The sequence below is a fragment of the Chitinimonas sp. JJ19 genome, assembly GCF_036961565.1.
In the GTDB taxonomy this organism is placed as follows: Bacteria; Pseudomonadota; Gammaproteobacteria; order Burkholderiales; family Chitinimonadaceae; genus Chitinimonas.
Map to the genome: position 1 here is coordinate 1 of NZ_JBAMDD010000013.1, position 57,671 is coordinate 57,671.

Annotated in this window: 46 protein-coding genes (1 of these 46 running past the window's edge); 15 read left to right on the forward strand and 31 right to left on the reverse strand. The window is 60.6% G+C overall.

Translation table 11 applies throughout. The features are described 5' to 3' along the window. Nucleotides 1-94: 94 nt before the first annotated feature. The 5 genes from V7714_RS15370 to V7714_RS15390 all read right to left on the reverse strand — a co-directional run bounded on the left by V7714_RS15370 (nt 95) and on the right by V7714_RS15390 (nt 4,490). Complete coding sequence (locus V7714_RS15370) at nt 95-430, reverse strand: hypothetical protein (RefSeq protein ID WP_335710495.1); 336 nt, start codon at nt 428-430, stop codon at nt 95-97. 436 nt (nt 431-866) lie between these two features. Beyond that, nucleotides 867-2,162 (reverse strand): protein kinase domain-containing protein, encoded by a 1,296-nt coding sequence (locus V7714_RS15375; RefSeq protein ID WP_335710496.1) that lies wholly within the window; start codon nt 2,160-2,162, stop codon nt 867-869. Nucleotides 2,163-2,225: 63 nt separating this feature from the next. Beyond that, nucleotides 2,226-3,119, reverse strand: a complete 894-nt coding sequence (gene ubiA, locus V7714_RS15380; RefSeq protein ID WP_335710497.1) for a 4-hydroxybenzoate octaprenyltransferase — start codon at nt 3,117-3,119, stop codon at nt 2,226-2,228. Beyond that, complete coding sequence (locus V7714_RS15385) at nt 3,116-3,649, reverse strand: chorismate--pyruvate lyase family protein (RefSeq protein WP_335710498.1); 534 nt, start codon at nt 3,647-3,649, stop codon at nt 3,116-3,118. Before V7714_RS15385 ends, ubiA begins: the two co-directional genes overlap by 4 nt. Before the next feature lie 112 nt (nt 3,650-3,761). After that, on the reverse strand, nt 3,762-4,490 hold the full coding sequence (locus V7714_RS15390) for a substrate-binding periplasmic protein (RefSeq protein WP_335710499.1): 729 nt from the start codon (nt 4,488-4,490) through the stop codon (nt 3,762-3,764). A 68-nt stretch (nt 4,491-4,558) separates the two neighbouring features. Here V7714_RS15390 and V7714_RS15395 point away from each other — a divergent pair, with 68 nt between their 5' ends. From V7714_RS15395 to V7714_RS15410, 4 genes are all read left to right on the forward strand, one after another. Next, nucleotides 4,559-5,395 (forward strand): helix-turn-helix transcriptional regulator, encoded by an 837-nt coding sequence (locus V7714_RS15395; protein ID WP_335710500.1) that lies wholly within the window; start codon nt 4,559-4,561, stop codon nt 5,393-5,395. A gap of 72 nt (nt 5,396-5,467) precedes the next feature. Then, on the forward strand, nt 5,468-6,193 hold the full coding sequence (locus V7714_RS15400) for an AzlC family ABC transporter permease (protein WP_335710501.1): 726 nt from the start codon (nt 5,468-5,470) through the stop codon (nt 6,191-6,193). Further along, the gene (locus V7714_RS15405) at nt 6,190-6,516 is read left to right on the forward strand and encodes an AzlD domain-containing protein (RefSeq protein WP_290334152.1); all 327 of its coding nucleotides are present in this window, start codon (nt 6,190-6,192) and stop codon (nt 6,514-6,516) included. Before V7714_RS15400 ends, V7714_RS15405 begins: the two co-directional genes overlap by 4 nt. Before the next feature lie 26 nt (nt 6,517-6,542). Beyond that, a complete protein-coding gene (locus V7714_RS15410; RefSeq protein ID WP_335710502.1) occupies nt 6,543-7,448 on the forward strand; it encodes an endonuclease/exonuclease/phosphatase family protein in 906 nt (301 codons plus the stop codon). A 13-nt stretch (nt 7,449-7,461) separates the two neighbouring features. On the opposite strand, the gene V7714_RS15415 is transcribed toward V7714_RS15410, so the two are convergent. The 5 genes from V7714_RS15415 to katG all read right to left on the reverse strand — a co-directional run bounded on the left by V7714_RS15415 (nt 7,462) and on the right by katG (nt 12,413). Beyond that, the gene (locus V7714_RS15415) at nt 7,462-7,914 is read right to left on the reverse strand and encodes an acyl-CoA thioesterase (RefSeq protein WP_335710503.1); all 453 of its coding nucleotides are present in this window, start codon (nt 7,912-7,914) and stop codon (nt 7,462-7,464) included. 269 nt (nt 7,915-8,183) lie between these two features. Then, nucleotides 8,184-8,525, reverse strand: a complete 342-nt coding sequence (locus V7714_RS15420) for a DUF6488 family protein (RefSeq protein WP_335710504.1) — start codon at nt 8,523-8,525, stop codon at nt 8,184-8,186. Nucleotides 8,526-8,584: 59 nt separating this feature from the next. Beyond that, nucleotides 8,585-9,199, reverse strand: coding sequence for a hypothetical protein (locus V7714_RS15425; RefSeq protein ID WP_335710505.1), 615 nt, complete (start codon nt 9,197-9,199; stop codon nt 8,585-8,587). 4 nt (nt 9,200-9,203) lie between these two features. Then, complete coding sequence (locus V7714_RS15430; RefSeq protein ID WP_335710506.1) at nt 9,204-9,875, reverse strand: HupE/UreJ family protein; 672 nt, start codon at nt 9,873-9,875, stop codon at nt 9,204-9,206. 336 nt (nt 9,876-10,211) lie between these two features. Further along, nucleotides 10,212-12,413, reverse strand: coding sequence for a catalase/peroxidase HPI (katG, locus tag V7714_RS15435; protein WP_335710507.1), 2,202 nt, complete (start codon nt 12,411-12,413; stop codon nt 10,212-10,214). A gap of 372 nt (nt 12,414-12,785) precedes the next feature. Between katG and V7714_RS15440 the strand changes: the two genes are divergently transcribed. The 3 genes from V7714_RS15440 (at nt 12,786) to V7714_RS15450 (ending at nt 14,146) form a co-directional block, all read left to right on the forward strand. Beyond that, nucleotides 12,786-13,094 (forward strand): PadR family transcriptional regulator, encoded by a 309-nt coding sequence (locus V7714_RS15440; RefSeq protein WP_290334160.1) that lies wholly within the window; start codon nt 12,786-12,788, stop codon nt 13,092-13,094. Continuing rightward, nucleotides 13,091-13,690, forward strand: coding sequence for a DUF1700 domain-containing protein (locus V7714_RS15445; protein WP_284195813.1), 600 nt, complete (start codon nt 13,091-13,093; stop codon nt 13,688-13,690). The genes V7714_RS15440 and V7714_RS15445 overlap by 4 nt, the downstream gene beginning before the upstream one ends. A 234-nt stretch (nt 13,691-13,924) precedes the next feature. Continuing rightward, nucleotides 13,925-14,146: a hypothetical protein gene (locus V7714_RS15450; RefSeq protein WP_335710508.1), complete on the forward strand. Its 222-nt coding sequence runs from the start codon at nt 13,925-13,927 to the stop codon at nt 14,144-14,146. Nucleotides 14,147-14,427: 281 nt separating this feature from the next. Here the strand turns inward: V7714_RS15450 and V7714_RS15455 are convergent, their stop codons facing one another. The 16 genes from V7714_RS15455 to V7714_RS15530 form a co-directional block, all read right to left on the reverse strand. Continuing rightward, complete coding sequence (locus V7714_RS15455) at nt 14,428-15,186, reverse strand: substrate-binding periplasmic protein (protein ID WP_335710509.1); 759 nt, start codon at nt 15,184-15,186, stop codon at nt 14,428-14,430. A gap of 127 nt (nt 15,187-15,313) precedes the next feature. Then, nucleotides 15,314-16,819 carry a lysine--tRNA ligase gene (lysS, locus tag V7714_RS15460; protein WP_335710510.1) on the reverse strand — a complete coding sequence of 502 codons (1,506 nt, stop codon included), beginning with the start codon at nt 16,817-16,819 and terminating at the stop codon, nt 15,314-15,316. Between the two features lie 55 nt (nt 16,820-16,874). Next, a protein-coding gene (gene prfB, locus V7714_RS15465; RefSeq protein ID WP_284195818.1) for a peptide chain release factor 2 occupies nt 16,875-17,979 on the reverse strand; the annotation gives its coding sequence in 2 pieces (ribosomal slippage) (nt 16,875-17,897 and nt 17,899-17,979; 1,104 coding nt in all). A 324-nt stretch (nt 17,980-18,303) separates the two neighbouring features. Then, nucleotides 18,304-19,656 (reverse strand): right-handed parallel beta-helix repeat-containing protein, encoded by a 1,353-nt coding sequence (locus V7714_RS15470; RefSeq protein ID WP_335710511.1) that lies wholly within the window; start codon nt 19,654-19,656, stop codon nt 18,304-18,306. A 107-nt stretch (nt 19,657-19,763) separates the two neighbouring features. Further along, nucleotides 19,764-20,882, reverse strand: coding sequence for an HD-GYP domain-containing protein (locus V7714_RS15475; RefSeq protein WP_335710512.1), 1,119 nt, complete (start codon nt 20,880-20,882; stop codon nt 19,764-19,766). Nucleotides 20,883-20,965: 83 nt separating this feature from the next. Next, on the reverse strand, nt 20,966-23,884 hold the full coding sequence (locus tag V7714_RS15480; protein ID WP_335710513.1) for a tetratricopeptide repeat-containing hybrid sensor histidine kinase/response regulator: 2,919 nt from the start codon (nt 23,882-23,884) through the stop codon (nt 20,966-20,968). Then, a complete protein-coding gene (locus V7714_RS15485) occupies nt 23,881-28,251 on the reverse strand; it encodes a response regulator (protein ID WP_335710514.1) in 4,371 nt (1,456 codons plus the stop codon). Before V7714_RS15485 ends, V7714_RS15480 begins: the two co-directional genes overlap by 4 nt. 3 nt (nt 28,252-28,254) lie before the next feature. Then, the gene (locus tag V7714_RS15490; protein WP_335710515.1) at nt 28,255-29,832 is read right to left on the reverse strand and encodes an ATP-binding response regulator; all 1,578 of its coding nucleotides are present in this window, start codon (nt 29,830-29,832) and stop codon (nt 28,255-28,257) included. Nucleotides 29,833-29,942: 110 nt separating this feature from the next. Beyond that, nucleotides 29,943-31,463 (reverse strand): PAS domain-containing sensor histidine kinase, encoded by a 1,521-nt coding sequence (locus V7714_RS15495; protein ID WP_335710516.1) that lies wholly within the window; start codon nt 31,461-31,463, stop codon nt 29,943-29,945. Further along, on the reverse strand, nt 31,460-33,025 hold the full coding sequence (locus tag V7714_RS15500; protein WP_335710517.1) for a response regulator: 1,566 nt from the start codon (nt 33,023-33,025) through the stop codon (nt 31,460-31,462). Before V7714_RS15500 ends, V7714_RS15495 begins: the two co-directional genes overlap by 4 nt. A gap of 124 nt (nt 33,026-33,149) precedes the next feature. Continuing rightward, complete coding sequence (locus V7714_RS15505) at nt 33,150-34,097, reverse strand: DegV family protein (RefSeq protein ID WP_335710518.1); 948 nt, start codon at nt 34,095-34,097, stop codon at nt 33,150-33,152. Nucleotides 34,098-34,283: 186 nt separating this feature from the next. Then, nucleotides 34,284-36,014 carry an ABC transporter transmembrane domain-containing protein gene (locus tag V7714_RS15510; protein ID WP_335710519.1) on the reverse strand — a complete coding sequence of 577 codons (1,731 nt, stop codon included), beginning with the start codon at nt 36,012-36,014 and terminating at the stop codon, nt 34,284-34,286. A gap of 96 nt (nt 36,015-36,110) precedes the next feature. Further along, nucleotides 36,111-38,003, reverse strand: coding sequence for an MFS transporter (locus tag V7714_RS15515; RefSeq protein WP_335710520.1), 1,893 nt, complete (start codon nt 38,001-38,003; stop codon nt 36,111-36,113). A gap of 40 nt (nt 38,004-38,043) precedes the next feature. After that, entirely contained in the window at nt 38,044-38,844 is an 801-nt protein-coding gene (locus tag V7714_RS15520; RefSeq protein ID WP_335710521.1) for a DUF2145 domain-containing protein, read from the reverse strand. A gap of 132 nt (nt 38,845-38,976) precedes the next feature. Next, entirely contained in the window at nt 38,977-39,378 is a 402-nt protein-coding gene (locus tag V7714_RS15525) for a hypothetical protein (protein WP_335710522.1), read from the reverse strand. A gap of 233 nt (nt 39,379-39,611) precedes the next feature. After that, entirely contained in the window at nt 39,612-41,612 is a 2,001-nt protein-coding gene (locus V7714_RS15530; RefSeq protein WP_335710523.1) for a methyl-accepting chemotaxis protein, read from the reverse strand. Between the two features lie 241 nt (nt 41,613-41,853). Here V7714_RS15530 and V7714_RS15535 point away from each other — a divergent pair, with 241 nt between their 5' ends. The 3 genes from V7714_RS15535 (at nt 41,854) to V7714_RS15545 (ending at nt 44,742) form a co-directional block, all read left to right on the forward strand. Next, nucleotides 41,854-43,050, forward strand: a complete 1,197-nt coding sequence (locus V7714_RS15535) for a glycine C-acetyltransferase (protein ID WP_335710524.1) — start codon at nt 41,854-41,856, stop codon at nt 43,048-43,050. Between the two features lie 110 nt (nt 43,051-43,160). Continuing rightward, nucleotides 43,161-44,198, forward strand: a complete 1,038-nt coding sequence (tdh, locus tag V7714_RS15540; protein ID WP_335710525.1) for an L-threonine 3-dehydrogenase — start codon at nt 43,161-43,163, stop codon at nt 44,196-44,198. Nucleotides 44,199-44,520: 322 nt separating this feature from the next. Continuing rightward, nucleotides 44,521-44,742, forward strand: a complete 222-nt coding sequence (locus tag V7714_RS15545) for a hypothetical protein (protein ID WP_335710526.1) — start codon at nt 44,521-44,523, stop codon at nt 44,740-44,742. A gap of 339 nt (nt 44,743-45,081) precedes the next feature. On the opposite strand, the gene mog is transcribed toward V7714_RS15545, so the two are convergent. Further along, nucleotides 45,082-45,651 carry a molybdopterin adenylyltransferase gene (gene mog / locus V7714_RS15550; protein WP_335710527.1) on the reverse strand — a complete coding sequence of 190 codons (570 nt, stop codon included), beginning with the start codon at nt 45,649-45,651 and terminating at the stop codon, nt 45,082-45,084. After that, a complete protein-coding gene (yjgA, locus tag V7714_RS15555) occupies nt 45,644-46,237 on the reverse strand; it encodes a ribosome biogenesis factor YjgA (RefSeq protein ID WP_335710579.1) in 594 nt (197 codons plus the stop codon). The genes mog and yjgA overlap by 8 nt, the downstream gene beginning before the upstream one ends. Nucleotides 46,238-46,388: 151 nt before the next feature. On the opposite strand from yjgA, the gene pmbA reads away from it, so the two are divergent. The 4 genes from pmbA (at nt 46,389) to V7714_RS15575 (ending at nt 51,089) form a co-directional block, all read left to right on the forward strand. Further along, nucleotides 46,389-47,738, forward strand: a complete 1,350-nt coding sequence (gene pmbA / locus V7714_RS15560) for a metalloprotease PmbA (protein WP_335710528.1) — start codon at nt 46,389-46,391, stop codon at nt 47,736-47,738. Nucleotides 47,739-47,877: 139 nt separating this feature from the next. Beyond that, on the forward strand, nt 47,878-48,588 hold the full coding sequence (locus V7714_RS15565) for a substrate-binding periplasmic protein (protein ID WP_335710529.1): 711 nt from the start codon (nt 47,878-47,880) through the stop codon (nt 48,586-48,588). 42 nt (nt 48,589-48,630) lie between these two features. Next, entirely contained in the window at nt 48,631-49,215 is a 585-nt protein-coding gene (locus V7714_RS15570) for a PH domain-containing protein (protein ID WP_335710530.1), read from the forward strand. A gap of 176 nt (nt 49,216-49,391) precedes the next feature. Further along, entirely contained in the window at nt 49,392-51,089 is a 1,698-nt protein-coding gene (locus V7714_RS15575) for a methyl-accepting chemotaxis protein (RefSeq protein WP_335710531.1), read from the forward strand. Between the two features lie 103 nt (nt 51,090-51,192). Here the strand turns inward: V7714_RS15575 and V7714_RS15580 are convergent, their stop codons facing one another. Genes V7714_RS15580 through V7714_RS15590 form a run of 3 tightly spaced genes read right to left on the reverse strand, consistent with a single transcriptional unit; the run spans nt 51,193 to nt 57,010 of the window. Further along, a complete protein-coding gene (locus tag V7714_RS15580) occupies nt 51,193-52,602 on the reverse strand; it encodes an efflux transporter outer membrane subunit (RefSeq protein WP_335710532.1) in 1,410 nt (469 codons plus the stop codon). Beyond that, nucleotides 52,592-55,765 (reverse strand): efflux RND transporter permease subunit, encoded by a 3,174-nt coding sequence (locus tag V7714_RS15585; RefSeq protein WP_335710533.1) that lies wholly within the window; start codon nt 55,763-55,765, stop codon nt 52,592-52,594. Before V7714_RS15585 ends, V7714_RS15580 begins: the two co-directional genes overlap by 11 nt. Before the next feature lie 12 nt (nt 55,766-55,777). After that, nucleotides 55,778-57,010 (reverse strand): efflux RND transporter periplasmic adaptor subunit, encoded by a 1,233-nt coding sequence (locus V7714_RS15590; RefSeq protein WP_335710534.1) that lies wholly within the window; start codon nt 57,008-57,010, stop codon nt 55,778-55,780. A gap of 269 nt (nt 57,011-57,279) precedes the next feature. On the opposite strand from V7714_RS15590, the gene V7714_RS15595 reads away from it, so the two are divergent. Beyond that, nucleotides 57,280-57,671, forward strand: partial view of a TetR family transcriptional regulator gene (locus V7714_RS15595; protein ID WP_290334191.1) — the 5' portion only. The gene runs 247 nt beyond the window's last position; only the first 392 of its 639 coding nucleotides appear in the window; the start codon lies at nt 57,280-57,282; the stop codon falls past the right edge of the window.

Consider the following 57,671-nt stretch of genomic DNA (forward strand, 5'->3'; position numbering starts at 1 on the left):
ACTTATCCCGGTGCGTCTTGAGGGGTGATTAGGTGGTTTGCCGATGGTGCGCTTGCTGGCGAGGCCCAGCCAGCAAGGCCGGGCGGGCGGTGCGCTAGTGCATCGACATCCAGGTATCTCTATGTTGGTGAAACGTATACAGCAGCAGGCTGATGGCAATGCCGGAACACACGGTGGTCGGCAGCAGCACGCCTGCATAGGCCGACAAGGCCACCGTTACCAGCAAGGACAACACCAACCAGAAAAAACCCAGCTTGAAGCGGAAAAACAGCAGCAGGTAGGCGATGGCATCCGCCAGCCACCACAAGGCGATCCAGCGCCATACCAGCCCACCGCCATGCATCTTGATATAGGCCGGCATGGCAACCCAGATGGCAAGGCAGATCAGCAGGTTGCAGACCACACCTGCCAAAGCGATAGGCGCCAGCATGATCAATCGTCTTCGTACTGGCCCAGCAAGACATTCAGCGTATGGCGTTGGGCGAGGGGGCGATCAGCCAGCCAAAACCTGCCGATTTGGGCGGCGGACGCCTGCGGCCCCAAACAAGGGCAGCACGGGTATTCAGCGCCCGCTAAGACGCGCCATCGGGCGCGGTGATGGTCGAACATGCATATCCTCCCTACCTATTGCCACTTGTTGCGGCTTCTTTATCAGTACCACCAGCAATACCTTGCAGGGTCTGCTGCAGGCCTAATGACATATGGGTAAAATTTTATCGCATCCCGCCTAGTCGTGGGAGTTAGTCTGATGTGAATTAGTTACTTGTGCTGGTGGTCTTGCTAGCCCCATCCCGATTGGGATGAAACAGGTAGTAGCGGGGAAGGCTGCTTAACTGTCGCTCAGCGGTGGCGCATCTGCCATGCGGCTAAAGATCCGAATCATATTCGGCCAACTGCTGGTTGGTAGCGATCAGCCGTTTGACCAGCAGGGCGATGAAGGCCTTGTCAAAGCGTATCTGTAGCTCGTCCGACGCTTGTTTGAGTGACTCGCTGCGTATCTTGAGCACCACGATGTCGCTTTCGGCTGTCACGGTGGCGGTGCGTACCTTGTTCTCAGGCTGCAGATAGACCATCTCGCCTATGCTGACGCCGGCTTCCAGCGACGAGAGTGACCAACCCTTGCGGCTGACCGATACCCGGCCCTGTACCAGCAGGTAGAAGGAGTCGCCGGGCGATCCTTCCCGCATCAGCACGGTGCCACGGGGCAAGCCGTGCCATTGCCCCATTCTCAGGGTCTCCCATAGCGCGACATCGGTGAAATCACGCAAGAAAGGCAAGGCGCGCAGGCGCTCGAAGCGCTCGCCATCTGCCGTCTGGCGGGGTTTCTTGGGTAGTGCCTGGCTGATGGCGACCAGGGCGCTGGCAAAGTCGCCCCAGTTGGCGTAGCGATCCTGCGGCTGCTTGGCCAGTGCCTTGTCGACGACAGTGGCCAGGCCTGTGGGTAGTTCTGGGCGGATGACGGTTAGCGACAGCGGTGCTTCATTGCCGATCTTGAAGATGGTGGCGTAGTCGCTATCGCCTTCAAATGGGCGCCGGCCGGCCAGGAGTTCGAACAGCACCACGCCCAGCGAGAACATGTCGGACTGGTGTGTCAGCGAGGCTTCGCGTATCTGCTCCGGCGACATATAGGCGGGCGAGCCCACCAGGCCCGATAGCTGGGTGCGGTCGGCACTGGTCACCATGGCCGTGCCAAAGTCGGTCAGCTTGATTTCGCCTTCGCGGCAGCGCAGCAGGTTGGCAGGCTTGATATCGCGATGCACCAGGCCCAGGCGCTGGGCGTACTCCAGCGCGTGGCAGCATTTGTAGGCGATGTCGAGGACTTCGGCCAGGGGCAGCAGGTTGTCAGGGGTGGTAAAGGCTTCCAGCGATTCGCCGTCAACATACTCCAGCACCAGATAGGGCGGGTCTGCTGCTTCGTCGGCATCCAGCAAGGCCACAATGTGTGGGTGACGTAGCTGGCCTGCCAGGGTGGCCTCGTTGTGCAGCAGGCGGCGGTAGCGTGTGGCCTGGCGCTCATCTGACAGCAGGTGGGCGTGAGTCTGCTTGATGGCAACCCGGCGGCTGCCAAAGCTGTCGTAAGCAAGGTAGACCGTGCCGGTGGCGCCTCGGCCCAGTTCACGTTCTATGCGGTACTTGCCTATGCTGGCGGGAATGGCGTTCATGACTTCATATTACAGCCACTCCAGCCAGGTTTTGCTTTTGTATTGCTCCCCTGCCAGTCCAGCTTACCAAGGCTTCCAGGCTGCGGTAGCCGACCAGTAGTCGAGCGCAATGCCGGCAAAGACGGCCATGCCTACCCAGTTGTTGTCCAGGAAGGCCTGGAAGCACTTGGCGCGGTCACGGCCGCGTATCTGGCGATATTGCAGGGCGATCAGCAATGCCGCTACTCCCAGGCCCAGATACCAGAATGTGGTGCGCTGCAGCAGCCAGCCTATGCCGATCATACTGGCCAGGAACAGTGCATGGCAGACCATGACGGCTTCGGCATCAAAGCGGCCAAAGGTGATGGCGCTGGTCTTGATGCCGATTTTCAGATCGTCGGGCTTGTCGACCATGGCGTACTCGGTATCGTAAGCCACGACCCAGAACAGGTTGGCGGCGACCAGGCACCAGGCGATATAGGGCACGGTGCCATGCACGGCCGCAAAGGCCATCGGTATGCCAAAGCTGAATGCCAGCCCCAGGTAGGCCTGGGGTATGGGTAAAAAGCGCTTGGTATAGGGGTAGCTGGCTGCGAGGATGACGGCGGGTATGGACATCCACAGGGTCAGGCGGTTGAGTGGCAATACCAGCAGAAAGGCGGCCAGGGCCAGTGCGGCAGCCAGGAGCAGGGCCTCTTTGGTCGATACCCGTCCGGCCGCCAGTGGGCGTTCGCGGGTACGGTCTACATGGCCGTCGAAATCCTTGTCGGCGTAGTCGTTGATGACGCAGCCGGCAGAGCGCATCAGCAAGGTGCCCAGGGCGAAGATCCACAGTATCACTGGATTGGGCATGCCCTCGCTGGCCACCCACAGGCCCCACAGTGTGGGCCAGAGCAGCAGCAGGATGCCGATGGGCTTGTCCAGCCGCATCAACTTCTCGTATTGGTTGAGGCGTTGTTTGAAGTGGGTCCAGGTCATGGCGTAACGGCAGGTAGAAAGACTTCGGTGACAAGTATGCGCGCCTGGCCCAGTTCAAAGCGAGAGCGGCGCGCCCAGAGGCGTGCCGGCAGGGGGCCGACTGCGGTCTCGGCACGGCGGTAGAGTGCATGGCGTTTGTCCAGCCCCCGGAAAGCCAGTGCACTGCGCCTGACCTTGGGGTTGGCGAACAGGGTCGCGCCCAGGGGCTTGGTGCCCTGGCGGCGTAGGCGCTGATAGCCATGGAACAAGGCACTGCGGGGCATGACAGAGTGCGCGAACACCAGGGGGGTATTGCCACTCATCAGCAGCACTTCCCGCACAATGGCCAGTTGCGAGCGCTTGAGCCCCAGTGCACGCAGTTCGTCGCGATTGGGCCTGGCCCAGTGCTGGCGCAGCAGCTTGACGCTGAAGCCGGGAAACTGGGCGATCAGGCGGGCGGTAAGCGAGCCGGGGTGGATTAGCCAGCGGCGCAGCGCGCGTGGCGCACGGCTGGCGGGATGCTCCCAGCGGTGACTGGCGATATGCGACATGACGGTAGCAAGGCGGCGAAAGCCGCGATTATGCCAGACGCGGCTTGCCGGCGCGGTGTTGATGGGCTACCAACGGATGAAACAGTGTGTCGCGCGGATGTGGCGGGGCTTGCTAGTGCCAGCGCGCCTCTATGCGAGCATATTCGCCTGTTCGATGCAGCTTCTCCAGGCCTTCGTCAAACAGCTTGATGTAGCGCTCAACGCCTGCCTTCTTGGGGGCGAAGGAGACATAGATATCCGGCTCTATCAAGGTGCCTACCGATTTGAAGCGGCCTTTTAGCGATGGCTGGGTGCGGCTTATGTGGCTGGCTATCCTGTCATAGACCAGGGCGTAATCCACCCGGCCGGCGACCAGTTTGCGCAGGGCGAACAGGTCGGAATTGCCGATGTCGCGATGCATGGCCGTATCGCTGTCAAAGGGGGCGCCGTAGTCGTAGCCATTGGTAACGGCAATCAGGCGGCCACGCAGGTCTTGCAAGCGGATGACCTTGTCGGGGTGGTCGGCGCGGGCATAGATGTCGATGCGACCTTTGAACAGCGGCTGCTTGTGCCAGCGGTAGCGCTTCTCCAGCAGGCTGTTGCGCAGGGTGTCGAAGCAACCATCCAAGAGGTTTTCCTCGGTCAGCTTCATGCACCGTGCATAGGGCAGAGAGACCAGCTCGACACCCACGCCCACCTGCTTGTAGGCAGCGCGTACCAGATCAGCGGCGAACCCGACCGGTTTGCCCTGCAAGGCGCCGGAGTAGGGGTACCAGTCATCCTCCGCGCCGATGCGTACCGTTTCTGCAGCCAGGCAGGGGAGGAGGCTAATCAGCAGGGCAAGTGCAAAGAGTCGTACCATGACTGACATAATAGTTCGCGTCACACTGTCTCTTGTGTGCTGCGCAGAATATTTACATGCTCTGTCTCATGGATGCTAACGACCCGACTGCCGAATATGTCCGCTTTCATCGCCCCGCCCAGTTCGATGGGCTGGAGCTCTTGACCGCGCACTATTTTGATCACAGCTTTGCGCCACATGTGCATGAGGGCTATTGCATTGCCTTGATCGAGCAAGGCGCCGAGCGTTTTCGTTGCAGGGGCACAGAACATTGTGCCGGCGTGGGTACGCTGGCCATCGTCAACCCGGACGAAGTCCATACCGGGCGGCGGGCGGGCGAGGAGGGTTGGAGCTACAAGGTGTTCTACCCCGACCCTGATCTGATACGCCGCTTATGTGTGGACATGGGTAACTGGCAGGGTGGAACGCCATTCTTTCCAGAGGCGGTGGTGGATGATGCCAGCCTGGTCATGCCCATGCGCCAGTTGCACCAGGCCCTGACCGGCCCTGCCAGCCAGTTGGAGCGGGAAGGCCGCTGGCACGAGGCCATGGGTTTGCTGCTGCGGCGGCACGCCAGAGGGCTGGCACAACCCTTGGGTGGATATGGCGAGCGCGCAGCGGTGAGCCGGGTACAGGCGCTGCTGCGGGAGCGGCATGCCGATAATCCTGGCCTGCAGGAACTGGCCGATGCTGTGGGCTTGAGTCCCTGGCACCTGAATCGCGTGTTCAGGCAGCAGGTGGGCTTGCCCCCCCATGCCTACCAGACCCAGGTCAGGCTGGCCCGGGCCAAGACCTTGCTGCGCGGTGGGCAGAGTCTCAGCGATATCTCGCACGCGCTGGGTTATGCCGACCAGCCGCACTTTGGGCGGCAGTTCAAGCGGGCGTTTGGCGTGACGCCGGGGCAGTATCGGCAGGCGCTAATCTGATAGGCATGGCGCAAGAATGTTCAATACGGCGCTGGCAGGCCCACGTATCGTGTTTGCCAGGAGGTTGTACCCATGACAACAACGTTTCACCCCACTCGCCATGGCGAGCTGCTGCAGGGCGCCCGTGACTCGCTGCCCATGCTGGCAGGCGCAGCACCCTTTGGCATCATCTTTGGCACACTGGCCGGGCCTAGCGGCCTATCGCTGCTGGGGGCCATGGGCATGTCGCTGTTCGTGTTTGCCGGTTCATCGCAGTTTATTGCCCTGACCTTGCTCTCGGGCGGGGCAGGGCTGGCAGTCATTGTATTCACCACCTTTGTGGTCAATCTGCGGCATGCGCTTTATTCCGCTACCCTGCTGCCCCATGTGGCGTCCTTGGGGCAGCGCTGGCGCATACCGCTGGCTTTCTGGCTGACGGATGAAACGTTCGCCGTGGTGCAGCACCGCTACGGTGCGGCCGATGCCTCCCCGCTCAAGCATTGGTATCACCTGGGCTCCAGCCTGGCCATGTACGGCAACTGGATAGTCTGGACATTGGTGGGCGTGCTGCTGGGCAGATCGTTCGAGGGCCTGGACAAGCTGGGGCTGGAATTTGCGATGGTGGCCACCTTTACCGGCATTGTGGTTTCGCTGCTCAAGACCCGGCCCATGGTGGCGGCGGCCATTACGGCTGGCGCAGTGGCCCTGTTGGCCAGGGATATGCCCTACAAGCTGGGCCTGTTGCTGGCGGCATTGGCGGGTGTGGTGGTGGGCGTCCTGCTCGAAGGTCGCACTGCCACCGAGGAGGCACAGGCATGAGTCAATACGAACTGGCGGTGATACTGGGCATGACGGCGGTGACGTTCCTGATACGCTACTCTTTCTTTGCCCTGGGCGACAAAGTGCAGTTCCCGCCCTTGGTGAAGCGCGCCTTGCGCTATGTGCCGGTGGCGGTGCTGACGGCGATAGTGGTGCCCATGGTGCTGTTGCCCGATGGTCGGCACTGGCAGCTGGATTGGCGTAATGCCTGGTTGCTAGGTGCCTTGGTGAGTGCCTTTATCGCCTGGCGTTTCAATCATCTACTGGCTGCCATGGGCGGCGGTATGGCGGTGTTCTTTCTGTGGCGATGGTTGCTGGCATAAGCCCGCTGCGGGCTGGCATGCGCCGCTTGGCGTTGATCGGGGGTAGTGCAGCCCTGCTGCCTTTGCTTGCCTATGGCCTGGGCCGCCTGGATTGGCGCTTGGAGCTGTTCAGCCATTTTCTGCCGCACGCTAGCGTGCTGCTGGCTGTTGCAAGCTGGGTGGTGGGTCAGGGCAGGGCCAGGCAAGGGTTTGCCCTGGCTGCCTGCCTGGGCCTGATTGCCACAATACAGCCGCTGCTACCCTCTGCAGCCAAGCCGGCGGCGCAGGGAGGTGCCATCAGGCTGCTGAGCTACAACGTGTATTTGCATAATCCAGATATGGTGGATGTGCAGATGCAGATCGCGCGGCACGACCCTGACCTCATCTTGCTGATTGAGCTTACCCCGGTGCAATGGCAGCAATTGCATGCCCTCCGCAAGCGCTATCCCCACGGTTGTGCCCACCCGCAGGATGACCCGTTCGGCATGGCGGTGTTATCGCGCTTGCCCTTGCGTAGCTGCGTGGTGGAAGGCGAAGACCTGGGCCTGCCGGTGATCGTGGCCAGGCTGGAGCGAGGCCCCTATCTGGTGGGGCTGCATGCGCCACCGCCGCTGAGCCCGTTGTTGGCCAGCCAGCGCCAGGCCATGTTGGGCCATTGGTCGCGGCGCTTGGCTGATCAGCCTGATGCCTTGCTGATGGGTGACCTGAACCTGACACCCTGGTCACCCATCTATCGCCAGTTGCTGAGCAACTCGGGTATGCGTGATGCTAGAGCCGGGCAGGGCATGCTTGCCAGTTGGCCGGCCAGCCTGGGGGTGTTGGGCCTGCCCTTGGATCAGGCCATGGTTGGCCGTGCCTGGGCGGTTGCAGACCTGCAGGTGGGGAGTGCCGGTATGTCTGACCACCGCCCCTTGATATTGACGGTGGCGCCACGGGCGCAGGATGCGCCCTGACATCTGATAGGGCTCAGGTGGGCTGCTTGAGCGGAATCTCGGTGAAATCCTCGGTATGGGCCAGTTGGCTGAAGATGCTGTGCAGGTCTGCAGGCGGCGGCATCAGCTTGCGCGCTTTCAGGTCCAGCCAGGCGCCGTTGACTTCATGCCGGGCTGCCAGCTTGCCGTCGGCCTTGTAGAGGTCGTGCCGTATGGCAAAGCGGCTGCTGTCCTGGCTCAGGCCGGCGATGCGTACCTCTATGGTCAGTCGCTCGCTCATTTTCACTTCCTTCAGGTATTCGGTCCATTCCTTGAATATGACCGGGCCGAAGGCATGCTGCTGAAACTGCTCAAAGCCGAAACCGTGCAGTTTCAGCCATTCGATACGGGCGTGGGTGCAGAAGTCGGCATAGGCGCTGTGGCGTACATGCTGGTTGGCATCACAATCAGACCAGCGCACTTCAACTGTGTGGCGGAAGGTTTCCATGGGTGCATCCCTCAATTGGCTTGATGATGCGATGCTAGTTGGCCTCGATAATTCAAGCAACTGCTTGCTTGAATTATATTCATGAACTTAGGTGCCTGCCGCGGGGGGCTTGGCTCGAGTAGTGGCCTACGGCGGCGATGTATCCGTCAAGCCAAGCTGGCTGTGGCCGGCAGGTGTCGTCCACCAAACCCTTTGCGGCAAAACTGGCTGAGCGAACCGGCGCACGGCTGGTTTGCTCAGCATGGCCACGCGGGTATTGCCAGCGATGCTTACAGGGTGCCGGTGTGGTTGGCGCCCAGATAGTTGCCCACATCATCAAGGAAGATGTAAAGGGTACGCTTGGCTGTATCGCTCTCGGCGGGGTTCTGGTAGCTGACTACCCATACCGGGCCGTTGGGGGTTTCGCGGCTGCTGATCTCCTTGGCCGAGGTCATTTTCCAGGAGAGCTGGAGCTTCTTGCTGTCGACCAGCATTTCGATCACCTTGTTACCACGTGCTGTTGCACCATCCTTGCTGATGGGCTCCTCATCGCCGTGATTGCCATGGGCGTGGGCGGCCAGGGTGGACAGGGCAAGCAGGGTGCCGATCAGGGTTTGTTTCCAGAGTTTCATTGTGGTCCTCGTATCAAGGAAATGAGATGGCGTCTGCCATCTCCGTGGGTGGTGCCTTTTCAGGGGCGATAGAGCTTCTTGTAGTAACCGCTGGTCTGCACGGTGATGGTGACGGGCTTATCGCCACGATTACGCCAATACCAGCCGTGGCTACCGTCAAAAGGGGCGACAAAGGCACCATGGCCCTCAGCTTTGTTGCGGTCTTTCCAGTAACTGCTGAACGCATCGGGGCTGGCGTTGGGTTTTTCGCCATGCATATCGAAGTTGACCAAGCCGCCATGGGTTTTCCAGCTGAACACGAAACGCTCGCCCGCTTGCATGCTCGCCTTAATTTCTGCACCTTCATCCGGTTGTAGCGTCAGGGTCAGGGTATCGCTGCGGAAAGGCGTGGGCGACCGCCACGTGGCCGTCAACGGGGAGCTATCCAGGCTGAAGTTGGGGTCCAACCCGGTTGCTGCCGGTGCCGTGGGTGGGACGGGATCGTTGGCGGGCTTGGCGCTCAGCGCGGTCAGGCCTAGCCGCTTACCCAGGCCGGTGGGGTCGATACCGTATTCTGCGGGCAGTACTACCGTTGTCAGCAAGATAGCGGCAGCGCTGAGTGCGGCGCCAGTAGCCTTTACCAATTGGGCGGTGGTGGGCAGGTGGGGGTGATCGGAGTGCAGGTGTCTGGTCATCGCATCAGTTTAAGGTGGGCGTGAAATAGCCGGCCAACTGGTAGCCGATCAATACAAAGCCTGCGGCCATCAGGGCGCTATTGGCGACCAGCACGTGGCGGTGAAAGGACGGCATCTTCCGCCAGAAACCCATGGCAATCAGGATGGCACTGAGCGCCAGTATCTGGCCTATCTCCACACCGACATTGAAGGCCAGGATATTGGCTATCAGCCCGTCCTCAGCCAGTGTGAATGCTTGTAGCTTGGTAGCAAGGCCAAAGCCGTGAAAGAAGCCAAATATCAACACCGCAGCCTTGGTATTGGGCTGGCAACCCAGAATGCGCTGGAAGCCACCCAGATTATCGAAAGCCTTGTACACAACAGAGAGGCCGATGATGGCGTCGACGATATAGGCATTTGCATGGGTGTTGCTGAGCACGCCGTAGAGCAGGGTAACGCTATGCCCAATGGCGAACAGCGTGACGTAGGCTGCGATCTCCCTCATCCGGTACAGGAAGAAGATCACCCCAACCAGGAACAGTAGATGGTCGTAGCCGGTGACCATGTGCTTGGCGCCGAGGTAGATGAAGGGCAGCAGCTGCATGCCGCTGACGCCTTCAATAAAAGCCTGGTCGTCCTCGGCTACGCCATGGGCAAACGCTTCGGCACCAAAACCGATGATCAGCAGGACAGCCATCAGCCTAGCCAGCCATCCACGCCCTGGGCTTGGCCGGGCTTGCCATGATGCTGCGAGCTGCATGCTTGCGGACTCCTGGAGTCGCTATACAGGGAGGGTGATGATACGGTTGGAGCGGCGCGTCTGGTTTGTCGTGCAGGCGCATCCTACCGGCGCGAGGTATTGCTTGCAATACAATGGCATAAACCTAGCTTTAAGGGGCCGCCAGGTGCGGTGCCCTGAGGAGGCAGGTTGCGTTTTCTGGCGGTTTTCTTCAGGCAGCATGGCCTGGCCGGGGGTAAGCCCGGGCCAGGACAGAAGGCGGTGGGTTGATGCCTTGCTACCCAACCACCATCATCACGCAAGGTCGAAGCGATCCAGGTTCATCACCTTGCTCCAGGCTGCCACAAAGTCATGAACAAACATCTGCTGCGCGTCGTTGCTGGCATAGACCTCGGCCAGTGCCCGGAGCTGGGAATTGGAGCCGAAGACCAGATCGACGACTGTGGCGGTCCATTTGACCTCTCCCGTGGCACGGTCACGTCCTTCCAGCACACCGGCCGTATTGTCTGACTTTTGCCATTTCGTGCCCATGTCGAGCAGGTTCACGAAGAAGTCATTGCTCAAGGTCTCTGGCCGGTGGGTAAACACACCATGCGGGGATTGAGCCGTGTTGGCGTTCAAGACGCGTAGGCCGCCGACCAGCACGGTCATCTCGGGCGCGGTCAGCGTCATCAGCTGGGCCTTGTCTACCAGCAGTTCTGCCACGGTGTTTTCCAGTCCCTTGCGGGCATAGTTGCGGAAGCCATCTGCAGCGGGCTCCAGCACGGCAAATGATGCTACATCGGTCTGTTCCTGCGCGGCATCCATACGGCCCGGCGAGAACGGCACTTGTACCGCGTGTCCGGCCTTCCTGGCGGCAGCCTCAATGGCAGCACCGCCTGCCAGCACGATCAGATCGGCCAGCGAGATTTTCTTGCCGCCGGACTGCTCGGCGTTGAATGCCTGCTGGATAACCTCGAGTCGCTGCAAGACATTCGCCAGTTCAGCCGGCTGGTTGACCGCCCAGTCCTTTTGCGGCGCAAGCCGCAGACGGGCGCCATTGGCGCCGCCGCGCTTGTCGCTGCCACGGAAGGTGGCTGCCGCAGACCAGGCGGTATTGACCAATTGCGAGATGGACAGACCTGAGTCGAGTATTCTGGTCTTCAGGGTGGCGATGTCCTGCTCATCCACCAGTGGGTGATCCACCGCCGGGATAGGATCCTGCCATAGCTGGGGCTGGCTGGGCACCAAGGAGCCGAGATAGCGTGAAAGCGGCCCCATGTCACGGTGGGTCAGCTTGTACCAGGCCTTGGCGAAAGCATCCGAGAATTCCTGCGGATTCGCATGGAAGCGTCGCGAAATCTTTTCGTAGGCGGGATCCATCCGCAGGGCGAGGTCGGCGGTGGACATCATGGGGGCGTGGCGTCTGGTAGGGTCATGCGCGTCGGGCACGGTGCCGGCAGCGGCGGCATCCTTGGGTGTCCACTGGTGTGCACCGGCAGGGCTCTTGGTCAGCTCCCATTCGTAGCCAAACAGGTTTTCGAAGTAATTGTTGTCCCATTGGATAGGGTTCTTGGTCCATGCGCCTTCCAGGCCGCTGGTAATGGTGTGGACACCTTTGCCGCTGCCGAAGGTGTTGATCCAGCCCAGGCCCTGTGCCTCAAGGTCGGCACCTTCCGGCTCCGGCCCGACATACTGTCCGGGGTCGGCAGCGCCATGGCACTTGCCGAACGTGTGGCCGCCGGCTATCAAGGCGACGGTCTCTTCGTCGTCCATGGCCATGCGGGCGAAGGTTTCCCGGATGTCCCGCGCGGATGCGACCGGGTCTGGCGTGCCATTCGGCCCTTCCGGATTTACATAGATCAAACCCATCTGCACGGCGGCAAGGGGGTTCTCCAGCTGCCGTTCACCGCTGTAGCGCTCATCTGCCAGCCACTTGCCCTCCTGGCCCCAGTAGATATCTTCTTCCGGCTCCCAGATGTCCTCGCGGCCGCCTGCAAAGCCAAAGGTCTTGAAGCCCATCGAATCGAGGGCAACGTTGCCGGCCAAGATCATGAGATCGGCCCAGGAGAGTTTGCGGCCATACTTTTGCTTGATCGGCCAGAGTAGCCGCCGTGCCTTGTCGAGGTTGCCGTTGTCGGGCCAGCTGTTGAGCGGTGCAAAGCGCTGCGCACCTGCGCCTGCGCCACCACGACCATCGGCAATGCGGTAGGTGCCAGCGCTGTGCCAAGCCATGCGGATGAAGAAGGGGCCGTAGTGGCCGTAGTCGGCAGGCCACCAGGCTTGCGAATCGGTCATCAGCGCATGCAAGTCACGGCACACGGCATCGAGGTCAAGGCTCTTGAAGGCTTCGGCGTAGTTGAATGCCTTGCCCATGGGGTCGGACTTGGCGGAGTGCTGGTGCAGTATCTTCAGGTTCAGCTGATTGGGCCACCAGTCTGCATTCGATGGCGCACCCCTCGCGACCGTGTGTTTGGCAGCACCGGAAGAGAAGGGGCATTTTGCTTCGTTGGACATGGTGGTCTCCTTTGATAGTGATGCATGCACTGGACGAGGTAAGCCAGTTTGGAACTTGGCTTAAAATAGATCAAATCTATTTTCATTATTAAATTGATAGTATTTGCCTGTTGGTTTGAATATAGGGCTGCTCGGGGCGGGCGGCGAGCATCACTCAGCATAGGCAATCACGCTTGCTGCGCAATGTGCTGCTGATGTGGCGCCGGCAGCTGCGCATGCTGATGACGCTGCAGGTGCATAGGGGTGCCAGTCACTACCTTGCATAACAATTGTAGCGTCCTTAACAAGGTACCTTGCAATGAAAGGTACCTTGCGCTACATTGCAGCCATGTATGAACCAAGTGGCGCCTGTGGGTGCAAAGGGGTGGTTTGATGAAGACACAGCTGAAGAAAGGCGTGCTGGAAATGTGCGTGCTTGCCGTGCTGGAGCGACATGACAGCTATGCCTATGAGATTGTCTCGACATTGGCCGACAGCGTGGAGATGAGTGAAGGCACCATTTATCCACTGATGCGGCGTTTGCAGAGCGATGGTCTGGTCAGCACCTATCTGGTCGAGTCTGACGCCGGGCCACCGCGCAAGTACTACCGCCTGGAGGTAAAGGGGGCAGAGGTGCTGGGCCAGATGAAGCAGGAGTGGGGCAGCTTTCTGGAAGAAGTGAACAGGATAGTGCAGGGATGATGACCATGAACCGCGAACAGTTTCTTAAAACACTGAAGCAAGAGTTGCGTGCCATGCCTGAACGCGAGCGCAACGAGATCCTGGCTGACTATGAGGAGTATTTCCGTGATGCCCTTGCCGCAGGCAGGACGGAGGAGGACGTCGCACGCTCCTTGGGAGCGCCGCGGCAACTGGCAAGAGAGCTACGCGCCGAGGCCAGCATCAAGGGCTGGGAAGAGAAACGCTCTTTGGGCAACTTTGCCCGGCTGTTCCTTTCTGTGGCCGGCCTGGGTCTCGTTAACCTGATGCTGCTGCTGCCCCTGCTGATCTTGGTGACGATACTGCTGTCGTTCTTTGTGGCCGCCTTCGCCTTGATTGCAGCCGGTGCCGGCTTGGTGCTGGCCAGTATTCCCGGTATGGGACTGGCGGGTTTCATTACCGTCGATGTTGCGGGGGTGGAGTTGGTAGAACCGCTGGCTGTTGCCCTGGCTGGGGTAGGGGTGTTCTGTTCGGGCCTGGTGTGGTTTCTGTTTGATGCCTGGGTGACCAAATGGGTGGCTGTGGGCCTGGTGAAATATGCCCGGCTCAACTTCCGCCTGCTACGCGGTGAAGCCTGACTATCTGTGAGGAGCGGCGACCATGTTTGGACTATTTGGCTTGGCAAGATCGGCCCGCGTGAGCGGCTGTGGTACGGGTCATTCATCGCCTATCGCTGCGGCTGAGGCAGCGAAAGTGGCGGTTGATCGCATTTGCGTCGCGGTGGACTCTGGGCTGAGTCAGGATGCAGGGCATGCAAGACCCCCAACAAGTCGTGAACAGCCACATCTACATGAGCGTGAAGGAGTAGCCGCATGAAACCGTATGAAGGAAACCACCTGGATGACCTGCTTGAGTCCGCCCTGATACTGAGTGCGGGCTTGTTCATGTGTCTGACCTTGGTGATGGACTTCGGTATGGGCGGCAAGGCCGGGCAAGCGGAAGCACAGCATGCTGATCAGCTGGCTGCTTCGGCCTGGGGAGCTGCTCTGCCAGCCACGCCTGTGGCTGCCGGACCCGGATCGGGCAAGGCTTGAGGTGCGTGCCATGCCTGGTGAAGCGTTGCGAAGCGCATTGCAATTAGGTGTTGCCACCCTGCTGGGTAGTGGCTTGGTGCTGGGCATAACGGCCATGCTGGTGAATATGGTGCCGCAGGCGCAAGCGCCCCACGGTGAGCCGCATGGTGTACCCGTGCTGAGCAAGCCTACGACGAGAGATGCCGCTACAGCACGCTTCAGGCAAGCTAACGGACCATCGCTGGATGAGCCTGTAGCCAGGGCCGCAACAAGCTGATGCCCGCTTGATTGCGGGTGCAGGACTACTGCATATTATGTTGCACGTCCTGCCACTGATCGCGTATCGCCTTATAGCGACCACTCTGCCGCAGCAGTGCCATGCCTTGATTGAACTGCTGCATGGCGGCGTAGGCATCCGGGTGGGTCTTGGAGAATACGGTGTAGACGCCTGACTCGGCGACCTGACCGACGATCTTGAACTTGCCGAAGAATTCGTTAGGGCGGCGATTGATCAGGGCCTTGGTGTTCCACTCCATGGCTACCGTGTATTGCACCCGTCCCGCTATCAGCATGCGGAAATTGTTCTCGTCGCGGGGTGTGAAGATGCGCTTGATTTTCTGGTTGGTATCAAACTCAGGGCCGTATTCGTAGCCATTGGTGACGGCGACTTCCTTGCCCTCCAGATCGTGCGGCCGCAGGCCGTGCTCTGTGCTGCCCGCGCGGGCGTATATCTGGTATTGCACTGTGAACATGGGTTGTTCATTCCATAGGTAATCCCGCTCTATGCCGGGATGGCGCAGGGTATTGAAGCAACCTATCAGCGCCCCCGCCTTGGTGAGCGCCATGCAACGCGCATAGGGCATGACCTTGTATTCCACCTTGACGCCCGCCGCCTGGAAGGCCTCTCGCACCAGATCGACCGTAAGGCCTTTGAGTTGCCCGTTGACGAGGCCCGATTGCGGGTACCAGTCGTCTTCTGCGCCTATGGTGACGGTGTCGCCTGCCTTGGCAGGGAGGCCGAGGCATAGGGCGGTGAGTGCTAGCCAGCAAAGTCTTTTCATGCCTGATCCCCAAGGTGCTTTTATTTAATATAGCAATCCGACGCAATGCCTGCCTGGGGTGGGCGTTAACGCGGCATCTGTGTCTGTAGCGCATGAAAAAGCCCGGTATGAACCGGGCTTGTCTGCATCAATCTTCGCGCCGCATTTGCGGGAACAGAATCACGTCGCGTATGGAGGGAGCATCGGTCAGCAGCATGACCAGCCTATCTATGCCCACACCCAGCCCACCTGTGGGTGGCAGGCCGTGTTCCAGTGCGCGTATGTACTCGGCATCGTAGTGCATGGCCTCCTCGTCGCCAGCATCTTTCTGGCGTACCTGGTCCAGGAAGCGTTCGGCCTGTTCTTCTGGGTCGTTCAGCTCGGAGAAGCCGTTGGCCAGTTCGCGGCCCACGGCGAACAGCTCAAAGCGCTCGGTGATGCCGGGGCGGGTGTCGGAGCCTCGGGCCAGCGGGGAGATTTCCACCGGGTAGTCAATGATGTAGGTCGGGTCCCACAGCTTCTGTTCGGTGGTCTCCTCGAACAGGCTGAACTGCAGGCCAGCCACGCCATTGGTGGCCACCAGCTTGCCACCCAGCTTTTCGATCTCGGCCTTGAGCCAGACGCGATCGTTCAACTGTGCCTCGTTGTACTGGGGGTTGTACTTGAGGATGGCCTGCACCACGGTCAGGCGTTCGAAAGGCTTGGCCAGGTCGACGATCTTGCCCTGGTAGGTCACGACGGTGTGGCCTATGACTTCGCGGGCAGCATGACGGATCATTGCCTCGGTCAGGTCCATCACACGGCGATAGTCGGCATAGGCTTCGTAGCTCTCCAGCATGGTGAACTCGGGGTTGTGCCGGGTGCTCATGCCTTCGTTACGGAAGTTGCGATTGATCTCGAACACCCGCTCCATGCCACCTACTACCAGGCGCTTCAGGTAGAGCTCGGGGGCAATGCGCAGGTACAGCGGCATGTCCAGCGCATTGTGGTGGGTGACGAAAGGCTTGGCTGCTGCACCGCCGGGTATGGGGTGCATCATGGGGGTTTCGACTTCCAGATAGCCTTGATCGGCCATGAACTCGCGTATCTTCTGCACGATGCGCGAGCGCTTCATGAAGGTGTCGCGGCTTTGCTCGTTGGTGATCAGATCCAAGTAGCGCTGGCGGTACTTGGATTCCTGGTCGGTCATGCCGTGGAACTTCTCAGGCAAGGGGCGCAGGGCCTTGGTCAAGAGGCGTACCTCGGTCACCATCACGCTCAGCTCACCAGTCTTGGTCTTCATCAGCGTGCCTTGAGCACCGATGATGTCGCCCAGATCCCAGGTCTTGAACTGAGCCAGTACGGTTTCACCAACCTGATCCAGCGAGACATACAGCTGGATACGGCCGCTGCCGTCCTGAATGGTGGCGAAGGCTGCCTTGCCCATCACGCGCTTGAGCATCATGCGGCCCGCAACGGCGACTTCGATCTTGTCGGCGTCCAGGGCTTCCTTCTCTGCGCCGTCATGCTTGGCATGCAGATCGGCCGCCATGTGCTTGCGGTCGAAATCGTTCGGGAAGGCGGGGCCATGCTGGCGAATCTCGGCCAGTTTGGCACGGCGCTCAGCCATGAGCTGGTTGTCGTCTTGCGTGATGGGGCTTTGTTCTTCGGCCATGGTCTGCTCTTAACTCTCTGATTTGCTTTGAATCCGGGAAGCGTAGCCTGGGGGCTTAAACACCCTGCTTGAGGCTGGCTTCGATAAAGATATCCAGGTCGCCGTCCATCACGCCCTTGACGTTGCCGACCTCGACGCTGGTGCGCAGATCCTTGACGCGGCTCTGGTCGAACACATAGGAGCGAATCTGGTGGCCCCAGCCTATGTCGGACTTGCCGGCTTCCAGCGACTGCTGGGCTTCCATGCGTTTGCGCAGTTCGGCCTCGTACAACTTGGCGCGCAGCATCTGCATGGCTTCGTCCTTGTTGCGGTGCTGCGAGCGGTCGTTCTGGCACTGCACCACGATACCGGTGGGATTGTGCGTGATACGGACGGCAGAGTCGGTCTTGTTGATGTGCTGACCACCGGCACCTGAAGCGCGATAGGTGTCGATACGCAAGTCGGCCGGATTGATCTCGATCTCGATGGTGTCGTCGACCTCGGGGTAGACGAAGACCGACGAGAAGGAGGTGTGGCGGCGGGCATTGGAATCGAAGGGCGAAACACGCACCAGGCGATGCACGCCGGTTTCGGTACGCATGAAGCCGTAGGCGTATTCGCCACTGAGCTTGAGAGTGCAGCTCTGTATGCCGGCCACTTCGCCTTCGGACTCTTCCATCACTTCGACGGTAAAGCCCTTGCGTTCGCCATAGCGCAGATACATGCGCATCAGCATGCCGGCCCAATCCTGCGCTTCGGTGCCACCGGCGCCCGACTGGATATCGATAAAGCAGGCGTTGGGGTCCATCGGATTGCTGAACATGCGGCGGAATTCGAGATCAGCGATCTTCTTCTCGGCTGCATCCAGGTCGCTGGCGACGGCTTCGATCGTGTCCCAATCTGATTCGGGCTTGGCCATGTCGAACAGATCGCGGCTGTCTGACGTGGTCTGGGCGATCTCGTCCAGCACCAGCACCACGGCCTCCAGCAGTTTTTTCTCCTTGCCTATCTCCTGTGCCCGCTTGGGGTCATTCCACAGTTCCGGGTCTTCGGAGAGGCGGCTTACTTCTTCCAGCCGGTCTTTTTTGCCAGGGTAGTCAAAGATACCTCCGAAGCTCGTCGCCACGGGCGGCAAGGTCGGCAATGCTGTTCTCGATCTGATTGAGGCGTTCGGCTTCCATGGCGGGCTCGGCTGTATTGCTTGGGAAACCGACAATTATACCCGAGCTTGATGGGGTGATGGGGGGAAGGGAGGCTGGCATGTGCCTGCCTGGCGAATCAAGCCGTGCCTGGGTACTGTCGCGGCAGGTTTTGCTGTTTGTGTCAGGTCGGCGCTGCCTGTACGCGCTCCGCCGCCTCCTGCCTAGCACCTGGCTAGGCAGGAGGCGGGTAGGGTGGCTTGATTTCACTTATCTGCTGTGATTGCTACCAGCTCATTCGGTCGCTGTTGCGGCGGGGGGAGTGGCCCGGCACCTTGCCTGCGTGCTGGACCACCCGGGTTGGCTTCAGGGCTGGCAGGGCAGGGGAGCGCCGGACTCGAAAAAGCTGTCTATGGCGCCCAGCTCCGACGGTGTGTGGCTGCGTTGGCAAAGGTCATACGCCGGATTGGCGCGTGCCGGGGCCTGGCCTAGCAGCGGGGAATCCGGCCTGGGCATGTAGTTGGCTGGTTGATTGCCCGCCGGGTTGTACAGGCGTGGATCGGCATTGATGTCACCTGCGTGGTTGCCACCATGGACACCTGTACCACCAAACCAGTTGTTGTAGGCGAAAGTGGCGCCCAGCGTGCCGCTGAAGTTGGTCAGCGGCGCTGCGGGGTTGCCTTGGCGGAAGACGTTGTGGTGGATATATAGGCCCTGGTGGCCGCCCTCGCTGTCGAGATGGAACAGGGCCTGGCTGGTATGGCAGGCAAAGGTGTTCTGTACGATTTCGGAATCCACCATGGGCCTGCTCGGTTCCTCGCCATTCCAGGCCGAGAGGCAGCGGCGCCGTTGCCCGGTGACTAGATTGTTGACCAGGCGATTATTGCGGAACTGGATGGGGTCGGTGGCGGTTTCATTCGCCAGGGAAATACCCATGGCAGCCATGCCATCACGGTAGTGCGCAGGGTCGTTCAGGCTGTAGATATGGTTGCCTTCGATCAAGCTGTCGCTGAGGTTGTTGAGGTAGAGATCGACCGAAAAGTTGTCATGCAAGGTGTTGCGTATCACTTGATGGAAACGGCCATAGGCACCGATGCCTTCGCCCCAGTTTTGATAGATATTGTTACCTTGAATCAGATCACCTTCATCGGACATATTGAGCACGGATGGCCAACCGCCACTGGCATCGACATGCTGGTTTTTGCGCACATTGTGGTACAGGGTATTGTTCAGCACCGTAAAGTGGTGAGCGCCATTGAAGGGGTAGATCGCCCCTTTGTAGCAGTCATGTATGGTATTGCCCTCAAAGCGCAGATAGCTGCCGCCATCGACACTGATGCAGCTGCCTTTGGCCTTGCGCAGGGTGAGGTTGTGGAACTCCAGCCAGGCACCCTGGATGTACAGCAGCTTGCCGTCGGGCGCGCCTGCGCTGCCATCGATGACCGGGGTCTCGCCGGGATAGGCGCGTACCTTGATGGGTTGGCTGGCGCTGCCGCTGTTGTAGAAGCCAGCATGCTGGGTGGGATAGTAGTCGCCGCCCCGCACCCAGATGGTGTCTCCCATCCTGGCCTTGCTGGCGGCCTTGCGTAGCGTGGCATAGGGGCGCTCCTGCGAGCCGTCGATACTGCTGTCGTTGCCATTGGTGGCAACGTAGTAATCGCGCGCAGCAGCTTGGGTTAGCGCCAGCAGCAGAACAGGGTAAAGCAGTGATTTGGACATATGCTTTCCTTTCCAGGTAGGGGAAAGGTCAGCCTAGTCCTGTCAGTGCACACCGGCTATGTGAGGATTGACACTGTAGTGGATGAAGGGCTGGCGGGCTTGCTCGGTCAGCCTGTGGTGTCGGGGGTGGTTTCCTCATCGCGGAAGCGATTGGCTATGGTCAGGAATTCTGACTCTATGCTCAGGAAGGTGTCGAGTATGTCGGGGTCGAAATGCGTGCCGCGACCCTCTGTCATCAGGGCCACTGCTTTCTCGTGCGAAAAAGCGGGCTTGTAAACCCGCTTGGAGATCAGGGCATCATAGACATCGGCTACGGCCATCAGCCTGGCTGCAACAGGGATGGCGTCGCCCTTGAGGCCCTCGGGATAGCCGGAGCCATCCCATTTTTCTTGATGGTAATGGGCGATTTCCCGCGCAAAGGTCAGAAAGCTGTTGCTGCCCCCCAGGTGCTTTTCTACCTGCAAGATGGCGTCGCGGCCATAGACGGTATGTAGCTTCATGATCTCCCATTCTTCCGGGTCCAGTTTGCCGGGCTTGAGCAGAATGCGATCGGGCACCCCGACCTTGCCGATATCATGGAGCGGGGCGGACTTGTACAGCAGCTCGATATTCTCGTCGGTCAGCACCTGGTTGAAGCGGGGCAGCGGTTGAAGCGCTCGGGCTAGCGCTGCGACGTAGTTCTGGGTGCGGCGGATATGGTTGCCGGTTTCGTTGTCACGGGTTTCTGCCAGGCTGGCCATGGCCAGGATGGTGGCGTCCTGCATCTGCACCAGCTGGCGTGTGCGCTCCATCACCAGGTGTTCCAGATAATCATTCTGGTCACGCAGAAACTGCTGGGCGCTCTTGAGTGTAAGGTGGGTCTTGACCCGTGCCAGCACGATGGGCGGGCTGATCGGCTTGACGATGTAATCGACGGCGCCCATGCGCAGGCCCAACTCCTCATCCTCCACCTGGCTCTTGGCAGTGAGGAAAATGACCGGGATGTCAGCTGTAGCCGGGTTCTGCTTGAGCCGCCGGGTGGTTTCGTAGCCATCCATCTCCGGCATCATCACATCCATCAGGATCAGATCGGGCCGGGGGGCGGTGGCGGCGATCTCCAGCGCCTTGAAGCCATTGATGGCGACCTTGGTACGGTATTGATCGCGCAGCAGGGCAGATAGCAGCTGGATATTGTCAGGCGTGTCGTCAACGATAAGCACGGTCTGCTTGTCTATGGGCTCGATCATTGCCTTGTTTCCTCCCGGCCTTGGCGGCGCTCTACCAGCTTAGGTGGCTGGCTCGGCGCCGGAGACCGTTGCGTTTGTATGCACTATTGCGCTTCCAGCAAGGCCAGTACGGTGTCGTAGTCGTACTGGCGTATCTGTCTTTCGACTTTTTGCAGTATGGCATCTGGCAATGCCTGTACCAGCACATCGCGATGTTGGTCGAAATAATCGAGTGCCTCACCATCCTGGGCGCGCAGCAAGGTGACCAGGCCCGCCAGCGTATCGGCGGTGGTGGCAATGGCAGGTGCCGTTGGGCAGTACTGCACCAGGCCATCGAGCAGCGCAGTCAGTGCCAGTTCCAGCGGCGCCAACTGGCTGTCGGCCGGTGTGGGGCGGCCTTCCTGCAGTTGTTCTTCCAGATCACCCGCCAGCGCCTGTATCTGCACGGCGCCTATCAGGCCGGCAACACTTTTCAGCGTGTGGGCGAGTCGTCGGGCTGTGGCGCGGTCGTTGCGCAAGGCGGCGCGCATACGCTCCATCACGCCGGCCTGTTCCTGCGAGAATCGATCCAGCAAGGCCAGGTACAGGGCCTTGTCGCCCAGCGTGCGGGCAAGGCCGCTTTCGACGTTGAGTCCATCGAGTTGCGGCAGCTCACTGGTTGATTGAGGGACCGCCGCTTGCGCTGTGCGTGGGCGCAGGCTGGTCCAATGGGTGACTGTGTCGAACAGGCTCTGCGGGGTGATGGGTTTGGCCAGGTGGCCGTTCATGCCCGAATCAAGGCAGCGCTGTTTCTCCTCCTGCATGGCATGGGCTGTCATGGCCACCACAGGCAGGTCGGCAAAACGCGGCTCGGCCCGTATGGCACGGATGGTGGCATAGCCATCCATGATGGGCATCTGCACATCCAGTAGGACCAGATCGTAGAGCGGCCGGTCTGCTTGCAGCAGCAGGTCCAGTGCCTCGCGGCCGTTGCCAGCCACTTCTACCACCACGCCTGCAGCCTGCAACAGCTCAACGACAATCTGCTGGTTGATTTCGTTATCTTCGACCAGGAGTACCGATACCCCATTGAACTTGGGTAGCACAGAGACTGCCGGGCTGGCGTAATCCGATGCCGGTGCGGGTGCTGACGATGGCTTGAGCCTGACCGTGAAGCGGAAACTGGAACCCTTGCCGGGCGTACTTTGCACCCCTATCTGCCCCCCCATCATCTCAACCAGCCGGCGGGCGATGCTGAGGCCCAGGCCGGTGCCGCCGAACCTGCGGGTGGTGGAGCCATCGGCCTGGGTAAAGGCCTGGAACAGGCGGCCTGCCTGCTCTGAACTCATGCCTATGCCGGTATCGGCAACCTCGAATGCCAGTACCAGGTCTTCGCCTACGGTGCGCTCTAGCTTGGCAGCCAGGCGGATACTGCCGTGCTCGGTGAACTTGACGGCATTGTTGGTCAGATTGATCAGTACCTGGCCCAGGCGCAACGGGTCGCCATTGAGATGGCGGGGCAGATCGGCCGGGATATCCAGCAGGTATTCCAGGCCTTTATCCTCGGCACGGCCGCCGGTGACGGCGGCGACATTGGCCAGAACTTCGTCCAGATCGAAATCCACTGACTCGATATCGAGCTTGCCGGCCTCTATCTTGGAGAAGTCGAGTATGTCGTTGATGATGCCCAGAAGCGACACCCCGGCGGTATGGATTTTCTCGACGTAGTCGCGCTGCTTGGGCGAGAGCGGTGTCTTGAGCGCCAGATGCGCCATGCCGATGATGGCATTCATGGGTGTGCGTATCTCATGGCTCATATTGGCCAGGAACATCGATTTGGCGCGGGTGGCTTCCTCGGCATGCCGCAGGCCCGCCTCTGCTTCGCGCAGCTCGCTCTTGATACTGAGCAGCTTGAGGCGCGTGCGCGTGGCTTGGTCCTGCGCACGCTCGTACAGGCTGTGATGGCGCTTGTAGTCGCGCAGGGCGGCTTGCCAGTCACCGCGTGCGGTATGGATATCCGACAATTCCAGGCAGGCCCGCATGGGCATGAATACATAGCCCAGGTCACCTGTCTCGTCTATGGCACGGTTCAGGTCAACGATGGCCTCATCCTGCCTGCCACGTAGGTGGTGTATATGGCCGCTGGCCCACCAGGTGTAGGGTCGGAGATGTCTTTCCTCGTACAGCGTCATCTCGTCCAGAGCGCGCTGGCTCAAGGCCTCGGCCTGATCGAGCAAACCCCGTTCCGCCAGGGTGTAGGCGGCTACCGCGTGGAAGAAACCCCGGTTGGATGGCGCGGAGTTGGCAATGTCCGGATGGTCATCGAGGAACTCTTCGAGCACGGCATAGGCCGCTTCGCTGTTGTCGCGCGAGAGTTTGCACAGCGCCAGGATCAGGCTGACGAAGGGCCGCAGCCAGCGTTCTTCCGTGTGCATGGCCAATTCCTGGGCCTGCTGCAGCATGGTTTCGCCGTCTTCGGCATTGCCGCAGACATAGAACAGCTCTCCGATATTGCAGGTGATCTGTGCTTCACGCGCTCTCAATCCCAGTGAACGGGCGGCTTCCAGTGCGCTATAGAAATGGCGCAGCGCTTCATCGGTCAGGCCGTACTCCTGCGCCAGGATGCCCAGGGTGTTCAGCAGCAAGACGCTGCTCATGCTGGGCGTGTTGGGCAGGAAGGGAACGACGTATTCCTGCGCGAAGCGATAGCCTTCCTCGATGCGACCCTGCACCCGCGCCACAGCCAGCATGCCAAAAGCGCTCAGCAACTGCCCTTCGGGGTCGTTGAGGCTGGTAAACGTGTCATGCAGTTGGCGAAACACCGCTTCGGTATGCTCGTTGCGATCATCGAAATAATCGCTGAGCGATTGAATCAGGGCGCCATAAAGGGATTGCAGCGGCGGTTGCTCCAGGCTGCCGGCCGCTATCATCTGCTGGCCCAGCGCACGTGTCTGCTGGGGCTGGTCTCGCATCAGCCCCAGTGCGTGCTCAAAATCCTGGCGCCAGTTGCCAGTAGTCCAGGAGAGATCGACTTGGTCGGTCATGAGGAGGACTCTGAAGGTTCGGGCTGGCTCAGGCTGATGCCGGCACGGCTGGCGAGTACACCCAATAGCGCCAGGGCGGCATCGTAATCATATTGACCGATGGCTTGTTCGACTGCGGCAAAGGAATGTCCAAGGCCGCTACGCAAGCGCGCTCCTTGCTCTTCGACCAGGCCCAGCGCATCGCCGTCGTTGTCCTGCAGCAAGCGGCTCAAACGAGCCAGCAAGGGTTGCAGCGGTATCTCAGGGACTGCTGGCGGCGGGGCAACCGTAGGCAGCGCTTGCGACAGGTAGCGGCAGAAGAGATCGAGATCGACTTCAAGCTTGGCGATGGCCAGGCGTATTTCCGCCGCTGGCTGTTGCTGGCGTATGGCCTGTTCCACGATGCCGGCCTGCTCCTGCAAGCCTTGAGCGCCGATATTGGCGGCAACCCCACGCAGGGAGTGTGCCTCTCGCTCGGCCTCGGCATTGTCCTGTCCCAATAGCTGGGCTATCTTGCCGGCGCTTGGGCCAAAGCGCTCGGCAAACTGGCCCAGCAACTTGACGTACAGCACCTGGTTGCCGGCTACCCTACGCAGGCCCTCACGGGTATTGAGGCCTGGCATCACGGGCAGCCCATCCTCGTCCGCCGTTACCACAGGTTCGCTGGTCTGCTCGCCACCCACCCAGCGGCGCACGCAGGCAAACAGGGCCTCGGGCTCTATCGGCTTGCTGATGTGATCCTGCATGCCTTCGTCAAGGCAGCGCTCGCGCTCTTCGACCATGGCATGAGCCGTCATCGCCACGATGGGCATTTGCCGGAACTGGGCGTCGGCCCGTATGGCCAGCGTGGCCTCGTGGCCATCCATGATGGGCATCTGCAGATCCATGAAGACCAGGGAGTAGTACTGCGGCCCTACTGCGTTCAGTCGATCAAGGGCTTCTTGGCCATTGTTGGCAATGTCGATGCGCAGGCCCATGCTCTCCAGCAGTTCGCGGGCGATCTGCTGATTGACCTCATTGTCTTCCACCAGCAGTATTCTGGCGCCATCCAGCGGACGGCTGCTGTGTACCAGCGGCAGTTCACCAGCATCACCGATATCGCTGCCCACCAGGGTCACCAGGGTGTCGACCAAGGTGGAGCGGTTGACTGGCTTGAGCAGGAAACCATCGACGGCGGCGTTTTCGGCACGATGACGTATTTCCTCGCGACCAAAGGCGGTAACCAGTACGATGACGGGAACCTGGCGCAAAGCGGGGTCATTCTTGACCTGCCGGGTCAGCTCTATGCCATCGATGCCCTTCATTTGCCAGTCGGTCAGCACCACACGGTAGGGGTCATCACCATCGGCCGCGCGTATGGCAGCCAGTGCGGCTGCACCGGAATCCACTGCGTCCACACGGAAAGGCATATCACCCAATGCGCCGACCATGACGTCGCGGGCGACGGGATTGTCGTCCACCACCAGCACCCGCATATTGTTGAAGGCGATAGGCAGTACCCTGCACACGGCGGCCTCATTGCGGGCGAGGCCCAGCCGGGCACAGAAGCGGAACTGCGAACCTTCGCCCAGCGTGCTCTCGACACTGATTTCACCGCCCATCATCTCCACCAGCCGGCGGGAGATACTCAGCCCCAGTCCGGTACCGCCAAACTTGCGGGTGGTAGAGCCATCGGCCTGGGTGAAGGCCTTGAATAGCTGGGATGATTGTTCCGGGCTCATGCCTATGCCGGTATCGCTGACTTCGAACGCCACATGCACGCCTTCGTCGTCCTGCTCCAATACCTTGGCCGCCAGCCTGACTTCGCCGCGATCGGTGAACTTGACCGCGTTGTTGACCAGATTGATCAAGACCTGGCCCAGCCGCAGGGGGTCGCCATTGAGCCGGCGCGGTACATTGTTGGGCACGTCAAACAGGTATTCCAGGCCCTTGTCCTGTGCCCGTCCGCCGGTGACGGCAGCCACATTGGCCAATACCTCATCCAGGTCGAAATCCACCGACTCGATATCCAGCTTGCCGGCCTCGATCTTGGAAAAATCGAGGATGTCGTTGATGACACCCAGCAAGGAGACGCCAGCGGTATGGATTTTCTCCACATAGTCGCGCTGCTTGGGTGAGAGCGGGGTCTTGAGTGCCAGGTGGGCCATGCCGATGACGGCATTCATGGGGGTACGTATTTCGTGGCTCATATTGGCCAGGAACATGGACTTGGCCTGGGTTGCCAGTTCGGCTTCCTCCTTGGCCATGCGTATGGCTTCACCCTGCTGGCGGGCTTCGGTGACATCCATCCAGAAACCGTTCCAGACCCAGGAACCGTCGGGCTGGGCGCTGCATATGGTGCGTACCTGCACCCAATGCACCATGCCGTCCCGCAGTACCCTATGCTCAAAATCGGTGTTGTGCTTGCCGGCAATGGCCCGCCGAACGATGCCCTGTGCCTGGCTGCGATCCTCGGGCATGACATGGCGCCAGCGGGCGGCCGGGTCCGACTGCAGGTCGGTGTAGTCTATGCCCAGGATATCCTTGACCTTGGCACTGGCGAAGGGGTAGTGGAGCCGGCCATCGGGTTCTAGTCTGAGCTGGAAGATGGCAAGCGGCAGCGCATCAGAGAGGTCGATCAGGCGGCGGCGGGAGTCCTGGGCCTGGTCGCGGGCGGCGGCCAGTTCGGCGCGGGCTTCCTGGCTGTCGGTAATGTCCTGCCAGAAGCCATTCCAGATCATTTCGCCGCTGGCCACGATGCTGGGACGTGCCTCTCCCCAGACCCAACGCAACTGGCCATCGCTACGGCGTATACGGAAGGCCTGTTCCCACGGGCGGCTTTGTACCACGGCCTCGCGTATGGCGGTGTGCACGCTCTCCACGTCGCGCTCGACGATCAGGCTGAAGGCCTCGTCGGCATCCGACATGATGGCCTCAGGCGAACGGCCAAATTCCTGCCATTGTGCATTGGCAAAGGTCACTACCGGTTTGCCATCGACAAAACGAAGCTGGAATACGGCCAGCGGCAGCTTGTCGGTCAGCTCACGGGCACGTACTTCGGCGGCCGTCAGTGCCTGTTCATTGCGCTTGCGCTCGCTGATATCGCGGACAAAGGCGGTGGCGTGCCAATCCCGGCCCTCCTGGTAGCCGGTCAAGGCCAACTCTATCGGCACCAGATGGCCCTTGGCGTGGCAGCCCTCGACTTCGACCACATGGTCTATCAAGGGGCCTTGGCCGGTTTTATGGAAACGCTCCAGACCGGCATCGGCCACTGCCCGAAGAGATTGCGGTGGCAGGAAGGTATGTACCTGGCGCCCCAAGGCCTCCTCGCGGGTCCAGCCGAAGATGCGTTCTGCAGCCGGGTTCCAGTAGATCACATGACCATTGCCATCGATGCTGATGATGGCCTCTGGCGCGGCTGCCAGCAGGATTTCGGTACGGGCTTGTTCTGCCCTGTGGGCCAGTGATGCTGCCAGCTCCCGCTGCTGCTGTATGACAACCGTGACCAGCAGCGTCAGCATGGAAAGCGACAGCAGGAATAGGAACAGCGATGCCAGGTGGGTGGGGGTGTCGATCAGCAGACCGGCCTGGCCAGTCAGTTGCAGCGAGATGGTGACCAGGCCCGTCACCAGAATGGCGGAGTGCACGAAGAGCGGTGGGAACCGCAGGGCGGCCCAGACCAGCAGGGGCAATGCCATGAAGCCGACGACCTGCACCGGGAGTGCGGCATAGCGGGTGTACCACCAGGCCAGCGCGGCACAGCCCAAACCGGTGACGATATAGATGATCTGCTGCGAGGTGTGCTTGAGCGGGATCGGGCGATAGCGTTCCGGTGAGTTCAGCACCTGGCGGCTACCGGCATCCAGGCGTAAACCCCAGGATATCAGCGCTGGCAGACAGATCCATAAGCCGAACAGGTCACCCACCCCGAATTGAGCCCAGTGGCCAAACCAGCCATTGTCGGTACAGCGGGCCGTGGCGGCAAAGCCGCAATAGCCTACGGTGGCGAGGCTGGCGCTGATGATGGCGTAGAGCAGGGCCATTGCCATCAGCCACAGATTGTCCTTGACCTTGCCCAATGAGAGATCAAGGCTGGTGCGGCGGGCAATGAAGGCCACGCTGCTGGCAGTGATCACCATGCAGACGGGCTCTATCAAGCCATACAGGTAACGGCTGCTCTTGTAGAAATCGACGGAGACATAGTCGTAGTAGATATAGAGCGCGATACACAGCAGGTAACGCGGCCCATAGAGCAGCGCCACTGCGCAGGCTACCGCCGCTGGCGGCCAGACAGGCGTAAGGAAGGCGCTGCCGGCCGACATGAAAACCGAGCCCAGTTGCGCGGCCAGCGCGAAGATGACTACGATGACTAGGCTGCGGATAAGGTAGAGATACTTGGCGTCGAGCATGCGCTAGTCTGCGGCAGGGAGATAGACGAAAACCTGGGTACTATCCTGGGTATCGTCGCAAATCAGGTCTATATGGCCGCCCTGGGCTTCGGTCAGCAGTTTGGCTGAATAGGTGCCCAGGCCGGTACCACCGGACTTGCCATGGGTGACATACTTGTCGAAGAAACGTGGCCGGATGCTGGTGGGTACGGCACCCTGATTCATCACTTCAACCAGGCACTCACCACCGACGCGGGTCAAGGCAATCCGCACCACACTATCGTCTGCAGCGGCTTCCACGGCATTTTTCAGCAGGTTGGCGAAGATGGAGCGGCATAGCGCCGCTTCGGCCAGGGCATGTTGCTCCAGCGGTATGTCCAACACGATGTCCACTGGCTTCCAGGCAAACTGCACCTTGATCTCCTGCACCACGGTATCCAGCAACTTGCCCAGTGCCAGCCGAGTGGTTTCTGCCTGGAATTGGCCCTGCTCGATCTTGTACAGGGTCAATGACAGGGTCACCATGTCCAGCGCATGGCGGGCCGCACCCTCCAGCAGTTCCAGCCGTTCGCGCTGGGCGTTGGGCCAATCGCTGTCGAGCAGCATCAGCTCGGCGGTATGGGCAATGGCGCTGATGGGGTTTTTCAGGTCGTGGTGGGTGATGCGCTCAATATCGTCGCGCAGACGGGCATTGTCCGACAGTACCTGGTTCTGTCTGGTCAGGTCGCGACGGGCCTGGCTCAAGCGCAGGTGGGTGCGGATACGTGCCTTGAGTATGGCGGGCTGTGCCGGCTTGACCACGTAATCAACCGCGCCAAGGTCCAGGCCATCGACCACATCGTCAGCCTGGTCACGCGCCGTCAGAAAGATCACCGGTATATCACGGGTGGCAGGATTGGCCTTGAGCTGGTGGCACACTTCGTTGCCATCCATCTCGGGCATCATTACATCCAGCAGTATCAGGTCGGGCGGGTTGGGGCCGTTGGCGATCTCCAGCGCCTTGCGGCCGCTGATGGCCACCTTGATGGCGTATTCACTCTTGAGTATGCCGGCGATGACTTCGATATTGGTGGCCACATCATCCACTACCAGTACCGAGGCCCGTGACAGCCGCTCCTCACTGGGGGCATCCAGGCCCAGTACCGGCGTTTCTGCCGGTAAGGGCATAGGCATGGGCAGGGGTTTCAGTGTTGCTTTGGGCAACACTGTCTGCGCCGGTTCTACCGATTTACCCAGCAGCTTGACGATACGGGCGCGCAGGGTTGCGGCCGTAAAGGGCTTGACCAGGTAGTCGCTGACGCCTGCCTCGATGGCCTTACCCAGAAACTCCCTGCCGGATTCGGCGGTGAGCAGGATGAAGGGCACGTCGCGATAGTGACCATCATTGCGGCACCAGCACAGCAGTTCGTAGCCCGTCATGCCGGGCATGTTCCAATCCGCAATGACCAGCTGTATGGGAACGGATTCCAGTATGTGCTTGGCCTCCAGCCCCTGGCTGGCTGCGTGCAGGTTGTGCAGCTCCATACCGTTGAGGACGTGTTGTACCGCCAGTCGCATCTGGTGGTAATCGTCTGCGATCAGGATATTCGGTGTCTTGTCCATGGCGGCAGGCTGGGTGGAAGCGTATGTTTTCCACCGGGGCTAAGTGAAAGGGCAGTGTATCAGGCAACGCTGTTTGGGCTGAGGCCGGCTTCCTTAACAATTTCCTAAAGCTAACCTAAACCGGGTGTATAGGCACGAACGGCTGCACGCAAGGCCTCCAGCGCTTGATCGTAGTCGAATTCAGCAAGGGCGTGTCCAACATCCCCGCATGGTTGGCTACCGAAACTGGCGGCGATATCGGGGGCCAGGCTGGCGAACAGCCGGTTGGCCTCGCGGTCACTGTCTTCCATTAACTGTAGCAGGCGATCCAGCTGGTCTTGCCATTGGGCCAGTGGCCTTGTGCTGGTGTGGGCTGCGGTCGCTGATGCAGCTAGCGGTTTAACTGTTTGCGGCGCCGCAAGATTGCGACTGGTGGGCAATGCGCCATCGGCCTGGCCCAGCCAGCAATCAAAGATGAATCGGCTGCCCTGGGCGGGCGTGCTCTCCACCCGGATATCGCCACCCATCAGGGTAATCAATTCCCGGCTGATGGAAAGCCCCAGCCCGGTTCCGCCGTAACGGCGGGTGGTAGAGCCATCCGCCTGGGTAAACGCCTTGAAGACCTTGCCTGCTTGTTCATTTGTCATGCCTATGCCGGTATCACTCACTATGCCCTGTATCTGGATACGTCCTGACTGCTGCGCCAACACATCGAGCGTCAGGGCGACCTCTCCATGCTCGGTAAACTTGATGGCATTGCTGAGCAGGTTGATGAGTACCTGGCCCAGGCGCAAAGGGTCGCCCAGCAGGTGGTGGGGCAGGTTGTCGGCCACCTGCAGCCGGTATGTTAGCCCCTTGTTTTCGGCCAAGTATTGGGTCACCACGCGCAGATGATCCAGGACTTCCTGCAACTCGAATGGCACTTGTTCGAGCCGGAGTTGGCCGGATTCGATCTTGGCGGAGTCCAGTATGTCGTTGATCAGGTTCAGCAAGGTGTCGCCGGCCTTGTGGATCTTCTCGACGTAGCTGCGTTGGGCAGCGGGCAGCTCGCCCTCCAGTGCCAGATAAGACAGGCCGATGATGGCGTTCAGCGGCGTGCGTATCTCGTGGCTCATATTGGCCAGGAACATGGATTTGGCGGCAGTAGCCTGTTCTGCCTGGCTTTGGGCATCCCGCAAGGCCCAGGTCTGGCGGCGTTGCGCGGTGACATCCATCCAGTAACCACTCCATACTGTGCTGCCATCCGGCTGCCTGATGGGGTCGGCATAGGCACGCACCCAGCGTGCTGCGCCAAACATGTCCAGGCTGTGTTCGTACTCCAGCCCTATACCCTGTTTGGCGGCGTGCAAGGCCTTAATCTTGCAGATGCGAGTCTCCTCCGGCGGGACGTTGCGCCAGCGATTCTGGTGGTCTGCCAATATCTCGTGCGCCTCCACGCCCAGCACATCGGCTGCCTTGGGGCTGACATACAAATAGCGGCCTTCATCGCCGATCAGCTGGAACTGGAACACGGCCATGGGCAATACGGCATGGATGCGCTCCTGCTGCTGCCTTACCTGCCGGAGTTGCGCTTGCTGGCTTTCACGCAGCCGAGCTACCCAGCTCATGGGCCGGTTGCAGGCCGGACTGAGGGCGTGGATGAGCTTGCTCATGGGGTGTTGTTGCCGCCTGATGGCGCGGCGGGCAGGCTGAGTACCAAGGTGGTGCCGCTGGTTTCGTCGCTTTCAAATTGCAGCTCGCCGTTCTGCGCCCTGGCGTAAAGCCTGGCCGAGTAGGTGCCTATGCCCGTGCCACCAACCTTGCCTGCTGTCGCGTACTTGTCGAAAAAGCGCTGCCTGAGTTCCGGCGGGATGGCGCCGTGATTGTGCAGGCGGAGCGTCAGCCACTTGTCGTCCAGACCGAAATGGGCAGTGACAACCCCATTGTCGGGCGAAGCTTCGGCGGCATTGCGTAGCAGATTGCCCAGCAGGCTGGCGGTCAGGCCACTATCACCCAGCGCCCAACTTGCCTGAGTCGCATCAGCCGGGTTTTGTATCCGTATGCCTTTGGCCAGAAAACTGGTCTCGGTTTCCCGCGCAGCGCGTGTCAGTATGTCAGCCAGATCAAATGGCTGCGCCTGCAGTACAAAGGTGCCTGTCTCGATACGGAAAAGATCTAGTGTACGGTTGACCTGTTCTATGGCTTGCCGGGTAGCATCGGTGGCCAGCCGCGCCAACTCCCGCTGCCTGGGGCCGAGGCCGGGGTCGTCCAGCAGGCATTCACTGGCCTGCAGTGCGGCTGTGAGCGGGTTTTTCAGATCATGCCTGCCCATGCGTTCCACCTCGTCACGCAAGTGGGCATGCTCGGCCAGGGTGCCCGATTGCTCGGTAAGCTGAACCAGATGCTGTGCCAGCCTGAGATGCGTGCGTACCCTGGCACGCAAAACAGTGGGGTGTGCTGGCTTGACCACATAGTCGACTGCGCCCAATTCCAGTCCCTCGGCCACATCGCCGGGTTGATCGCGTGCCGTCATGAAAATGATGGGGATATGCCGGGTGGCTTCATCCTGCTTGAGGCGGCGACAGACCTCGTGGCCATCCATGCCGGGCATCATCACATCCAGCAGGATCAGGTCGGGCGCCTGCCGGGCCACGATGTCCAGGGCTTTCTGGCCGCTGATGGCGACCTTGATGCCATAGTCTTGCTCGAGCAGGCCGGCAGTTACCTCGATATTGTCCTTGACGTCGTCAACGATCAGGATGGTCTTGCGCTTGCCATCTACATCCTGTGGCGGCAAACCGACCACTGGGGGGCGCTCGACCGGTGCCTGTGGTGCCTGTGCCTCGCCATCGATAAGGCGCTGGAAGCGCTGCCGGAATTGCTGGCTGGTGAAGGGCTTGACCAGATAGTCGCTGACGCCTCGGTGGAGGGCCGCCTTGATGCGATCACGGGTGGCCTCGGCGGTGAGCAACATGAAGGGTATGCCGGCCGAGGACGGGTTGGTGCGCACCCATTCCAGCAACTGCAGGCCATCCATGCCCGGCATATTCCAGTCGCTGACTATGCAGGCCACCGTTTGCTGCTGCAGTATAGAGATGGCTTCGCGGCCATTGCTGGCCTGCTCCACTGCTTGATAGCCCAGTTCCGCCAGGATGCCCTTGATGGATTGTCGCAAGGGGGCGTGGTCGTCCACTATCAGGATAAGGTTGTTGTGCGGCGGATCGTGAGGGGGCATGGATCAATCTTGCAGATAGGCACCCTCTACATATAGCTCATAAGCGGGCTGTCGCCGCAGCTGATATCCCATGAAAAAAGCCGCGAAATTTCGCGGCTTTCTGTCTTGCACCCATGAGGGGAGGCTAGTCGAAGCGCACTTCCTTCTCGGAGGCAAATGCCAGCGACAAACCACCCACGCCGATATTGACGCAGGCGGTGCTGCTCATCTCGGACAGATAGACGTTGATGTTACGGGGGCGGGCATCGGCCAGCAGGGCCACATAGCCCGGCATCTGCTCGACTACAGCGGGGTCGCCACCGTAGCTGACATTGACGGTGGGGGCCAGCAGGCCGCCATCGCGTATCAGCGTGCGGGCCGCCTCGAACAGCTTGTTACAGCCTGCCTCAAAGCCCCGTATCTTGCCGACCGGGTTGGTGTCGCCACGGTAGCCACGCAGTATGGGCTTGATATCCAGCGCCGAGCCCAGTGCATAGGTGAGGAAGCCCACGCTCTTGTCGCCGCGACGGCGTGCCTGGCTGTGCAACTGGCCCAGCTCGGACGGCACCAGGAAGGCCTGGGTGTGCTGGGTCAGTTTGTCCAGTTGGCGAATGATATCGAGAGTGGAGACATCGGCCGCGATCATGCGGGCGACTTCCGACACTACCAGGCCTTGGCCGGTGGCGACGTTGGCGCTGTCAAACACCCTTAAGGAGAACGGCGCCTTGATATTGGCGTGTTCGCGAATGGGCCGATAGTCGCTGAGGATGCGGAGCGAGGCATGGGTGGCGTTCTCGAAGATCAGGCTACGGGTCTTCATCACCGTGATGCAGAAGACGTAGTCGAACTCCAGTACCAGACGGCTCAAGAACAGGTCACGGATCTCATCGGGGCTGAAAGGGCGAGTTGCGAACTCCGCGTCACCATTTTCGGCTACCGATTTATAGAAATCCTGTGTTTCCTCTGGCAGGCGGTTGTCAACGAACTCGCCACCGGGGCCCTTGATGGAAACCGGCAGGATGACGATATGGTGCTTGTCGAGAAAACTACGTGGTAGGTCGCAGGCAGAGTCTGTGGCGATACCAATGCGCATAGGGGAGTGTCTCCGGTAGTTATTGCATCGGGCCATCTCCGTGACCTCGCCGCTAGGCTAGCAGATCGAGCAACTGCTCGAAATGTTCAATACCATCTTTTGCTGATAAAGGTGGGTAAACGACACACTTATGCGATATTGTCAAGACAATGTCATTTTTGGGCGGCGGATTTGCCGATCCAACGGCTATTGCTGAAATTGCAGGCTGGCCAGCCGCTGATACAACGGGCTGCTTTGTAGCAAGTCGGCGTGGCTGCCTATGGCGCTAATACGGCCGCCGTCCACCACCACGATACGATCAGCGTGCAGCACGGTCGATAGGCGATGGGCAATGATCAAGGTGGTGCGTCCCTGCATCAGGGTTTCGAGCGCCTGCTGCACCATGCGCTCGCTATGGCTGTCGAGCGCGCTGGTGGCTTCGTCCAGCAGCAATATGGGCCGGTTGGCCAGGATGGCACGGGCAATGGCGATACGCTGGCGTTGCCCTCCCGACAGGCGCACCCCGCGCTCACCCAGATTGGTGTGGTAGCCCTCTGGCAACTGCACGATGAACTCGCTGGCAAATGCCGCTTCGCAGGCTTGCCTGACCTCGTCCTCACTGGCGTCGGGGCGGCCGTAGCGGACATTGTCCAGCACGTTCATGGCAAAGATCACCGCCTCTTGCGATACCAGAGCGATGCGCTGGCGTAGTTCATGGATACGGGCATCGCGTAGGTCAACGCCATCTATCCGTATGGCACCCTGGGCGGGGTCGTAAAAACGCAGCAATAGCTGGAATACCGTGCTCTTACCTGCGCCGGATGGCCCCACCAGGGCCACTTTCTCGCCAGGCGCTACCCGCAGGCTGAAATCCTGCAGGGCAGGCTGTTGCGGCCGGCTCGGGTAGTGGAAGTTGACCGAGCCGAACACCACCTCACCAGATGATGGTTGCGGCAGCGGCACGGGCTGGGCCGGTTCGGCGATGTCCGGGCGGGTGGCCAGCAGTTCTACCAGACGCTCCAACGCGCCGGCGGCGCGTTGTATATCGCCTATGACTTCCGAGATGGTGGCAACTGCCCCTGCCACGATGACCGCATAGAAGACAAAGGCGGACAACTGGCCGGCGCTGATCTTGCCCGCCAGCACATCGTGCCCGCCTACCCACAGGATGGCGGCAACCGCGCCGAACACCAGCACCATCACCACCACGATCAGGCTGGCACGCTGGCGTATGCGCTGCCGGCTGACACCGAAGGTAGCCTCTACCCGGTCGGCGAAGGCCTGCCTGTCGCTACCCTCGTGACCGTAGGCCTGCACGGTACGGATCTCGTGCACGGTTTCATCAATGACATTGCTGACTTCGGCCACCTTATCTTGCGCGGCACGGGCCAGTTTGCGCACCCGCCGGCCGAACAGCAGGATAGGGGCCACTACCAGAGGCACGCCTACCAGTACCAGCAAGGTCAGCTTGAGGCTGGTGATGGCCAGCATGACCAAACCACCGACCAGCAGCAAGGCATTGCGCAAGGCCATGGAGGCTGATGAGCCGATAACGGTCTCGATCTGGGTGGTGTCGTTGGTTAGGCGCGAGATCACCTCGCCGGTACGGCCCGTCTCGAAGAAGGACGGCGGCAAGGTTAGTAGATGGTCGAATACCTTGCGGCGCAGGTCGGCCGTGACGCGTTCCCCCAGCCAGGAGACAAAATAGAAACGGGCATAGGTGGCGGCCGCCATGATGGCGATCAGGCCAAACAGGGCCAGCAATATTTGATCGAGCAGGGCAGGGTTGCTGGCAACGAAGCCACGATCTATGACCGCCCGCAGCCCCTGGCCTACCAGCAGCATGCAGGCAGCAGCGAGCACCAGCGCCATGGCTGCATAGACGATGCGGGCTTTGTAGGGGGCCAGCAACTGGCGTATCAGGGCGGCAGGTTGCATAGATGGATTCCGGTAATGAAACGGCCCGACTGCCTTGGCAGATCGGGCCTGGGATGGATGGTTCAATCAGCCCGGATTCGCGGCCGTGGGCTGTGCTTATTTGCTGTTGCCACGCAAAGCCAGCACGCGTTGCTGCAGGTCTTCCACACTGACCTCGGCAGCGGGCACGGGCTGACTTGCGGCCAGGGTGATGCGCGACCAGAAGCGGCGGGGCATCTTGACCATGGCGCTGCCATCCTTGCGGCTGAAGAAGCTACCCCACAGGCCGCGCAAGGCCATGGGCACCACTGGGGCGCCGCTGCGCTGGGCCAGTTCCTGTACGCCTGCCTTGAAGGGATTCAGTTCGCCATCAAAGGTGATTTTCCCCTCGGGAAAGATGCAGACCACCTCGCCCTGAGAGAGGTATTCCTGCACCTTCATGAAGGCACGCTCCTTCATGGCCGGGTCTTCCTTGGCTGGGGCAATGGGTATGGCGCCGGCAGTGCGGAATATGAAGTTGAGTATGGGTACCTTGAAGATGCGGTGGTCCATGACAAAGCGAACCGGCCGGCGCACCGCACCACCTATGACCAGCGCATCCATGAAGCTCACATGGTTGCAGACCAGGATGGCGGCACCTTCCTCAGGAATATTATCCAGCCCCTCGTGCTTGACCCGGTACATGGTGTGGGTCGCTATCCATACCAGGAAGCGCATCAGGAATTCGGGCTGCAGGCCATAGACATACAGTGCGACCGGGATGTTCATGATGGCGACGATCAGCAACAACTGCGGAATCGTTGCGCCGGCCTCGAGCACCAATACGCTGACCACGGCCGACACCACCATGAAGCAGGAGTTGAGTATGTTGTTGGCGGCAATGATGCGGGAACGGTATTCCGGCTCGCTGCGCATCTGGATCAAGGCGTACAGCGGCACAATGAAGAAGCCGCCGAACACCCCGAGCAGGGCGATATCGGCCAGCAGGCGCCAATGGCTTGCATCCTGCAGGAAGGCCAGCCAGCCCACCTGTGCCGCAGGGCTCATGGGGGCGGCGAAGTACAGGTCTATGCCGAATATGCACATGCCTATGGAGCCAAAGGGCACCAGGCCTATCTCTACCTTGCGGCCCGACAAGGCCTCGCACAGGGCTGAACCAGCCCCCACGCCGATGGAAAACAATGCGACCAGCAAGGTATAGACTTCGGCATTGCCGCCCAGCACATCCTTGGCATAGCTGGGTAGCTGGGTCAGGTAGACAGCCCCGAAGAACCAGAACCAGGAAATACCCATCAGCGAGTGGAATACCGTGAGATTGCGGCGGCTCAGCCGAATAATGTGCCAGGTCTCGGTGAAGATATTCCAGTTGATCTTCAGGTTCTTGGCCTGCGGCGGTGCCGGTGGCATGGCGCGGCTGCTGAGGTAGCCCAGTACGGCGACGGCGACGCAGGCCGATGCAATTGCCCCCGCCATCAAGGAGGCATTCTCCTTATTGCTCTCGATAATCAAGGTGCCACCGATCTGGCCCAGCAGGATGGCGATAAAGGTTCCCATCTCGATCAGGCCATTGCCACCCAGCAATTCACGCTCGTCGAGGTATTGCGGCAGGATGGAATACTTGAGTGGGCCAAACAGGGCTGAATGCACGCCCATCATGAATAGGCACACCATCAGGGTGGCTGCGCTTTGCAGGATGAAGCCAGCGGCGGCTACCGCCATGATGGCGATTTCCATCAGTTTGACAAAGCGCGCCAGCTGGGCCTTGTCGTAGCGCTCGGCCAACTGGCCGGCCGTGGCCGAGAACAGGAAGAAAGGCAGGATGAAGATGCCGGCGGCGGCATTGATGAGCGTGGCGGAATTGATGCCGGCAAAGCCCAGGCCGAAGAAGGCGATCATCACCAGCATGGCGTTCTTGAACAGATTGTCGTTGAACGCGCCCAGGAACTGGGTAATGAACAAGGGCAGGAATCGCCGTGTCTTGAACAGGTCAAACTGATTGTTGTTATGCATGGATGCTCCGGTCAAGGTAGGGCACGTGTCTTTTTCCTGATTAATCCAGCCGGATTACCTCACGGCTGATCAAACTCTGCTGGGCCTGCAGGAATTCTGCAATGGATTCCACGGTGACCACGGCAATCTTGCCTGCCAGGCGCTTGTTCGTCGGGTGGTCGTCAAAGGCCACGTTCTCGTTGAACAGGCGTCCACCCAGGCGGCTGAAGGTACGCAGCCGGATGACGCTGGGCTGATAGCCGCGCACTTTGAGCCATTCCTGTGCTGCCTGTCTATTGTTCAGGCGCCCGGTATCATCCAGCGCGCCTGCCAGTGTCTCCAGCAGCCACTGATTGGAGTTCTGGTAACGGGTGGAAAAAGGGTAGGCCACCACATTGTAGCGGGCTTCATGCATGCGGCCAGGATGGCGCAAGCGCTCTGCCAGCCGGGCTTGCAGCGGTGCTGGCAGGGTCAGCAGCAGGGCTTCGTTTTCCACCACATCCAGAAAGACATTCCCCAGGCCCTCGTTATAGAGGTTGGAGCGGTCACTCTGGCACTCGTTGAGCTCATGCACCACCAGCCAGCGGCCCTGTGGGTGATCGCGCCAGGCCAGCGCGGCATGGGAGTAACGCAGGCCATACTTGCTCATATCGCGCCCCACCCGGGCGACGATGGCGACCTGCTGCTGGGTGGTTTCCAGCCGGGTTCGTACCTTGAGCGCAAGCGACAGCGCATGCTGCAACTGGTCGGGCCGGGCAGGCAGCTCGTCGCAACCGCGCCCCGCCTGTGCGGGTAGGGCTATCAGGCAGGCGGCGGTGAGCAGGGAGACTGAGGTGGTACAAGCTGGTCTGCTGAGACTCATGCGGTGCTCCGTGGTTGGCAATACCGTTGAGGCGGATAGCCACCAACAAAAACTGCGCTGCACATTCATCCTGGCGCCTGCAGCAGGCTCTCAGCGGCACGGCAGTGTCCGATGGGTTTGTATTGGCGATGCTTATCGCACCTTGGATTGATGCAGCAGGGACTTGCCCACTTCGTTGGGGATGAATGCTACGGCTTTGCCAGATGCCATCAGGGCGTGGCCGCTGGCATGGCTGGTGACCTTGATCACCTGGCCGACAGCGACAGAAGCGCCCCCCATGGCCTGGCCACTGAGCTTGACCACCACGCTGGCACCCTTGCCGGTCTGCCGCAACACCCAGATGACACCGTCACCCACTTTCTCGGCCGACTCCAGTACCAGCTCGGCACCCTCGGATACCACGACGGCGGAACCGCCGACAACGCTGGCGACGCCCAGGGCAGATAGGGCTGAGCCTTCGGAAATATCGGCGGCAGCATGAGCGGGCAGGGCAAGCAGATTGCCAGCAAGCAGCAGGCAGAGCAAAGAGCGCATGGTGTACTCCATCGTGTTTGATGTCGTCTGAATAAGAACCTGTTCAAAGGACGACGCGAGCGCAGAGTAGCAGGCATGCCGTGCTTTGCCTATGCAGCGGGAATAGTTGGCAGGCGGTGTTAGGCTGGGTGGATGCTAGCCAGCTTGGCCGCATGCAATGCAGTCAAGCTGGCGCTTCTTTGAGTTGTATCGTGAACCGGCTACCTTGCTGGGGGCGAGCCCTGCACGATGGGTCAGACCGTAAAGTGCCGGGCGGTTTCGGCCAACTGGCTCGATAGTTTGTGCAACTGCTTGGCCGCCGCAGCACCCTCGCCAGCGGAATTGGCGTTCGATTCGCTCATATTGGCGATGGACTCAATGTGCTGGGCCAGTTGCTGGCTGGCGCTGCGCTGTTCCAGCAGGTCTTCGGCTATGGCCTTGATGGCCAATACCATTTCCGCCGTGGTGTGATGGATGCGCTCGATGGCGCCGTTGGCGGCGTCGGCATCATGCCGGCCAGCCTCTACCGTTTGCACGGTGACTTGCATACGGCTGACGGCTTCTTCTGCCGCATGGCGTATCACGCCGGCAAAGTTGGCAATCTCGCTGCTGGCGGTGGCAGAACGGCCCGCGAGTTTGCGTACTTCATCAGCCACCACGGCAAAGCCTCGCCCCGCCTCACCCGCCCGGGCAGCCTCAATGGCGGCATTCAAGGCCAGCAGATTGGTCTGGTCGGCGACATCACGTATGACACTGACCACCTGGGTAATGGCGGCCGATTGCTGACCTAGCGACTCGATGGTGCGGGCGGCCAGCCCGACATCCTGCGCAATGGTATTCATATTGCCTATGGACTGGCGTATCACGGTCCTGCCCCCGGTTGCAGCCTCATTGCTGCTGAGCCCTTGCTGGCAAGCCGTATCGGCGTTGCTGGCACCATGCACGATCGAGGTACTGAGTTGCTCAATCGCTGCGGCTGCCGCAGCCACTGCATCACTCTGGGTGCTGCTGGCATGGGCGACTTGTTCCACGCTTTGCGCCAGTTGCTGGGCGGCCTGGGTCGATTGTTCCGCCAGGCGCAGCATCTCTACCACCAGATCACGCAGTTGGTCGCGCATCTGGGCAATGCCGGCCAAGAGGCTGCTCTGGTCACCGGCCTGCAGCGGAATCGCCGTATCCAGGCGGCCCTCGGCAATGCGCTTGACGATGCCCTCGACCTGGAAAGGCTCGCCGCCAAGCTGGCTGGTAATGGAGCGATACAGCGAGACAAACAGCAGGGCGATGGCCAGTAGGGCCAGCACACTGGCGCCGACATAGATGTTGCGCTGCGTGGCGATGCGATCGAGCCTGGCCACCAGCAGGCCATCCAGCGACTTGCTACCAGACAGTGTCAAGGCCAGCGCTTGGCCGGCACTGCTGTTACCGCGCTGTTGCACGGCCGTGGTGTCGGCATCAAGCTGATTGCCCAGTACCGCATCAACATGTTCGCTGACTGCCAGCATGGCGGCCTTGAGTTTCTCCGGCTGGTCTTGCAACTGGGCGGCGATGGCCTTGTTATAGCCTATGCTCTTGTCCAGATTGCCGCGCATGCCTGCGTGCGCATCGAACACCAAGGGACGCAGTTCCACCAACCGGGTACGGGATGCATCGTCCACCGCCTTGTCGTGCAGGCTGCGTAGCAGCAGGGCGGTCTGTTCACCTAGCCTGGTTGCTAATGTCGGCAGCTTCACGCAGACGCTGTCCATCAGATAGTAGGAATCGATGTCAGGGTCCAAGGTCAGGTTGGAATTATCGCAGGCGGTTACCATCAGATTGAGGGTGCGATCTATCGCGGCGCTATGGAGTACCACCCGTTCCGCCGGTGGCTTGGCGTCGCCGCCACGCGCTGCCAGCCAGGCGCTTTTCATTTCGCCATAGGCGCTGGTGGTTGCCAGATCGCTGCCCATCTGCTGCTCGCTGGCGGCAATCTTGGCCAGGCCGGTTTCAATGCGGCTGGCGCTGTCTGTCAACTGGGCGGCTGCATTGGGGCTGGCGGCCAGATTGCGGCGCTGAACCAGTGCCTCCAGCAGGGGTAGGGTGCTTTCCAGATAGGCAACGCCCAGTCGCTCTTTGGCCGAGAAATCGACATTGTCCTGATTGGTGCGGTACAGGCTGTAGCCCAGGTAAACCAAGGCCAGCGCGGATACTGCGCCGATAAGGCCAAAGCGGGCCGGGTAGCTCATGCGGCGCATAAGGGTTGCGACGGAGTTGATCATGTTGCTCTCCTTGCAATCGGCACATCGCGGCGGCCACCTTCGATATGGCCTGAGCGGGTGAGGACTGCGCTATCCCCCATGTGGAGGATATGATACTGCGGATGCCTATTTATATTATAAATCAATGCTGAAATTTTAAGCAGCCATTTGCCAGGAGGCAGGCGGTGGCGGGTCGGTGTAAAATCCTGTTTTCTGCCCACCCGGCTACTATGCGGCCCACTAGGCCCACCCGAGGAGACCCATGAATTCCGCCTTCCTGACCCATCTGGAAACCGAACTGGCTGCCATCAAGGATGCTGGCTTTTTCAAGCCCGAGCGCGTGATAGCCAGCCACCAGCGTGCTGATATACGGCTGCGTGATGGCAGCGAAGTGCTCAACTTCTGTGCCAACAACTACCTGGGGCTGGCGGACGATCCGCGCCTGATCGCGGCGGCCAAGAAGGGGGTGGATGACTATGGCTACGGCGTGGCCTCGGTACGCTTTATCTGCGGCACCCAGTCAGTTCACAAGGATCTGGAAGGCGCCATCTCGCGCTTCCTGGGGACGGATGACACGATTCTTTACTCCAGCTGTTTCGACGCCAACGGCGGGGTGTTTGAAACCCTGTTGGGCGAGAACGACGCCGTGATCTCGGACGAGTTGAACCACGCTTCGATCATCGATGGCGTACGCCTTTGCAAGGCCCAGCGCTATCGCTACAAGAACAGCGACATGGCCGATCTGGAGGCGCAGCTGCAGGCGGCCGATGCGGCAGGTGCGCGCTTCAAGCTGATCGTCACCGATGGTGTTTTTTCGATGGACGGTTATATCGCTGATCTGAAATCGGTATGCGACCTGGCCGACAAATACCATGCCCTGGTGATGGTGGACGACTCCCACGCCGTCGGGTTTATTGGTGAAAATGGCCGAGGTACGCCAGAGCATTGCGGCGTGGCCGACCGGGTGGACATCTATACCGGCACCCTGGGCAAGGCCTTGGGCGGTGCATCCGGTGGTTATGTGGCGGCCAGGCAGCAGATTGTCGACATGCTGCGCCAGCGTTCGCGCCCCTATCTGTTCTCCAATTCGCTGGCGCCGTCCATTACTGCTGCCAGTCTGGAGGTGTTCCGCATACTGGAGACCGATGGCGCCCGTCTGCGTGCCAAGGTCAAGGCCAATGCCGAGCTGTTCCGCAGCAAGATGAGTGCCGCTGGCTTCACCCTGCTGCCGGGTGAGCACCCTATCGTCCCTGTAATGCTGGGCGATGCGAGGTTGGCGGGCGAGATGGCGGCCAAGCTGCTGGAGCATGGCGTGTACGTGATCGGGTTCAGCTTCCCGGTAGTACCCAAGGGCAAGGCGCGCATCCGTACCCAAATGAGCGCGGCCCACTCTGCCGAGCATATCGAGCGGGTGGTGGCGGCCTTCACGCTGGTCGGCAAGGAACTGGGCGTGATCTGACCGCCTCACCGGATAGTTTGGGTTTTCCTGGGAGGTCTTTCACAAGAAGGCCTTCTACACTGTCGAGTGACAACACGAGCGGCGGCAAGACTGCCGATGGGAAGCAAGCGATGAAAGCACTGGTTAAAGCCGAGGCCGCCCCTGGCCTTACCCTGCAGCGTGTCAAGAAGCCAGAAGTTGGCCATAACGACCTGCTGATCAAGATACGCAAGACGGCGATCTGCGGAACCGACATCCATATCTGGAAGTGGGACGAGTGGGCGCAGAAGACCATCCCGGTCGGCATGCATGTGGGCCATGAGTACGTGGGTGAGGTTGTCGGCATGGGCTCGGAGGTCAAGGGCTACCAGATCGGCGATCGGGTATCGGGCGAAGGCCATATCACTTGCGGCTATTGCCGCAACTGCCGTGCAGGCCGGGTGCATCTGTGCCGCAACACCACAGGTGTCGGGGTAAATCGCGAAGGGGCGTTCGCCGAGTATCTGGTCATTCCAGCGTTCAATGCCTTCAAGATTCCGGACGACATCCCTGACGAGATCGCTTCGATACTGGATCCCTTCGGCAATGCCACCCATACCGCGCTGAGCTTTGACTTGGTTGGTGAGGACGTGCTGATTACCGGTGCCGGCCCTATTGGCATCATGGCTGCGGCCATTGCCCGCCATGTCGGCGCCCGGCACGTGGTGATCACCGATGTAAACGAATACCGGCTGGAGCTGGCGCTCAAGATGGGGGCCAGTCGTGCGGTCAATGTGGCCAAGGAAAAACTGCCCGATGTCATGAATGAGCTGGGCATGACCGAGGGCTTTGATGTGGGCCTGGAAATGTCTGGCAACCCGCAAGCCTTCAGCGGCATGCTGGAATCCATGAACCACGGTGGCAAGATCGCCTTGCTGGGCATACCGCCGGGCACCATGGCCATTGACTGGAATCAGGTCATTTTCAAGGGCTTGATCATCAAGGGCATCTATGGCCGTGAAATGTTCGAGACCTGGTACAAGATGGCCGCCATGCTGCAATCTGGGCTGGATCTGAGCCCCATGATCACGCATCGCTTCCCGGTGGAGCAGTATGTACAGGGATTTGAAACCATGTTGTCAGGGCAGTCGGGCAAGGTGATACTGGACTGGGCCGAAGCTGCTGCTTGATAATCTGGCCCGGGCCGGCAAAAAGCGCAGCTTAGGCTGCGCTTTTTGCATTTTGGGCGATTCAGCCTTGATTCACTGACTACCCCTTATAAAGAGCCATTAACCAAACCCTTCTGGCGTTGTTGTGCGAGCTTGCCGTGCCCACGTACTGCCTGCTGCGCGCGCCTGCTGAGCGCGCCAGCGCTCGCACGCCTAGCCAGAACCGCTACGCTGGCGTTACGCTGGGTTTTGTCAGCGACTCTAAGTAGGGTGAAGCATGCCGCGCTTGCTGCTGAGCTGCGTTGGCCTGAAAAAGAAGATTTATGAACAGAGGAGAAAATACATGACCATCCTGCGCGTACTCGCCGTTGTCTTTATTCTGGCTGGTAGCCTGGGCCTGGCCCAGCGAAGTATCGACTACACCAAGGAAACCCACGCTGCCAAGCTGGGACCGCTTGAGTTCTCGGTCAAGGAGACGGAGAGCATTGTGATCCCGCCCTGGCTCAGCGGCTCGGCAATTGCACTGGGTGTGGTGCTGCTCTTGGTGGGTGGCAAGAAACGCTAAGAGCCTGTTCAAAGTCTTTTCGCCGCGTCGCTGATCTGGAAAATGGCCAGGCACAAGGCGTGGTGCGCAGGCAATAACCAGTTATTGCCAAGCGCCACAACGCAGTGAGTGGCCGTTTTCCAGCTCAGCCCTTCGGGTTCGCAGCCTTGCCGGCGAAGGGCGGCGTTGCAAGCCGCTGACGGTACCCGTACCGCTGCGCGCCTTGCGTCTTGCCCTTCATCCGGCAAGGTTGCGAACGACGCGGCGAAAAGACTTTGAACAGGCTCTAGGCGCTTCTGCGCTCGTTTTGGGTGGCTTCAGGCCTCGCCTCGGGCGGGCTAAAGCCGCCCGCCTGAGTGGCTATTTCTTGGGGCGGAAGGCCTTGACCCGCTCTTCATGCGTTTCGATATAGGCTGCGCCGATCAGATCCAGGCAGTAAGGCACGGCGGCAAAGATGCCAGGTACCACGACCTTGCCTGCTGTATCGCGCAGGCCTTCCAGCGTTTCCTTGATGGCCTTGGGCTGGCCGGGCAGGTTCAGTATCAGTGCCTGGCCGCGTATCACCCCGGTCTGGCGCGACAGGATGGCAGTCGGTACAAACTGCAGGCTGATCTGCCGCATCTGCTCGCCAAAACCGGGCATGACGCGGTCGGCCACCGCCAGTGTGGCCTCCGGAGTGACATCGCGCGGTGCCGGGCCGGTGCCGCCTGTGGTCAATACCAGGCCGCAGGCCTCGGTGTCCACCAGGGCGATGAGGGTGGATTCGATCAAGGCTTGTTCGTCCGGTATCAAGCGCTCTACCAGCTCTATGGGCGTGCTGATGGTGGCGTGCAGCCACTCACGCAGGCTGGGTAGCCCCTTGTCTTCATAGACACCGCTGCTGGCGCGATCGCTGATGGAGACGAGGCCGATACGCAGTGGCTTACTCATCGTCTTCCTCGTCGTCCTCATTTTCATCGTCACTTGTGGCCAGCAGTGCAGGCTCGGGGTAGAGCTCCTTGAGGAACTGGAACAAAGAGCGGAAGTGCTTGGGCGGCTTCTGTGCTGCCCGTTCTGCCCTGGCGTTGCGCACCATGGTCCGTAGCTGCTGGATGTCGATCTGCGGATGTTCCTCGATCAGCTTGGCAACCGCCTTGTCATCTGCGACCAGTTCGTCGCGGGTACGCTCCAGTTGATGCAACCAGGCATTCTGCTTGTCGTTGTCGCCACGCAGGCTGTCCAGCAGGGCCTGGATGGGGGCTGGATCGATATCGCGCATCAGACGGCCTATATACTGGCGCTGGCGTTTGATGGCGCCATTGGCCGTGATCTTCTGGGCATCCTTGATGGCAACCAGCAAGGCGTCTGGCAGATCCAGCTTCTTCAGTTGCAGCTTGGACAGGCCTATCAGCTCCACCCCCAGATCCTGCAGCGCCTCCACGTCGCGCTTCATCTGTGACTTGCTGACGTATTCGATTTCATCGTCAGCTTGAATATCTTGGGCTTGATCGGGTGCGGAACGGGACTTGCGGGACATGGTGGCCAGCTTGGTTATCATACGGGCTGATATGATACCGGACGTGAGCCACTAAGGCGCAGTTCCGATGCCGGACGGCGGGCATACGCCCATCCGTGCAGCCTGCTGCAAGCTACAGTGCCAATCCGCCCATTCCAACAACGAGATACCTGTGACGACCTCTACCGAATCCGGTTTTTCCTATAGCCAGGCTGCCTTGCGCGAGCTGGTCGAGAATGTACTGGCAGATGCCAAGCGCCAGGGCGCAACCAGTTGCGATGTGGATGTATCAGAAGGCGTAGGCCAGAACGTCAGTGTCCGCCTGGGTGAGGTGGAAACCATAGAGTACAACCGCGATAAGGGCGTGGGGGTAACCGTCTACCTGGGCCAGCGCAAGGGCCACGCCAGCACCTCAGACTTTTCTCCCCAGGCGTTGAGCCAGACGGTAAGCGCGGCGCTGGCCATAGCCCGTTATACGGCGGAAGACGATTGTGCAGGCCTGGCTGACCCCGATATGCTGGCCACCCAGTTCCCCGATCTGGACCTATACCACCCCTGGGATTGTTCGGTTGAGGATGCCATCGCGCTGGCACAGCGCTGTGAGGCTGCCGCCAGGGCCGTCGACAGCCGCATCAGCAATTCCGAGGGGGCGACGGTATCGAGCCATGTGGGGCAGTCGGTCTATGCCAACTCGCATGGTTTTATCGGCCCGGGTATCAGTTCGCGTCATTCGATTTCTGCTGCCGTCATCGCCCAGGAGGGCGATGCCATGCAGCGCGACTATTGGTATAGCGTTGCCCGCGCCGCCTGTGATCTGGAGGATGCCTTGGCAATCGGCCGCCAGGCAGGCGAACGGGCCATTGCACGCTTGGGGGCTCGCCGTATCAAGACGGGTGACTACCGTGTCTTGTACGACCCCAGCCTGGCTGGCGGCCTGATTGGCCACATGATATCGGCGGCATCGGGCGGCAGCCTGTACCGCAAGGCCAGCTTTCTGCTCGATAGCCTGGGCAAGCCGGTGTTTTCTTCCATCGTCAACATCACGGAAGACCCATTCCTGCCGCGCGGCATGGCCAGCTCGGCCTTTGATGCCGAGGGTGTGGCCTGTGTGCAGCGCGAGCTGGTCAGTGACGGGGTGCTGAATGGCTGGCTGCTGGGTAGCTACTCAGCCCGCAAGCTGGGCATGCGCAGTACCGGCAATGCCGGGGGCGCCCATAATCTGCTGGTACGGCCCACTGCCGGTGATTTTGGCGACATGCTCAAGCAGTTGGGCACGGGCTTGTATGTGACCGAGTTGCTGGGGCAGGGCGTTAACGGCATTACCGGTGACTATTCGCGCGGCGCAGCCGGTTTCTGGGTGGAGAACGGCCAGATAGTCCATCCGGTGGAGGAGGTCACCATAGCGGGCAATCTCAAGGACATCTTCATGGGTATCGTTGCCATAGGCTCGGATATCGAGATGCGCGGCAGCAAGCGGGTGGGGTCGATACTGGTGGAGAAGATGATGGTGGCAGGCGCCTGAGCGGCAGCCTACGACATGGCATGGTGCTGAACCCGAGGCCTACCCGCCCAAGTCGGGGCTTGCTGCCCTGCAGCGGGTCGGCTAAAACGGGTAGGACATGATAAAAATATTCTCCAGGTGGAAGCCCGGCAGCACCCTCTTGCTGCTGTTATCTGTCGGTGCCCATGCCGGCCCGCCCCTGCCTTTGGTCACGGGCACTGATTATCCGCCATTTGCTGATACGGCCATGCCCGGCGGCGGTATTGCCGTGCGGGTGGTGCGTGCGGCATTCGAGCGGGTGGGCGAGACGCCCAGGATAGATGTACTGCCCTGGAAACGTGGTTATGTCATGGTGCTGGGTGGCCAGTACCTAGCCACTTTTCCCTATATCCATACCCCCGAGCGGGAGCTGGCGTTCCATTATTCCGCGCCCATCTTCAAGGGTGGGAGCTATCTGTACACCTTGCCGGGCAAGCAGTTTGACCTCGGTAATCCTGATGCGCTTAAAGGGCGTTCGCTCTGTGTGCCCCACGGCTGGGAGTCACCTGCACAAAGCAGTGTGACAGTGGCTGTCAGCCGGGGCGAGTTCAGGCTGGAGCGACCAGCTGACCTGGCCGGGTGCATGCGGATGGTGGCTGCAGGGCGGGTGGATGGGTTTACCGCGCTGGAGGCCTTGATGAGCAAGGTCAGCGAGGATGTGGCATTGTCTGGGCGTTTCGAGCGGGCCGCTGAGCCGGTGCAGGTTGTTGAGCTGGCGCTGATTGCACCACGCAACAACCCAGGCTCCGCAGCTTTGCTGGCGCGCTTTAATCAAGGCCTGAAACTGCTCAAGGCTGATGGCAGTTACAAGCGCCTGCTGGAAGGCGGTTGATCGGCTATGCTCCTGCAGTTCTAGCCTGGAGCATTTCAACCTATGTCCTCTATTCAAGCTGTCCCAGCCTCAGCCACCCCGGCCGAGGTGCCGGTGCGTGCCGTATTCAATACCTTGATCCGTCCCTATCTGGTTTGCTATGTGGGTTTTCTGCTGCTGATCACCGTGGTGGGCATCCCGCTGGCCGTTATCTGGTTCTGTGGCGTGGGGCAGTGGTGGGCACGCCACTATTACGACAAGCTGGACTGCGAGCTGGATAGCCGTACCTTGCGTTTCCGCAAGGGCATATTGTTCCAGGTGGAGAAGACCATACCCCTGGAAAACATCCAGGATGTGACCTTTATCGAAGGCCCGATACTGCGGCAGTTCAATCTGTCCTTGCTTCGCTTCGAAACAGCGGGGCAGAGCACGAACGCCAATGGTGAAATGCAGTTGATCGGCATCATCGGCGCGCATCAGTTCCGCACCCAGATATTGGCCACGCGCGATGCTTTGCGACGTAGCCGCGACCAGCCAAAAGCAACGACCGCAGACGAGCAACTGATATTGCTGAGGCAGATTGCCGCCAATCTGGACCGAGTAGTGCAGCACCTGGACCGCAGGCCAGATATTGATACCACCGGCTAGCTGGTTAACCCAGGGCGTAACCTAACGGCGAACGCATCGGTTCATCCCCCCCATTTCTTTACGAATGCAGGGGAGTCGGAAGTTGCCGATTGACGGAGAGGTGAAGGCGCTGATTATGGTCTAAACATGGAATATATTATTTTGCGGTAGCAGCCCGACATACAAGGGAGGCCTCCATGTTTGCCTTCAGCAAAGGTAGTTTGGCCAGGCAATTGCTGATACCTGTGGTATTGGCGGGCATTGCCGTCCTGTTGCTGGTTATGGCCATACTCAGCCATGTCCGCGAGCGCACGGTAGAGGCGGCCGGCATACGTACTGCCCAGGCGGTAGCTAGCCAGACGACAACGCTAAGGGCCTTCTACACCAAGGAGATTGCATCGCGCGCCAAGAAGGCGGGGATGCAGTTGAACTTTGATTTTGCCACCACCGAGGGGACGCTACCCCTGCCGGCAACCCTGGTAAAAACGTTGGGGGAGAGCATAGAGAAAGACCATCCCGGCATGTCGATACGGCTATACAGCCGCTTTCCCTTCCCGAACCGGGCACCCACCGAAAAGTACGATGCGTTTGAGCTGAAGTCGCTGGAGGCGCTGGAGAAAGCCCCGGATGTACCGCAGGCCATCATAGAGAAGCGTGATGGCAAGACCTATGCGCGATATGCCGTCGCCGACAGGATGCAGGAGGGCTGCGTGGCCTGCCATAACGCCCGGCCCGACTCGCCCAAGAAGGATTGGAAAGTAGGGGATGTACGCGGGGTGGTCCAGGTGACTGTGCCGGTAGATGAGCTGGCCGGGAAAATAGACCAAGGTATAGGTAGCGTCGGCTTGGCGGTGCTGGCTGGCTTTTTTGCCATTGGTAGCGTGGCGGCTCTGGTGGCGCGACGTATTTCGCATACTGCCCAAGAGCTGGCCAGGCGTGCTGACCAAGTTGTGGTAACGGGAGATTTCACCGTTGCCATGCCGGTCAATGGCGAGGGCGAGATTGCCATGGTGGCGCGCTCGTTCAATACCTTGCTGGCGCATTTTCGCAGTGTGGTGGTCGATATGCATGGTGAAGCCAGTGAAGTGCTGCGTGAATCGATGCAACTGGCCCATGCAGCCACCGAAGCCAGGGCGGCCGCCATGCAGCAAAGCCAGTTGGCCGAAGCTGTCAGCGCAGCGGTGGAGCAGATGGGTACCAGCATAGGCCATGTTGCCGGTGAGGCGCGGGAAGCAGCAGGACAATCGCGGACGACGTGCGAGCTGGCTACTGGCGGTGGTTCGGTCGCCAGCGAGGCGGCTGGCGAGATGGATAGGCTGGCCGAGGCTACCGGCACCATGGCGAAGGTGGTGGGGCAGTTGGGGCAGCGTTCGGCCGAGATAGGCAAGATTGCCGGCACCATACGGGAGATCGCCGACCAGACCAATCTGCTGGCCTTGAATGCCGCCATTGAGGCGGCACGGGCAGGGGAACAGGGTAGAGGTTTTGCTGTGGTGGCCGATGAGGTGCGCAAGCTGGCAGAGCGTACCACCCTGGCCACCCAGGAAATCACCGCGACGATAGCGGCCATAGAAAGCGAAACCCGCAATGCCACCGATACCATGGCGCACCATGGCGATTTGACAGGACGGTGTTCCGATTACACGCGGAGAGCCGCCAGTTCCTTGGGCGAGATCAATTCTGCCGCGTTGACCGCAGGTAGACATATCAGCGAAATTGCCACGGCCACCAATGAGCAGAGCACGGCCAGCCAGACCATAGCGCAGAACATGGAGCAGATGGCGCGCATGGCTGAACTGAGTATGCGCTTGGTGGGGGTGGCGGCCGAGTCGGCAGAGAAGCTTAAGGCCTTGGCCAGTAGCCAGGAGGCAGCCATGGATCGGTTCAAGGTCTGAACGCAGCCAGGCGCCTCAGCAGCCAGCGCTGGTTGCCTGCGGTCAGGCCAAAAAAAGCCGCCCGAATCGCAAGATTGGGCGGCTTTTCGTACTACGACGCGTGCTACTGGGATTGGGCCAGTGTGTCGCTGCTCCAGCCACCACCCAAGGCCTGGTAAACCGCGACCAGCGAGTTGACCCGGTTTTGCAGGGCCGTGACGCGATCACGTTCGGCAGCCAAGCGGTCGCGTTCGGCATTGAGCTGATCGAGATAGCTGCTGACGCCAGCCTTGTAGCGCTTGTCAGTCAATTCCTTGACCTTGTTCTGACTATCGGCGCGCTGCTGTGTGGCGACCAGTGCCTCGCGTGCCGAACGATGGCCCACCAGTGCGGCGCGGGCATCACCATAGGCAGCACGGGCGGCCTGGGCATAGGCAATCTCGGCGGTATTGCGGCTGGCCTTGGCTGCCGCAACCTGTGCGTCTATGCGGGCCATGCCTACCAGCGGCTGCAACAGGGCGCCCGCTGCGTTCCAGGTGCGGGCTGGGCTATCGAACAGATTGCTCAGCTCCAGGCTTTCGCCGCCAAAGAAACCGCTCAGGCTAAGGCTGGGGAAGTAACGGCGGCGTGCTTCACCCAGACTGGCCTCTGCTACAGCCAGCTGTGCCTCGGCACGGCGTACATCAGGCCGGCGAGTCAGCAGGTCAGCCGGCAAGCCAGCCGGAATCTCGGGTGCCTGGCTGAGTGCTTCCAGCCCTGCGCCGCGTGCCACACGACCTTCCACCACTTCCTTGGGGCTGCGGCCCAGCAATACTGCGAGCGAGGCTTCGGCTTGCTCTCGGGCTGCAATGGCCTGGGGCAATGCCGCTGCGACTGCAGCGCGCTCCGACTCCGTCAGCTTCAGCTCGTAATCGCTGGCAGCGCCTGCGGTAACCCGCTTTTGCTGCAGCTTCAAGGCTTCGTCACGGGTGGCCAGGGTCTGTGTCAGCAGGGCGACATCGGCATCGAGCGCCAGCAGGGCAAAGTAGCTTCTGGCGGTCTGTGCTGCTACGGCAGCACGGGTCGCTTCACGGGCATACTGGCTGGCCAGAACATTGGCCAGCGCTGCATCCTTGGCTTTCCAGACGCGTCCCCAAAGGTCGATCTCATACGATATCGAGACACCACCGTTGTATACCGTCGAGGTGCCGTTCTGCCCAGGCTGAGCGGTTTCGTCGCTGGGATTGCGGCGGGTGGCGTTGAGGCCCAGGTTGATATCGGGCAGCAAGGCCACACGGGCCTGGCTCAGGGTCGCCTTGGATTGATCCACCCCTTGCAGGGCAGTCAGTACATCGGCGTTGTGGGCCAGTGCCTCGGTCACCAGTGCGTTCAGCGTAGGGTCGTTGAACTGCGTCCACCAGGCAGATAGCTCGGCCGGGGCTGTTTCGGTCTGATGTTGCGGTAGCTCGAATACCGGAGGCGGGGTGGTGGCGCAACCGGCCAGGCCGGCTGCCACCACCAGCGCGATCAGCGCAGGTTTCAGCTTACTTTTCATCGCGATGATCTCCTTCAACGATGCCATATTCGCTCTCGGACTTGGGCGGGATCAGCTCGTCTGCTGTGGTCCGGATACGTTGGTCGGTAATCAGCTTGTAGAACAGCGGCACAAAGAAGATGGCCAGGAAGGTGGCCGCTATCATGCCACCCACCACGCCTGTACCTACCGAGGTACGTGCTCCGGCGCCCGCGCCGCTGCTGATGGCCAGCGGCAGCACGCCCAGGATGAAGGCCATGGAGGTCATGATGATGGGGCGGAAGCGCAGTCGGGCGGCCTCGATGGCGGCAGCCGCCACAGGGTAGCCCTCGTGATGCTTCATCACCGCAAACTCCACGATCAGGATGGCGTTCTTGGCTGCCAGGCCTATCAGGGTAAACAGGCCGATCTGGAAGTACACGTCATTGGTGTAGCCGCGCAGCTTCACCGCCACCAGGGCGCCGAAGATACCGAACGGTACGGCCAGCAACACGGACAAGGGCAGGGACCATTTCTCATACTGTGCTGCCAGGATCAGGAACACCATGATGACGGCCAGGCCCAGCGCCAGTAGGGCAGCACTGGAGACCTTTTTTTCCTGGTAAGCGGCGCCGGTCCATTCATAGCTCACATCAGCCGGCAACATCTTCTTGGCCAGGGTCTCGAACTCCGCAATGGCCTGACCAGACGAGTACCCAGGGCCAGCATTCCCCATCAGCTTGACGGCCGGCAGGTTGTTGTAGCGGTCCACGGTATCGGGGCCGGAGGTGTATTCCACCTTGGCAAAGGCCGATAGCGGCACCATTTCGCCACGCTGGTTCTTCACATACATGCGGCCTATGTCTTCGGGACGCTTGCGATACTGGTTGTCGGCACTCATCAACACCTGCCAGGCGCGACCGTACTTGTTGAAGTCGTTCACGTAATAGGTGCCCAAGGTGCCGGCCAGGGTATTGAAGGCATCATTGAGCGATACCCCCAGTGCCTTGGCGCGGTCGCGATCCACATCCACATACAGTTGCGGCGCATTGGGCTTCCACAGAGTTTGCAGGCCGCCGCCGCCAGCGAGCACGGTGCTCTGGTGGGATGCACCCATCAGCGGGCCCATGGCTTCGACCAGCTTCTTGCTGCCGCCTTCGCCACGGTTCTGCAGATAGACTTCAAAGCCGCCTGTATTGCCCAGGCCAAAGATGGCGGGCGGGTTGAAGGCCAGCACCAGCGCCTCCTTGATGCCGCCGGTCTTCATGAACAGCTCGCCCACCAGCTCCTGAGTGCTGACGCTGCGTTCGTCCCAGTGCTTCTGGCTGACAAAGATGGTTGCCGCGTTGTTCTTGAAGCCGCCACCGATGAAGTCCATGCCGCTGAAAGCCATGACGTGTTCGTTGGCTGGGTTGGACTGGATCGCGGCGATGACTTCCTTCACCACCTTGTCGGTGCGCTCCAGCGAGGCGCCATCGGGCAGGAACACCGCACCGATGTAGTAGCCCTGGTCTTCATCCGGCACCAAGGAGCCAGGGGTGAGCTTGAACATGCCCACGGTGATGGCCACCATGCCCAGGAACAGGAAGATACCCAGCAGCGAACGCTTCATGAAGAAGGTCACGCCACCGATGTAGTGACCGGTCATGCGATGGAACCAGTCGTTGAACCAGAGGAAGAAGCGCGCAGTTTGCTTGTGCTCGCGCTTGAGCATCAGCACGCACAGGGCGGGGGTCATGGTCAGCGCGACGATGCCTGAGAGCACCACGGCAATGGAGATTGTGACGGCAAACTGGCGGTACAGCTCACCGGTCAGGCCACCCAGGAAGGCAATCGGCACAAACACGGCACATAGCACCAACACGATGGCGATCACCGGGCCGGTCACTTCCTTCATGGCCAGGATAGCTGCTTCACGGGCAGGCAGATGCTGCTCATGCATGATGCGTTCGACGTTCTCCAGCACCACGATGGCGTCATCCACCACGATACCGATGGCCAGCACCATGCCGAACAGCGTGAGCGTGTTGATGGAGTACCCCAGCATATGCAGGCCGGCGAAGGTACCAATCAGGGATACCGGTACGGCCAGGGTCGGTATCAGGGTAGCGCGCCAGTTCTGCAGGAACAGGAATACCACCAGGAACACCAGCACCATGGCTTCTGCCAGCGTCTTCACCACTTCCTTGATCGACACTTCCACAAAGCGCGTGGTGTCGTAAGGAATGGCATAGGTCATGCCCTGCGGAAAGCTTTCGGCTGCCTTGGCAATGGCGGCCTTGACTTCGTCACCCACTTGCAGGGCGTTGGAGCCAGGCTGCAGGAATACGCCCATCAGCACGGCAGGTTTGCCGTTATAGGTACCGTTGAAGTCGTTATCCTTGGAACCCAGCTCGATGCGGGCAATATCCTTCAGGCGCAGCTGGCTACCGTCGCTATTGGAGCGAATGATGACATTCTCAAACTCGGCCTCGCTCGCCAGGCGGCCCTTGGCGGTCACGGTGTAAACCATTTCCTGCCCGCCACCGGTAGGCGACTGGCCAATCTTGCCTGCGGCGAACTGGGCATTCTGCTCGGCCAGCGCTGCCGCGACCTCCGGCACAGTAACCTTGAGCTGGGTCATGCGGTCTGGCTTGAGCCAGATACGCATGGCGTAGTCCTTGGCACCGAAGATCTGCACGCTGGTGGTACCCGGTATCTTCTTGATCGAATCCAGCACATTGAGCGTGATGTAGTTCGACGTATAAAGATCGGTGTAGCGGCCATCAGGCGAGTAGAAAGCCAGCACCTGGAGGAAGGCGGACGAGCCCTTCTCGACAGATACGCCCTGGCGGCGGACTTCCTCTGGTAGGCGGGCATCAGCCTGCTTTACCCGGTTGTTGACGTTTACCGCAGCGGTATCAGGGTTGGTGCCGATTTCGAAGGTGACGGTGATTTCCACTGCACCATTCGAGGTGGAGGTGGACGACATATACATCATGCCCTCCACCCCGGTTACTGCGTTCTCGATGGGAGCGGCCACCGTCTCGGCGATGGTTTCTGCCGAAGCACCCGGATAGAAGGCGCGGATGGTGACCACCGGCGGGGCGATCTCGGGGTACTGCGCGATAGGCAGGGCGCGCATCGCCGCCAGACCCGCGAGCACCATGAAAATGGAGATCACGAAGGCGAAGATGGGCCTGTCGATAAAGAAGCGTGAAAACATGGGTCAGGTCCCTTATTGCTTGGCAGCTGGCGCGTGTTGGGCTGCGGCTGCCTTGGCGGCTTCTTCGGCGGTTTGCGGCACGATAGGGGCGAAGGGGAAGAAGATGCGGGCCATGCCATCTACAATGACCTTGTCGCCGGCCTTCAGGCCTTGCTTGATCACCCAGCCATTCGGCTCTTTGCCATCCAGCCTTACCCAGTCGCCGACGACGACGGGAGCAGGCACGGCAGCGGGCTTGCCATCCTTGCCTGCGCCTACGGTGTAGACAAACTTGCCCTGCGGGCCATCCAGCACGGCGCGCTGGGGTACGGCAATGGCATTGGGGCGGGTGGCGCCGCTGAGCAGCACACGTACAAACTGGCCGGGGCTCAGTTCACCCTTGGGGTTGGCCAGTTCAGCCCGACTGGAATAGGCGCCGGTATTGTTGTCGGCCTTGTAATCGCTGAAGTCCAGTTTGCCGGTCTGCTTCAACCACTGGCCACCGGCCGTCTTCAGCTTCACCACGTAGCCGCCCTCAGGCAGCTTCAGGCTACCGGCTTCCAGCTCGGCCGCCACCCGGCTGTGATCGGCTTCCGAGATGGCGAAGTTCACATGGATGGGATCGGTCTGGGCCATGGTAGCCAGCAGGCTGTCACCCTGGGCATTGGCCAAGGCTCCTTCAACCTTCAGTGCACGACCGATGGCACCGCTAATGGGAGCACGCACATCGGTGTAGCCAAGATCAATATTGCTGGCCCGTGCCTGGGCCTGGGCCGCTTTCAGGCTGGCGCGGGCAATATCCAGTGCGGAGGCGGCGTTGTCGTATTCCTGCTGGCTGACGGCCTTGGACTCGATCAGCGGCTTGAGCCGGTTGTAATCGCGCTCAGCCTGCTTGAGTCGGGCTTCTGCGGTGGTCACATTGGCGTCTGCCGCAGCGGCGGCAGCGGCAAACGGGGCAGGGTCGATACGGAACAAGGGCTGGCCGGCCTTGACCTGGCTGCCTTCGGTGTACAGGCGCTTGTCAACGATACCGCTGACCCGCGCGCGGATCTCGACTTCACGCGAGCCGGCAGTCTGGCCGGGATACTCGAAATCCACCGGGACATCGCCCGCCACCAGGGTCTGGTAGGTGACCATGGGGGGCGGAAAACCGCCACCGCCTTGCTGTGGCGCCTGGCCGCAGGCAGCCAGCAGGCCGCTGAGTATCAGTACCGGCGCCAGGCGCTTGGCATAGGGTAAGGAGGGGATGGTGCGTGAGGCGTGCATGGGTAAGTCCTCGCGATACTAAGAAAAGAAAGCGCTGGGGCTGGCGGGCCCGGATGCAATGGCGGTAGATAGGCAGCATAGGTAGCACAGGCCGCTACCGCCAAGCGACAGTGTGTATTTCCCCCACGATACAGTTGGCGCTGCACCGTGTAGCCCGCCTGCCGGATTTGACGTAGGAGCGGATTTTAGATACATACACGTATGTTTGTAAACACTGCTGACGCCAGGGTTATTAATTTCTTTGGCGGTACGGCAATATATAATTGGCTATGGCTAGACGAACCAAGGAACAGGCGGCGGAAACGCGTGAGCAGCTGCTGGATGCAGCTGAGCGGGTTTTCCATGCAAAAGGGGTGAGCCGCGCCACCCTCGACGATATCGCACGTGATGCAGGTCTGACGCGAGGGGCGGTGTATTGGCACTTCGATAACAAGACGGCCATCTTCACTGCCATGTGTGACAGGGTGTCGCTGCCCATGCAGGCCATGCTGGACGCCCAGGTGGCTGATCCCGGCCCCGACCCGCTGGGACAGCTGACACGCGACGGTGCCCGCATACTCTGCCTGGTGGCCAATGACAGCCGCACCACGCGGGTATTCGAGATCATTCTGTTCAAGACAGAGCTGTGCGACGTGGTGGCTGAGGTCATGGCCGAAGAAGC

Excerpts from the sequence above, each read along its gene's own strand:
- V7714_RS15370 (WP_335710495.1), bottom strand. The coding sequence starts at position 430 with ATGCTGGCGCCTATCGCTTTGGCAGGTGTGGTCTGCAACCTGCTGATC.
- V7714_RS15375 (WP_335710496.1), bottom strand. The coding sequence starts at position 2,162 with ATGAACGCCATTCCCGCCAGCATAGGCAAGTACCGCATAGAACGTGAA.
- ubiA (WP_335710497.1), bottom strand. The coding sequence starts at position 3,119 with ATGACCTGGACCCACTTCAAACAACGCCTCAACCAATACGAGAAGTTG.
- V7714_RS15385 (WP_335710498.1), bottom strand. The coding sequence starts at position 3,649 with ATGTCGCATATCGCCAGTCACCGCTGGGAGCATCCCGCCAGCCGTGCG.
- V7714_RS15390 (WP_335710499.1), bottom strand. The coding sequence starts at position 4,490 with ATGGTACGACTCTTTGCACTTGCCCTGCTGATTAGCCTCCTCCCCTGC.
- V7714_RS15395 (WP_335710500.1), top strand. The coding sequence starts at position 4,559 with ATGGATGCTAACGACCCGACTGCCGAATATGTCCGCTTTCATCGCCCC.
- V7714_RS15400 (WP_335710501.1), top strand. The coding sequence starts at position 5,468 with ATGACAACAACGTTTCACCCCACTCGCCATGGCGAGCTGCTGCAGGGC.
- V7714_RS15405 (WP_290334152.1), top strand. The coding sequence starts at position 6,190 with ATGAGTCAATACGAACTGGCGGTGATACTGGGCATGACGGCGGTGACG.
- V7714_RS15415 (WP_335710503.1), bottom strand. The coding sequence starts at position 7,914 with ATGGAAACCTTCCGCCACACAGTTGAAGTGCGCTGGTCTGATTGTGAT.
- V7714_RS15420 (WP_335710504.1), bottom strand. The coding sequence starts at position 8,525 with ATGAAACTCTGGAAACAAACCCTGATCGGCACCCTGCTTGCCCTGTCC.
- V7714_RS15425 (WP_335710505.1), bottom strand. The coding sequence starts at position 9,199 with ATGACCAGACACCTGCACTCCGATCACCCCCACCTGCCCACCACCGCC.
- V7714_RS15430 (WP_335710506.1), bottom strand. The coding sequence starts at position 9,875 with ATGGCTGTCCTGCTGATCATCGGTTTTGGTGCCGAAGCGTTTGCCCAT.
- katG (WP_335710507.1), bottom strand. The coding sequence starts at position 12,413 with ATGTCCAACGAAGCAAAATGCCCCTTCTCTTCCGGTGCTGCCAAACAC.
- V7714_RS15440 (WP_290334160.1), top strand. The coding sequence starts at position 12,786 with ATGAAGACACAGCTGAAGAAAGGCGTGCTGGAAATGTGCGTGCTTGCC.
- V7714_RS15445 (WP_284195813.1), top strand. The coding sequence starts at position 13,091 with ATGATGACCATGAACCGCGAACAGTTTCTTAAAACACTGAAGCAAGAG.
- V7714_RS15450 (WP_335710508.1), top strand. The coding sequence starts at position 13,925 with ATGAAACCGTATGAAGGAAACCACCTGGATGACCTGCTTGAGTCCGCC.
- V7714_RS15455 (WP_335710509.1), bottom strand. The coding sequence starts at position 15,186 with ATGAAAAGACTTTGCTGGCTAGCACTCACCGCCCTATGCCTCGGCCTC.
- lysS (WP_335710510.1), bottom strand. The coding sequence starts at position 16,819 with ATGGCCGAAGAACAAAGCCCCATCACGCAAGACGACAACCAGCTCATG.
- V7714_RS15470 (WP_335710511.1), bottom strand. The coding sequence starts at position 19,656 with ATGTCCAAATCACTGCTTTACCCTGTTCTGCTGCTGGCGCTAACCCAA.
- V7714_RS15475 (WP_335710512.1), bottom strand. The coding sequence starts at position 20,882 with ATGATCGAGCCCATAGACAAGCAGACCGTGCTTATCGTTGACGACACG.
- V7714_RS15480 (WP_335710513.1), bottom strand. The coding sequence starts at position 23,884 with ATGACCGACCAAGTCGATCTCTCCTGGACTACTGGCAACTGGCGCCAG.
- V7714_RS15485 (WP_335710514.1), bottom strand. The coding sequence starts at position 28,251 with ATGCTCGACGCCAAGTATCTCTACCTTATCCGCAGCCTAGTCATCGTA.
- V7714_RS15490 (WP_335710515.1), bottom strand. The coding sequence starts at position 29,832 with ATGGACAAGACACCGAATATCCTGATCGCAGACGATTACCACCAGATG.
- V7714_RS15495 (WP_335710516.1), bottom strand. The coding sequence starts at position 31,463 with ATGAGCAAGCTCATCCACGCCCTCAGTCCGGCCTGCAACCGGCCCATG.
- V7714_RS15500 (WP_335710517.1), bottom strand. The coding sequence starts at position 33,025 with ATGCCCCCTCACGATCCGCCGCACAACAACCTTATCCTGATAGTGGAC.
- V7714_RS15505 (WP_335710518.1), bottom strand. The coding sequence starts at position 34,097 with ATGCGCATTGGTATCGCCACAGACTCTGCCTGCGACCTACCACGTAGT.
- V7714_RS15510 (WP_335710519.1), bottom strand. The coding sequence starts at position 36,014 with ATGCAACCTGCCGCCCTGATACGCCAGTTGCTGGCCCCCTACAAAGCC.
- V7714_RS15515 (WP_335710520.1), bottom strand. The coding sequence starts at position 38,003 with ATGCATAACAACAATCAGTTTGACCTGTTCAAGACACGGCGATTCCTG.
- V7714_RS15520 (WP_335710521.1), bottom strand. The coding sequence starts at position 38,844 with ATGAGTCTCAGCAGACCAGCTTGTACCACCTCAGTCTCCCTGCTCACC.
- V7714_RS15525 (WP_335710522.1), bottom strand. The coding sequence starts at position 39,378 with ATGCGCTCTTTGCTCTGCCTGCTGCTTGCTGGCAATCTGCTTGCCCTG.
- V7714_RS15530 (WP_335710523.1), bottom strand. The coding sequence starts at position 41,612 with ATGATCAACTCCGTCGCAACCCTTATGCGCCGCATGAGCTACCCGGCC.
- V7714_RS15535 (WP_335710524.1), top strand. The coding sequence starts at position 41,854 with ATGAATTCCGCCTTCCTGACCCATCTGGAAACCGAACTGGCTGCCATC.
- tdh (WP_335710525.1), top strand. The coding sequence starts at position 43,161 with ATGAAAGCACTGGTTAAAGCCGAGGCCGCCCCTGGCCTTACCCTGCAG.
- V7714_RS15545 (WP_335710526.1), top strand. The coding sequence starts at position 44,521 with ATGACCATCCTGCGCGTACTCGCCGTTGTCTTTATTCTGGCTGGTAGC.
- mog (WP_335710527.1), bottom strand. The coding sequence starts at position 45,651 with ATGAGTAAGCCACTGCGTATCGGCCTCGTCTCCATCAGCGATCGCGCC.
- yjgA (WP_335710579.1), bottom strand. The coding sequence starts at position 46,237 with ATGTCCCGCAAGTCCCGTTCCGCACCCGATCAAGCCCAAGATATTCAA.
- V7714_RS15570 (WP_335710530.1), top strand. The coding sequence starts at position 48,631 with ATGTCCTCTATTCAAGCTGTCCCAGCCTCAGCCACCCCGGCCGAGGTG.
- V7714_RS15575 (WP_335710531.1), top strand. The coding sequence starts at position 49,392 with ATGTTTGCCTTCAGCAAAGGTAGTTTGGCCAGGCAATTGCTGATACCT.
- V7714_RS15580 (WP_335710532.1), bottom strand. The coding sequence starts at position 52,602 with ATGAAAAGTAAGCTGAAACCTGCGCTGATCGCGCTGGTGGTGGCAGCC.
- V7714_RS15585 (WP_335710533.1), bottom strand. The coding sequence starts at position 55,765 with ATGTTTTCACGCTTCTTTATCGACAGGCCCATCTTCGCCTTCGTGATC.
- V7714_RS15590 (WP_335710534.1), bottom strand. The coding sequence starts at position 57,010 with ATGCACGCCTCACGCACCATCCCCTCCTTACCCTATGCCAAGCGCCTG.